General features: G+C 37.5%; 54 protein-coding genes, 2 tRNA genes, 1 pseudogene and 2 other annotated features (1 of these 59 running past the window's edge). Of the genes and pseudogenes, 6 read left to right on the forward strand and 51 right to left on the reverse strand.

Annotated features, from left to right (window positions below; translation table 11 throughout):
- From safA to nadB, 4 genes are all read right to left on the reverse strand, one after another.
- Positions 1-889 (reverse strand): SafA/ExsA family spore coat assembly protein (gene safA / locus BAMA_RS19205; RefSeq protein ID WP_034642537.1); only part of this gene is annotated, 889 nt, incomplete at its 3' end.
- Positions 890-1,217: 328 nt separating this feature from the next.
- Complete coding sequence (gene nadA, locus BAMA_RS19210) at positions 1,218-2,324, reverse strand: quinolinate synthase NadA (RefSeq protein ID WP_034642452.1); 1,107 nt, start codon at positions 2,322-2,324, stop codon at positions 1,218-1,220.
- Between the two features lie 16 nt (positions 2,325-2,340).
- A complete protein-coding gene (gene nadC / locus BAMA_RS19215; protein ID WP_034642453.1) occupies positions 2,341-3,174 on the reverse strand; it encodes a carboxylating nicotinate-nucleotide diphosphorylase in 834 nt (277 codons plus the stop codon).
- A 20-nt stretch (positions 3,175-3,194) separates the two neighbouring features.
- A complete protein-coding gene (nadB, locus tag BAMA_RS19220) occupies positions 3,195-4,721 on the reverse strand; it encodes an L-aspartate oxidase (RefSeq protein WP_034642454.1) in 1,527 nt (508 codons plus the stop codon).
- Positions 4,722-4,820: 99 nt separating this feature from the next.
- Between nadB and BAMA_RS19225 the strand changes: the two genes are divergently transcribed.
- From BAMA_RS19225 to BAMA_RS19235, 3 genes are all read left to right on the forward strand, one after another.
- A complete protein-coding gene (locus tag BAMA_RS19225; protein ID WP_034642455.1) occupies positions 4,821-5,966 on the forward strand; it encodes an IscS subfamily cysteine desulfurase in 1,146 nt (381 codons plus the stop codon).
- Positions 5,966-6,508: a transcription repressor NadR gene (locus BAMA_RS19230; RefSeq protein WP_034642456.1), complete on the forward strand. Its 543-nt coding sequence runs from the start codon at positions 5,966-5,968 to the stop codon at positions 6,506-6,508. The genes BAMA_RS19225 and BAMA_RS19230 overlap by 1 nt, the downstream gene beginning before the upstream one ends.
- 277 nt (positions 6,509-6,785) lie before the next feature.
- Positions 6,786-7,433 (forward strand): MOSC domain-containing protein, encoded by a 648-nt coding sequence (locus BAMA_RS19235; protein ID WP_034642457.1) that lies wholly within the window; start codon positions 6,786-6,788, stop codon positions 7,431-7,433.
- Positions 7,434-7,558: 125 nt separating this feature from the next.
- Here BAMA_RS19235 and pheA read toward each other — a convergent pair whose 3' ends face one another.
- The 32 genes from pheA to hemA all read right to left on the reverse strand — a co-directional run bounded on the left by pheA (position 7,559) and on the right by hemA (position 41,290).
- A complete protein-coding gene (gene pheA / locus BAMA_RS19240; RefSeq protein WP_034642458.1) occupies positions 7,559-8,407 on the reverse strand; it encodes a prephenate dehydratase in 849 nt (282 codons plus the stop codon).
- A gap of 93 nt (positions 8,408-8,500) precedes the next feature.
- Positions 8,501-10,414 carry an ABC transporter permease gene (locus tag BAMA_RS19245; protein WP_034642459.1) on the reverse strand — a complete coding sequence of 638 codons (1,914 nt, stop codon included), beginning with the start codon at positions 10,412-10,414 and terminating at the stop codon, positions 8,501-8,503.
- A gap of 47 nt (positions 10,415-10,461) precedes the next feature.
- A complete protein-coding gene (locus BAMA_RS19250) occupies positions 10,462-12,369 on the reverse strand; it encodes an ABC transporter permease (RefSeq protein ID WP_034642460.1) in 1,908 nt (635 codons plus the stop codon).
- Positions 12,341-13,120 (reverse strand): ABC transporter ATP-binding protein, encoded by a 780-nt coding sequence (locus BAMA_RS19255; RefSeq protein WP_034642461.1) that lies wholly within the window; start codon positions 13,118-13,120, stop codon positions 12,341-12,343. The genes BAMA_RS19250 and BAMA_RS19255 overlap by 29 nt, the downstream gene beginning before the upstream one ends.
- Positions 13,121-13,215: 95 nt before the next feature.
- Positions 13,216-14,298 (reverse strand): sensor histidine kinase, encoded by a 1,083-nt coding sequence (locus tag BAMA_RS19260; RefSeq protein ID WP_034642463.1) that lies wholly within the window; start codon positions 14,296-14,298, stop codon positions 13,216-13,218.
- The gene (locus tag BAMA_RS19265; RefSeq protein ID WP_034642464.1) at positions 14,288-14,995 is read right to left on the reverse strand and encodes a response regulator transcription factor; all 708 of its coding nucleotides are present in this window, start codon (positions 14,993-14,995) and stop codon (positions 14,288-14,290) included. The genes BAMA_RS19260 and BAMA_RS19265 overlap by 11 nt, the downstream gene beginning before the upstream one ends.
- Before the next feature lie 104 nt (positions 14,996-15,099).
- Positions 15,100-16,386 (reverse strand): GTPase ObgE, encoded by a 1,287-nt coding sequence (gene obgE / locus BAMA_RS19270; protein WP_034642466.1) that lies wholly within the window; start codon positions 16,384-16,386, stop codon positions 15,100-15,102.
- 18 nt (positions 16,387-16,404) lie between these two features.
- Positions 16,405-16,938, reverse strand: a complete 534-nt coding sequence (locus BAMA_RS19275) for a sporulation initiation phosphotransferase B (protein WP_034642467.1) — start codon at positions 16,936-16,938, stop codon at positions 16,405-16,407.
- A gap of 64 nt (positions 16,939-17,002) precedes the next feature.
- On the reverse strand, positions 17,003-17,293 hold the full coding sequence (gene rpmA / locus BAMA_RS19280; protein WP_017150650.1) for a 50S ribosomal protein L27: 291 nt from the start codon (positions 17,291-17,293) through the stop codon (positions 17,003-17,005).
- A gap of 3 nt (positions 17,294-17,296) precedes the next feature.
- Positions 17,297-17,641, reverse strand: a complete 345-nt coding sequence (locus BAMA_RS19285; protein ID WP_034642470.1) for a ribosomal-processing cysteine protease Prp — start codon at positions 17,639-17,641, stop codon at positions 17,297-17,299.
- A gap of 11 nt (positions 17,642-17,652) precedes the next feature.
- A complete protein-coding gene (gene rplU, locus BAMA_RS19290; protein ID WP_034642472.1) occupies positions 17,653-17,961 on the reverse strand; it encodes a 50S ribosomal protein L21 in 309 nt (102 codons plus the stop codon).
- 14 nt (positions 17,962-17,975) lie between these two features.
- Positions 17,976-18,052: a sequence feature (ribosomal protein L21 leader region), on the reverse strand.
- Positions 18,053-18,129: 77 nt separating this feature from the next.
- On the reverse strand, positions 18,130-19,512 hold the full coding sequence (locus tag BAMA_RS19295) for an Rne/Rng family ribonuclease (protein WP_034642538.1): 1,383 nt from the start codon (positions 19,510-19,512) through the stop codon (positions 18,130-18,132).
- Positions 19,513-19,580: 68 nt separating this feature from the next.
- Positions 19,581-20,441 carry a M50 family metallopeptidase gene (locus BAMA_RS19300; RefSeq protein WP_034642474.1) on the reverse strand — a complete coding sequence of 287 codons (861 nt, stop codon included), beginning with the start codon at positions 20,439-20,441 and terminating at the stop codon, positions 19,581-19,583.
- Positions 20,434-21,177, reverse strand: coding sequence for a M23 family metallopeptidase (locus tag BAMA_RS19305; RefSeq protein WP_034642475.1), 744 nt, complete (start codon positions 21,175-21,177; stop codon positions 20,434-20,436). The genes BAMA_RS19300 and BAMA_RS19305 overlap by 8 nt, the downstream gene beginning before the upstream one ends.
- 147 nt (positions 21,178-21,324) lie before the next feature.
- On the reverse strand, positions 21,325-22,122 hold the full coding sequence (gene minD, locus BAMA_RS19310; protein WP_034642477.1) for a septum site-determining protein MinD: 798 nt from the start codon (positions 22,120-22,122) through the stop codon (positions 21,325-21,327).
- A gap of 2 nt (positions 22,123-22,124) precedes the next feature.
- Entirely contained in the window at positions 22,125-22,811 is a 687-nt protein-coding gene (gene minC / locus BAMA_RS19315; RefSeq protein ID WP_034642479.1) for a septum site-determining protein MinC, read from the reverse strand.
- 35 nt (positions 22,812-22,846) lie between these two features.
- A complete protein-coding gene (gene mreD / locus BAMA_RS19320; RefSeq protein ID WP_034642481.1) occupies positions 22,847-23,389 on the reverse strand; it encodes a rod shape-determining protein MreD in 543 nt (180 codons plus the stop codon).
- 11 nt (positions 23,390-23,400) lie between these two features.
- Positions 23,401-24,261 carry a rod shape-determining protein MreC gene (gene mreC / locus BAMA_RS19325; RefSeq protein WP_034642484.1) on the reverse strand — a complete coding sequence of 287 codons (861 nt, stop codon included), beginning with the start codon at positions 24,259-24,261 and terminating at the stop codon, positions 23,401-23,403.
- A 40-nt stretch (positions 24,262-24,301) separates the two neighbouring features.
- A complete protein-coding gene (mreB, locus tag BAMA_RS19330) occupies positions 24,302-25,318 on the reverse strand; it encodes a cell shape-determining protein MreB (protein WP_034642486.1) in 1,017 nt (338 codons plus the stop codon).
- 156 nt (positions 25,319-25,474) lie between these two features.
- Positions 25,475-26,152, reverse strand: coding sequence for a RadC family protein (radC, locus tag BAMA_RS19335; protein WP_034642488.1), 678 nt, complete (start codon positions 26,150-26,152; stop codon positions 25,475-25,477).
- A 12-nt stretch (positions 26,153-26,164) separates the two neighbouring features.
- Positions 26,165-26,728: a Maf family protein gene (locus tag BAMA_RS19340; RefSeq protein WP_034642490.1), complete on the reverse strand. Its 564-nt coding sequence runs from the start codon at positions 26,726-26,728 to the stop codon at positions 26,165-26,167.
- A gap of 143 nt (positions 26,729-26,871) precedes the next feature.
- Positions 26,872-27,810, reverse strand: a complete 939-nt coding sequence (locus BAMA_RS19345; RefSeq protein ID WP_034642492.1) for a hypothetical protein — start codon at positions 27,808-27,810, stop codon at positions 26,872-26,874.
- Positions 27,811-28,230: 420 nt separating this feature from the next.
- Positions 28,231-29,535, reverse strand: coding sequence for a bifunctional folylpolyglutamate synthase/dihydrofolate synthase (locus tag BAMA_RS19350; protein ID WP_034642540.1), 1,305 nt, complete (start codon positions 29,533-29,535; stop codon positions 28,231-28,233).
- Between the two features lie 98 nt (positions 29,536-29,633).
- Positions 29,634-32,279: a valine--tRNA ligase gene (locus BAMA_RS19355; protein WP_034642494.1), complete on the reverse strand. Its 2,646-nt coding sequence runs from the start codon at positions 32,277-32,279 to the stop codon at positions 29,634-29,636.
- 37 nt (positions 32,280-32,316) lie between these two features.
- Positions 32,317-32,549 (reverse strand) — a binding site (T-box leader).
- A 218-nt stretch (positions 32,550-32,767) separates the two neighbouring features.
- Positions 32,768-33,796 (reverse strand): spore coat protein YsxE, encoded by a 1,029-nt coding sequence (gene ysxE, locus BAMA_RS19360; RefSeq protein ID WP_034642496.1) that lies wholly within the window; start codon positions 33,794-33,796, stop codon positions 32,768-32,770.
- A 246-nt stretch (positions 33,797-34,042) separates the two neighbouring features.
- The gene (gene spoVID, locus BAMA_RS19365; protein ID WP_034642499.1) at positions 34,043-34,966 is read right to left on the reverse strand and encodes a stage VI sporulation protein D; all 924 of its coding nucleotides are present in this window, start codon (positions 34,964-34,966) and stop codon (positions 34,043-34,045) included.
- Between the two features lie 106 nt (positions 34,967-35,072).
- Positions 35,073-36,362 carry a glutamate-1-semialdehyde 2,1-aminomutase gene (gene hemL, locus BAMA_RS19370; RefSeq protein WP_034642501.1) on the reverse strand — a complete coding sequence of 430 codons (1,290 nt, stop codon included), beginning with the start codon at positions 36,360-36,362 and terminating at the stop codon, positions 35,073-35,075.
- A complete protein-coding gene (gene hemB, locus BAMA_RS19375; protein ID WP_034642503.1) occupies positions 36,362-37,351 on the reverse strand; it encodes a porphobilinogen synthase in 990 nt (329 codons plus the stop codon). The genes hemL and hemB overlap by 1 nt, the downstream gene beginning before the upstream one ends.
- A gap of 55 nt (positions 37,352-37,406) precedes the next feature.
- Positions 37,407-38,165 (reverse strand): uroporphyrinogen-III synthase, encoded by a 759-nt coding sequence (locus tag BAMA_RS19380; RefSeq protein WP_034642505.1) that lies wholly within the window; start codon positions 38,163-38,165, stop codon positions 37,407-37,409.
- A 1-nt stretch (position 38,166) separates the two neighbouring features.
- Positions 38,167-39,096: a hydroxymethylbilane synthase gene (hemC, locus tag BAMA_RS19385; protein ID WP_034642507.1), complete on the reverse strand. Its 930-nt coding sequence runs from the start codon at positions 39,094-39,096 to the stop codon at positions 38,167-38,169.
- Positions 39,097-39,115: 19 nt separating this feature from the next.
- Positions 39,116-39,946, reverse strand: a complete 831-nt coding sequence (locus BAMA_RS19390; protein WP_034642509.1) for a cytochrome C assembly family protein — start codon at positions 39,944-39,946, stop codon at positions 39,116-39,118.
- Positions 39,947-39,964: 18 nt separating this feature from the next.
- Positions 39,965-41,290: a glutamyl-tRNA reductase gene (gene hemA, locus BAMA_RS19395; protein WP_034642511.1), complete on the reverse strand. Its 1,326-nt coding sequence runs from the start codon at positions 41,288-41,290 to the stop codon at positions 39,965-39,967.
- A 319-nt stretch (positions 41,291-41,609) separates the two neighbouring features.
- Here hemA and BAMA_RS19400 point away from each other — a divergent pair.
- Positions 41,610-41,897 (forward strand): annotated as a pseudogene (locus BAMA_RS19400) (Ohr family peroxiredoxin); the annotation flags it as partial.
- 21 nt (positions 41,898-41,918) lie between these two features.
- Here BAMA_RS19400 and yihA read toward each other — a convergent pair.
- From yihA to BAMA_RS19435, 7 genes are all read right to left on the reverse strand, one after another.
- The gene (gene yihA / locus BAMA_RS19405) at positions 41,919-42,515 is read right to left on the reverse strand and encodes a ribosome biogenesis GTP-binding protein YihA/YsxC (protein ID WP_034642514.1); all 597 of its coding nucleotides are present in this window, start codon (positions 42,513-42,515) and stop codon (positions 41,919-41,921) included.
- Complete coding sequence (gene lon, locus BAMA_RS19410; protein WP_034642515.1) at positions 42,512-44,833, reverse strand: endopeptidase La; 2,322 nt, start codon at positions 44,831-44,833, stop codon at positions 42,512-42,514. Before lon ends, yihA begins: the two co-directional genes overlap by 4 nt.
- 152 nt (positions 44,834-44,985) lie before the next feature.
- Positions 44,986-46,656 carry an ATP-dependent protease LonB gene (gene lonB / locus BAMA_RS19415; RefSeq protein ID WP_034642516.1) on the reverse strand — a complete coding sequence of 557 codons (1,671 nt, stop codon included), beginning with the start codon at positions 46,654-46,656 and terminating at the stop codon, positions 44,986-44,988.
- 103 nt (positions 46,657-46,759) lie between these two features.
- Positions 46,760-48,025 (reverse strand): ATP-dependent protease ATP-binding subunit ClpX, encoded by a 1,266-nt coding sequence (gene clpX / locus BAMA_RS19420; protein ID WP_034642517.1) that lies wholly within the window; start codon positions 48,023-48,025, stop codon positions 46,760-46,762.
- A 313-nt stretch (positions 48,026-48,338) separates the two neighbouring features.
- Positions 48,339-49,616, reverse strand: a complete 1,278-nt coding sequence (gene tig / locus BAMA_RS19425; RefSeq protein ID WP_034642518.1) for a trigger factor — start codon at positions 49,614-49,616, stop codon at positions 48,339-48,341.
- 298 nt (positions 49,617-49,914) lie between these two features.
- Positions 49,915-50,919, reverse strand: a complete 1,005-nt coding sequence (locus tag BAMA_RS19430) for a hypothetical protein (protein WP_034642519.1) — start codon at positions 50,917-50,919, stop codon at positions 49,915-49,917.
- A 268-nt stretch (positions 50,920-51,187) separates the two neighbouring features.
- Entirely contained in the window at positions 51,188-51,439 is a 252-nt protein-coding gene (locus BAMA_RS19435; RefSeq protein ID WP_034642521.1) for a hypothetical protein, read from the reverse strand.
- Positions 51,440-51,761: 322 nt separating this feature from the next.
- Here BAMA_RS19435 and BAMA_RS19440 point away from each other — a divergent pair, with 322 nt between their 5' ends.
- Positions 51,762-52,376 (forward strand): PH domain-containing protein, encoded by a 615-nt coding sequence (locus BAMA_RS19440; RefSeq protein WP_034642523.1) that lies wholly within the window; start codon positions 51,762-51,764, stop codon positions 52,374-52,376.
- Between the two features lie 66 nt (positions 52,377-52,442).
- On the forward strand, positions 52,443-52,952 hold the full coding sequence (locus tag BAMA_RS19445; RefSeq protein ID WP_034642524.1) for a GNAT family N-acetyltransferase: 510 nt from the start codon (positions 52,443-52,445) through the stop codon (positions 52,950-52,952).
- Between the two features lie 46 nt (positions 52,953-52,998).
- On the opposite strand, the gene BAMA_RS19450 is transcribed toward BAMA_RS19445, so the two are convergent.
- The 8 genes from BAMA_RS19450 to gerE form a co-directional block, all read right to left on the reverse strand.
- Positions 52,999-53,072, reverse strand: a tRNA-Arg gene (locus BAMA_RS19450).
- A gap of 1 nt (position 53,073) precedes the next feature.
- A tRNA-Gly gene (locus BAMA_RS19455) sits at positions 53,074-53,147 on the reverse strand.
- Between the two features lie 107 nt (positions 53,148-53,254).
- Entirely contained in the window at positions 53,255-53,752 is a 498-nt protein-coding gene (locus tag BAMA_RS19460) for a metallophosphoesterase (protein WP_034642526.1), read from the reverse strand.
- A gap of 13 nt (positions 53,753-53,765) precedes the next feature.
- Positions 53,766-54,377 (reverse strand): XTP/dITP diphosphatase, encoded by a 612-nt coding sequence (locus BAMA_RS19465; RefSeq protein ID WP_034642528.1) that lies wholly within the window; start codon positions 54,375-54,377, stop codon positions 53,766-53,768.
- 11 nt (positions 54,378-54,388) lie between these two features.
- Positions 54,389-55,126 carry a ribonuclease PH gene (rph, locus tag BAMA_RS19470; RefSeq protein ID WP_034642530.1) on the reverse strand — a complete coding sequence of 246 codons (738 nt, stop codon included), beginning with the start codon at positions 55,124-55,126 and terminating at the stop codon, positions 54,389-54,391.
- A gap of 134 nt (positions 55,127-55,260) precedes the next feature.
- A complete protein-coding gene (locus tag BAMA_RS19475) occupies positions 55,261-56,340 on the reverse strand; it encodes a GerMN domain-containing protein (RefSeq protein ID WP_034642531.1) in 1,080 nt (359 codons plus the stop codon).
- A 101-nt stretch (positions 56,341-56,441) separates the two neighbouring features.
- Positions 56,442-57,257, reverse strand: coding sequence for a glutamate racemase (gene racE, locus BAMA_RS19480; protein ID WP_034642532.1), 816 nt, complete (start codon positions 57,255-57,257; stop codon positions 56,442-56,444).
- Positions 57,258-57,635: 378 nt separating this feature from the next.
- Positions 57,636-57,671: the 3' portion of a spore germination transcription factor GerE gene (gerE, locus tag BAMA_RS19485; RefSeq protein ID WP_034642534.1), read on the reverse strand. 189 nt of this gene lie beyond the right edge of the window; only the last 36 of its 225 coding nucleotides appear in the window; its start codon lies off the right edge, out of view; it ends in the stop codon at positions 57,636-57,638.

The following is a 57,671-nucleotide window of genomic DNA, read 5'->3' on the forward strand; positions in this document are numbered from 1 at the left end:
TTGGCATTTGATTGTTTTCCATCATTGGCATCATGTTTGGCATTTGGTTATCTTCCATCATCGGCATCATGTTCGGCATTTGGTTGTTTTCCATCATCGGCATCATGTTTGGCATTTGATTGTTTTCCATCATTGGCATTTCAATATTTGGTGGCTTTACTTCTGGAATTTGCATATTCCCTTTTATAACTTCTTGTTTGGATACATTGCTTACATTTTCTTTCTTTACTGCTTCATTTGATACATTACTTACATTCTCTTTCTTCACTTCTTGTTTGGATACATTACTTACGTTCTCTTTCTTCATTTCTTGCTTGGATACATTGCTTACGTTCTCTTTCTTCACTTCTTGCTTGGATACATTGCTTACGTTCTCTTTCTTCGCTTCTTGCTTGGAAATATTACTCACATTTTCCTTTTTCGCCTCTGGTGAAATATTTGATTTCATTTTTTGAATTTGCGGCGCAATTAAGTCATTTCCTTTTTTTATAATATCTGAAATTTTATAGTCCTTTGCAGGCTTTACTGGTGGTTGTGGTGGTTGCGGTAAAATATTCACCGAGAACTTCGTATTCTCTTTTTCTGCTGGTTGTTCTTTTTGTACTTCTTTTTGTACCTCTTTTACTGGCACTTCTTTTTGCTGTACTTCCTTTTGCTGCACTTCCTTTTGCTGTACTTCTTTTACATATTCTTTCGGAGGGAGCGAACCAGTACCACTATTCTTTTTCGCTGAAACACCGCCAGTTGGCACCTTGATTTTCGCACCCGGCATAATTAAATCAGGATTACTTAATTGCTTATTTGCTTGTTTTAATACTTCAAAATCCACTCCATATTTCTTTGCAATTTTCCAAAGGGTATCCCCTTTTTGCACGATATGAATTTTCAAATTTTCCCCCTCCTGTACAACGCATCTATAAATAAAGTGAAACTTTACGCAGCGGGAAACTTTCTCCACTGCCTGTTAGTTGAACTAATCGAGCTTTTACGTGATGTCCATCCTCCACTTAAACTCCTTCAAATGCTCTGTAATTTTGAAATAAGAATTTCACAATCCATCATGTTGTATGGCGAGCCTTTTATCCGTCCTCTATAAGTTGAACACATGGTGCCTATTTACAAGTCTGCATAATAAACACAACGATAGCTTCAACACAATGTATGCTCATAAAGACCGAATTATGTACAAAAGAAAAAGCAGCGAATTTCCGCTGCTTTTACACTCGCTCTAACATACGATTTAACGCGAGCACTGCTTCTTCTGTTACTTGTTTCTCTACTTGAATTACATTCACAACCTCACCTTCACTTATCATTTCTAGCGCCCATAATAAATGAGGTAAGTCAATACGATTCATCGTTAAGCAAGGACACATAAATGGGTTTAAGGACACAATTTCTTTATCCGGGTGCTGCTGAATGATGCGATTCACTAAATTCATCTCCGTTCCAATCGCCCACTTACTACCAGAAGGTGCCTTTTCAATCATATCAATAATATACTTCGTTGACCCTGCGTAATCAGAAGCAGCCACCACTTCATAGCAACACTCAGGGTGAACGATAATATTCATATCTGGATGATTTTTTCTCACACTTTCAATATTTTTTACAGTGAAATTTTGATGAACCGAGCAATACCCTTTCCATAAAATCACTTGCACATCCTCTATATTCCCTTTGTACTCTAACTCGTCACGATGCGGATCCCAAACAGCCATATTATGTAATGGAACACCAAGGTCATGTGCGGTATTTCTCCCTAAGTGCTGATCTGGTAAAAATAAAATCCGTTCTTTTTGTGTAAATGCCCAATCAACCATTTCTCTTGCATTTGAAGATGTAACTGTTGCGCCGCCATTTCGCCCACAAAATGCTTTAATCGCCGCTGTTGAGTTCACATACGTTAACGGTAACATCGTATCTCCAAATAACTTCTGTAGCTTTATCCAAGCTCGTTCTGTTTGTTCAATATCGGCCATATCTGCCATCGAACAACCTGCACGCATATCTGGTAAAATGACAACTTGTTCTTCTGTTGTTAACATATCTGCTGTTTCTGCCATAAAATGAACACCGCAAAAAACAATATATTTTGCTTTTTTATTACGTGCTGCCACTTGTGCAAGCTGAAGCGAATCACCTGTAGAGTCAGAAAACTGAACAACCTCATCTTTTTGGTAATGGTGTCCTGGAATAAATAACTTCTCTCCTAACGCTTCTTTTATTTCACGTACGCGCGCTTCCATTTCTTCTACCGGCATCGTACGATAACGTTCTGGTAACATTGTTTCAAGTGGTTCTATCGTTTCTAAAATCCCCATTGTTTTCCCCTCTTTCTTACACTTCGATATTAAAACTAATATCTAAAGCCTGCGTAGAATGCGTTAATGCTCCAAGTGAGATATAATCCACACCCACATTTCGATACGCTCTTAAATTTTCAAGCGTAATCCCCCCTGACACTTCCGTTACAATCACGCTTGGGACGAGCTTACAAAATGCACACACTTCTTCAGGTGTTCGATTATCAAACATAATAATGTCTGCTCCGGCACTTACCGCTTCTAACACTTGTTCTTCCGTCTCAGTTTCCACTTCTACTTTCACCATATGGCCGAGTTTTTCTTTTACCGCTATGACAGCTTTCGTAATGGAACCAGCAAACGCAATATGATTATCTTTAATCATGACGCCATCATATAATCCGAAGCGATGGTTATAACCACCTCCGCATGTTACTGCATACTTATCAAACATACGAAGACCAGGCATCGTTTTTCTCGTGTCACAAATGCGTGTATGATCACTCTCAAGTACCTGCACTGCTTTTTTTGTCATCGTCGCTACACCGCTCATCCGCTGAATCATATTTAAAACAACTCGTTCACCCGTTAATAAAGACGAAATAGGACCTTCAACAGTTGCAATGACCTCTCCTTTTGTTACTCCATCTCCATCTTTCTTGTGCAAAATGATTTCAACTCGTTTATCTAACAATGCGAAGCCTTCTTGAATAATGCTTACTCCACAAAATACACCCGTATCTTTTACAAGAAACGTCCCTTTTGCTACAAGGTCATCTGGAAAGATAAGCTGTGATGTAACATCTCGTTCCCCAATATCTTCTAAAAAAAATCGTTTTAATGCTTCTTGTATTTTTAACGTATTCATAAGACGCTTCTTCCCCCTCGTTACACAAACTCTAATACATTCTTTTGTATGATGATTTCTCGTACTTCTTTATTTCGCTGTTGAAAATCACTTCGGTAATGGCCACCAACACTCTCTTTTCTCGCTAATGCTGCTTTCGTTACGAGATAGCATACCGTTAACATATTCATAACTGTAATTTCTTCATCCGATAATTCCTCATACTGCATAGGATCATCGTATACGTCATATTGTTCAAGCCATTTTTTCACATATAATAAATTTTCTTCTGTACGAACAATGCCAACATACTTCATCATAAATTGTCGAATCTCCTGTTTCTTCGGCAAGGCTTTCGCTTTAGAAGCTACGATACAATCTGCTCTTTCTTTTCTTCTAAACGTCACTTCTTGCTCTAAAATGTATTCTCCCGTTCGCTTTCCAAAAACAAGTCCCTCTAGCAATGAATTACTTGCTAAACGATTTGCTCCATGTACGCCATTACAAGCAACTTCACCAACTGCATATAAGCCGTTAATTGATGTTTCACCGTTTCCATTCACTTTAATTCCGCCCATATGAAAATGCGCTCCCGGAGCAACTGGTATTTTCCCTTTTTTCATATCAAGCTGCTGCGCCTCACATAAAGCTGATACAGTTGGGAAACGCTCTGCAAAATGCGGAATGTTTGTTATATCTAAATATACCTCTTCACCTGCAAGGATTTGCTCGTGAATCGCACGAGCAACAACATCACGAGGGGCAAGCTCTTTTTGCTCATGAATATGCTCCATAAACCACTCACCTTTTCCATTTCGCAAAATAGCTCCCTCTCCCCGCACCGCTTCTGAAACAAGTCCCTTCCCTTCGCCATTTATGTATAACATCGTTGGATGAAATTGAATAAATTCTAAATCAACAAGCTCAGCTCCAGCTCGGTACGCTATCGCTAAACCGTCACCAGTAATACTTTCATCATTAGAAGTACATGCATATACACCACCAATTCCTCCCGTTGCAAGAACAACATGCTTTGCATCATAACGATGTATCTGCCCTTTTTCATCACGTGTAATAACACCACAGCATCTATTCTCTTCCGTAACCAAATGTAAAACCATTTCAAGCTCAATGATTGTTACATACGGAGTAACCTCTTTCAAAAGTTGTTGCAATAAAATTTTCCCTGTTGCATCTCCACCAGCATGTAAAATGCGGTGTTTACTATGTCCTCCTTCTTTTCCAAAATGTAAACCACGCTCATCACCATCAAAGATCATGCCACTATCTATTAATTCTTTCATCACCACCGGACCATGCTCGACTAAATAACGAACAGCTTCTTTGTTGTTGTAGTAACAACCTGCTGCTAACGTATCTTCATAATGGTCATTTGGATGGTCATACGAAGCAATCGCTGCTGCAATTCCACCTTGCGCTAAATTTGTATTGTTATTTTGTTTTGTCCTTTTTGTGATAAGTATCACATTCTTTTCGTGACAAATAGCTTTTGCAACAGAAAGCGCTGCAACTCCACTGCCAATAATGACGACATCTGCATTTGGCATTGTCACTACCTCCTACTTTACACTTTTCAACTGTCTTGACACCTATATTTACATATATTTAAAATGATGACAAGAACTTTTTTCAAAAAGGAATGAGACATGATGATATATCTTGATTACGCAGCAACAACTCCAATGAGTGAGAAAGCACTGGAAACCTATATAAAAGCAGCTACGAACTATTTTGGAAATGAACAAAGCTTACATGATGTTGGTAGTTCTGCTTCGTCTTTACTAGAAGCATGTAGAAAAGCTTTTGCAAAGATGATTAGTGGAAAAGAACAAGGTGTATTTTTTACAAGCGGCGGCTCTGAATCCAACTTTCTAGCACTGCAATCATTACTAGAAACACACGATGGTAGGCATATTGTGACAACACCACTCGAGCATGCTTCAATTCGTAGTTATTTTCATTTGCTGCAAGCGAAAGGATATACCGTTACAGAAGTTCCCGTCGATTCGTCTGGTTTACTTAATTTAAAAGCTTTAGAGCAAAGCATTACTACCGATACTGTACTCGCTTGTATTCAGCACGGAAATTCTGAAATTGGCACGGTGCAGCCTTTAGCTGAAATTAGTAAGTTATTGAAAAAACACAATATTTTATTGCATACAGACTGCGTACAAACGTTTGGAAAACTACCAATCGATGTAGAAAAAATGAGTATCGATAGTCTATCTGTTTCCGCACATAAATTGTACGGACCAAAAGGTGTAGGAGCATGCTATATCAATCCGAGGGTTCGCTGGAAAGCAGTATTTCCAAATACATCTCATGAAAAAGGCTTTCGCCCTGGCACTGTCAATGTTCCAGGAATCGCTTCTTTCATTACCGCATCAGAAGAAATGATAAAACATAGAGAAGCTGAAATGAAACGTTTACGACAGCTGCGCACATATTTTATAGAGCGTTTGCAAGCAAATTCAAACATAATTCAAATAGAAGGACATTCTACTTCTTGTTTACCACACATCGTTGGGGTTACAATAAAAGGAATAGAAGGACAATATACAATGTTAGAATGTAACCGGTATGGGATTGGAATTTCAACGGGAAGTGCTTGCCAAATCGGAAAACAAGAACCTTCGAAAACGCTGCTAGCCATCGGAAAAACAGTGGAAGAAGCAAAACAATATGTCCGCTTTTCTTTCGGACGTCCTACAACAAAAGAAGAGATCGATGCAACCATCGATGTATTAAAAACAGTGGAAAATCAATTTTTTTATAGAGGTGTTACATTATAATGACTGGAAACGAACAAAAAAAGATTTTAGGAGAGGAAAGAAGGCAGCTTATTTTACAGTGGCTTCTTACGGCAAATAAACCACTATCGGGCAGTGAATTATCAAAGAAAACAAACGTAAGCCGCCAAGTAATTGTCCAAGACATTTCTTTATTAAAAGCGCGAAACGAGCCAATCATCGCAACTGCACAAGGATACTTATATTTAAAGCCTACCGAAAAACAACATACATTTGAACGTGTGATTGTTTGTAAACATAAGCCAAGCGAAGTACGCGACGAATTAACATTACTTGTAGATCACGGTGTTGTGATTAAAGATGTAAAAGTAGAACATCCTGTATATGGTGATTTAACAGCTTCCATTATGGTAAGCAATCGTTTTGAAGTGGAGCAATATTTAAAGAAAGTTGAAAACACAAACGCAGCTTACTTATCACAATTAACAGATGGTGTTCACCTTCATACAATTGAAGCAGACTCAACTGAAAAATTAAATGCAGCTTGCGAAGCATTAAATAAAGCTGGATTTCTCGTTCATTAATTAGAAAAGCACAGAGATTTCAAGATTCTCTGTGCTTTCTTATATATATCCAACTTGACCATTTTACACAAAAGTAGCTGCCACGTATATAAGAATGATAAACGTACTCATTTCATCCATTTGTTGTAACATAGCGCGCAGTAGGAAAAGGCACTGACCGCTACTGCACATGGAGGAACACCCTCTTCTACCGAAAAAGAAGAGGGTTTGTTCGTTTTTTAACTTGTATTTATATATTTTGAACATGCTATAATACTTACAATTATAACAAAGGGGGATTTTGATGAAACTCGTTCACTTTAGCACTGGTAAACCAAAAATCGTCACATATGGCGAAGAGAAAGAAATGACATCTGGCATTTGTAAACAGCTAACAGAGGAAGCTTTTCTATCAAAAGATGGATTTCAAGGAGATGGTGTTGCCGATTTACGTCATCACGGTGGACCTGACCGTGCAGTTTGTATATATCCTTATGAACATTATGAACTTTGGGAGAAGGAATTTCAAAAACCGCTTCCTTCTTCGGCATTTGGAGAAAACATTACCGCTACTAATATGTTAGAGCGTGACGTATACATCGGTAATACATATCAACTAGGGGAAGCCATTATCGAAATAACGCAAGCACGGATTCCGTGTAGTACGATTTCAAAACGACTAGATACACCAGCCATTTTACCTCGCATTGTGGAAACAGGTTATACCGGTTACTTATGCCGCGTTATAAAAGAAGGTATTGTTCGTAACAACTCTACCATTACACTACTAGAAGAACATCCAGCTAAAGTTTCCGTTCTCTTTTGCAACGAAGTGTATTTTCATAGACGAAAAGATATAGACAGCATGAAAAAAATTGTTGCTGTGCCAGAGCTAGCAGATGTATGGCGTGAACAACTAACCGGAAGACTTGAGAAGCTATCATAAAATAAAGTGAAACTTTAATCAGTGGGGGTTTTCTCCATCCCCCACTGATTATTAGTTGAACCAATCGGGCTTTTACAGCCCGCAAATAGCGGGATAAAAGCGGAGGGAACATCCTCCGCTTTTATTTATACCCAATACGCTGAATAACTCCCAAGCACTTTCACAGAAACTCCAAGTGCCTCAAGCTCCATCATGACGCCTGGTATCAACACATCATCATATTCTTGCTCAACGTCAATTAAGAAAAAATAATTGCCAAGTCCCGTTTTCATTGGACGTGATTCAATTTTTGATAAGTTTAATTTACGCCAAGCAAATGCAGCTAACACTTGATATAACGCACCTGCATAATCAGACGGTAACGTTACCATAAGTGTCGTTTTATCGCCGCGGTATTCTCCGTTTTTCGGTAATTTCACATAACGGTTTTTATGTAAAACTAAAAAACGAGTGTGGTTATTTTTATGTGTATGAATGTCACGTTGTACGATGGATAAACCATATTTCTGTGCGGCTGCTTCGTTGGCAATTGCCGCAATCTTTTTGTCACTATTTTCCTTCACAAACTGAGCAGCTGCACTCGTTGACGTCATATCATATAACTTTGCCCCTTTTACATTTTCATATAAAAATTTATGACACTGTGCAATTGCATGGGGATGTGAATATACACTTTCTACTTCTCTCCACCCATTTTCATGTTCTGGATGAACGAGCAAATGTTGCTGCACCGGTACAGTAATTTCTCCAACAATCGGGAGTGTCTTCTCATGAACAATATAATCAATTGTAATGTTGACTGACCCTTCAATCGCATTTTCAAGCGGGACGACGGCAAAATCGACTTCCCCACGCGCCGCTGCATCAATACATTCTGGAATTGTACGATACGGTATATGCTCTCCTTCTATAAAAAAACGACGAACTGCTACATTTGTAAACGTCGCTTCTGGTCCTAAATATCCTACTCGCATACTCATCGTGCCCCTTTTTATTTTTCTTTCTGTTATAACATAAATAATTTTATTATTCTATATTTTCTTCACAAACAAAAGACTAGCATGTAGCTAGCCTATATGTTTCATATATTCTCTTTGTGCAAAATAGAAAAAAACAGTACATGCACAAATATATCCAACAGCAACTACACTTGTCGGAAAAACCCCCGTCCTCACAAACACGCTATTATAAGTTTGTAACGCGACTATGCTGTGGATACATCCAAATAGAACGGGTAAGAAAAAAGGAATAGCTAACTGTAAACGTAATATATTTCGTACTTCTCCATTCGTCACACCTATTTTTGTTAAAGTCTGATACTGTTTTCTATCATATTCAAGATTATAAAACCATTTAAAATAAACTATACTACAGGATGCCAAAAAGAAAAGAATACTAATAAACGAACCGACAAATAAAATAAGCATGCTTCCATCTCTTACCATCGTATAATTTAATATAGAATTATATGTTAGGCCAACCTTATCATCTGAAATAAGATTATTTAATTCCCATCCTAATTCCTTTAAATCTTCCAACTGGTCCAATTCATAGCCATGGTATGTATACTTTTCTTCATCCGATGTTTTTTGGAAAATATGTCGAAAATCCTTATCATCCATAATAAGAAACTTACCACTATATCCATTTATATGCCTATTAAAAATACTTTCATAATATGCTCCATTATAGCCAAAACGTCTACTTTCCCCTTGAATTTCAACAGTGATATACCGTTTATCATAACGTGGTACATCTCCTCCATTCACATGTACATATGCCACCTTTCCTTGTTTCAGATGAAATTGACGCTGCCCTTTTCTCTTTGCTTCACGATTATAAGCATCCTCACTAATTAACATTACATGTTCTATCCAGTCTAATTTCATTTTTGCTGGCACTCCTGAAAACGTAATATAACGAAATTCCTCTACACCATGCTTATGAAATAAGTTTTCAATTGTTTCTTTCTCAATAATTTCATTGGATCCAACGCCTTTTTCTTCATATGAAAATGCATGGGGTTGTTCAACGAATTCTTTTACACTAAAAAAATGTAAATAAACCGTACCTGTTGCTGTTATAACAAATGTTGTCGTCATCGTTAACATGAAAAGAAAACGTCTATTATCTTTCACACGATGTAACAATTGATTGACGAGAAACAAATATGGGTATTTATACATAAGCTGTTGCTTCTTCATCCACTCGAGCACAAACATTAATCCATGCGTACAAACAAAATAAGTCCCAAACGTAGTCAGTCCAACAACCGGAAAGAAAAATAACACGATATAAACAATTGTTTTTGGTATTACATATAACGCTAACGTATACGCTGTTAAAATACAGACAACTCCAAATACAGCACGCCATTTTTGATTTTTGTGTTTCCTGTTCAATTCCCTTTTCTCAGCCTGCATCTCTTTTAATAAATGAATAATTTCGATTTTCCATATACGAAATGCATTGACAACTGACAATAAACTAAACAATACACCATATACGAAAACGGTAAGAACAACTGCTTTCATACTAAATATAAACACCATTTCATTTGGCATATGTAGTAACAGACTAAAAATCATAAAAAATAACTTTAAAAATAATGTACCAATCATAATACCGACAGCACTTGCCGCCATGCCCATAACTAGTTGCTCTATCATTAACATGCTTATCATATTTCTTTTAGTCGCTCCCGTTAAAATGAGCAATCCAAATTCTTTTTTACGAGACTGTATAAAAATAGAGCTAGAATACAAGATAAATATGATAGAAAAACTTAATACAATTACCGTACAAAAAACAATTCCAGCTTTTACCCCTATGTACAAAGGAGTTTCATTCATAATCGGATGAAAAATAACCGATGTATACATAAAGAAGGCAAATATTGAAAAGCAGCTGCTGAAAAAGAATACTTTGTAGCTACGCCAATTTCCCTTCACATTTTGCAACGCAAGCCTATAAACGTTCATCTTTTCACCCTTTCATCCGTTACATACGTAAAAAGCTAGGAGAAACCCTAGCTTTTTACATGCTTTAAATATCCTCTTTGTGCAATCATAAAGTAAATTGCTGAGGCTGTTAAATACGCTGTAATAATTAAAATTCCTGATTTCAATAAATCAATGTGTAACATGTTACCTAATGTATACAATGCAAAACCACTATGGACGATACCGATTAAAATTGGGATAAAGAAGACAGCACCCATTTGACGAATCGCAATTGTACGAATTTCTTTTTCTGTCATACCAATTCGTTTTAACGATGTAAACTGAATGCGATCTTGTTCCTTATCGTTAAACCATTTAAAGTATGTCATGCTACATGCAAAGAAGAAGAATAACACAGTAACGAAGAAACCGATAAACATTGTAATAGAACCTGATTCTTTTATTTCTTTATAACTTAAGGCTGAATTTGAGAACTGTCCTTGTTTTTCTGAAGAAATGATTTGTTTCATATCTGTTGCAAGTCCTTCAGTTGCTTGCCAGTCTTTTATATAGTAGCCGTAATACTTTTGTTTTTCCGTATCTGGAACTACACTTGCATACTTTTTATAATCTTCATCATTTACTACTAAAAATCCCATACCGTTAAATACAGACTCTGCATACATTTTATTTAACTTAAGAGTATGCGCTTCATTTTGAACAGTGAACTGCACAGTTTTATCAAAGTTTATAAAGTCCGTCGCCATACCTTCTATAACGAGAGTACCAGCTCCGACCTCGTTATAAATCTCCTCTTTTTTCTGTTTTTTCGCTTCTTTATTAAATTCTTTTTCGGATATAATCGGCACATCACCTTCTATCTCTCGACCAGCCATTTTTATTTTCATTGTCCCAGGTACAATTTCAATAGTAGCTTTTCTTGCATCTTCAAATTTATGTTTCTTTAACAATTCGTCCATTTTCTGTTCATCAATTACTTCATTGGATCCAATACCGTTTTCCGTATAAGCTACAGCATGTGGATGTTGATGAACTGCTTTGTTACTCATATCTTCAAAGAAAACATATAACGTACCAGAAGCAGACGCTACAACTGCAGTAATGATAGAAATGATAAATAAAAAGCGAGCATTGTCTTTCATTTTATAAATTAAGTTACTTAATACAAACAAATTCGGTTGTGTATAAAACAGCGACTTTCTTCTTTGCAATGCTTTTAATAACACAACACTTCCTTGCGTAAATAAAAAGTACGTTCCGACAATTGTTAGTCCAACAATTGGTAGGAAATAAATGAAGAAATTTGCAAATGTAACTTGGAAACAAAGTACATACGCCACGATGATACATAACAAACCAACTACAAATAACCAAACGAATGAGAACGGTTCAACTCGTTGCTTTCTTGCATCACGAAGCAAGTCAATAATTTGTAATCTCCATACCGTCCATAAGCTAAAGAGCGATAGTACGAAAAAGAGTGCCATATATACACCAGCAGTAATCCAAATTGGTTTCCAGTTCCATACGAATGGAAGAGATGTTTCAATTCCAACTGCTGCGCTTACTGCTTTAAAGAACAATGTAGACCCAAGCATACCAAATGCGATTCCAACTATAACTGAAACGAAACCAAGAATTATTTGCTCTAGCATTAGCATTCTTCCAAGTTGTCCTTTTGTTGCACCAATTAACGTTAATAATCCTAGCTCTTTTTTTCGAGAGCGTAAGAAGATAGAGTTCGAGTATAAAATGAACATCCCAGAGAAGATAACAACGATGTAGTTCATTGCTTCTAATCCTGCTTCAACACGCATCTTTTGACTAATGTTACCGCCTACTACGTCTGGGTGATAAATAAATGATGCATACATAAAGAAAACGATAATTGATAGACAGCTACTAATTAAAAACGCTTTGTAGCTTCGCCAGTTTCCCTTTATATTATTGAACGCGAGCTGCTGAAACTTCATGGTGCTCTCCCCCTAACATCGCAAGTACATCTAATATTTCTTGGAAGAAAGCTTGCTTCGTTTGTCCTTTATGAATCTCAGAGAAAATTTCACCGTCACGAATGAATAAAATACGTTCACAATAACTTGCAGCAACAGGATCATGTGTTACCATTGCAACCGTTACTTTTTTCTCCTCATGAAGACGCTGCATTGCTCCCATTAATGACTTTGCTGATTTAGAGTCTAAGTTTCCCGTTGGCTCATCTGCTAAAATTAACGTTGGCTCATGAATAATCGCTCTTGCCGCTGCCGCACGTTGTTGTTGACCACCTGATACTTCGTACACCTTTTTATTTAATACACCTTCAATATTTAAAAACTTCGCAATTTCTAATACTTTTGCATCAATTTCTTTTACAGGACGATTTGCCATTACAAGCGGTAAAATAATATTTTCTTTAATTGATAACGTATCAAGTAAGTTGAAATCTTGGAAAATAAATCCTAAATGTGTGCGACGAAATGCTGCTAATTTTGATGCACGCATTTTATTAATTTCTTCATTGTTGATATATACATGACCAGATGTCGGCTTATCAATTGTTGCTAGTAAGTTCAGCAGCGTTGTTTTTCCGCTACCAGATGGTCCCATAATTCCAACGAACTCACCTTCTTCAATTTTAAAATTAATATCACGTAAAGCAGTTGTCGCAACCGCACCTTTTGATTGATATACTTTCGTTAATCCTTTTACTTCTAATACACTCATTTTCATAGCCCCCTATGTCGTTTTCTTCTTATCTCTACTATAAGAAAAATATGGAGATGAAACGAGTGATTTTCCTTACAAAACAGCCCGTTATCTTACAGTTTTGTCATTTTTCTCATTAGTTGGTGATAACCTTTATCTTTAGCAAACTGAAATGTAAAGGTTGCCCCTTCACCTTCTTCTCCTTCAGCAGTAAGGTTATGCTGCAAGTTCTCACAAATTTGCTTCGTAATATAAAGCCCCATTCCTGTTGCTTCTCTCGTCTTTCGTCCATTTACCCCTGTAAAAAACGGTTCAAACACACGTTTTACATCTTGTTTTGGGATGCCGATACCGTTATCACGAATATGTAAGAAAATAAAATGTTCATTTTCTTCAATACTAAAATGAATTTCTTTTTTCTCTTTCTCAGTAAGCTTCGTATACTTTAAAGCATTCATAACAACTTGATTTATGGCAATGCTAAGCCATTTTTGATCAGATGATATTATGTATTGCTCCTTTTCAAATACTAATTTTGGATAGATAGAATTTTGGATAAAGGCTTTTCGATGCTGATTAATGCTATCGCGTACAATATCAATAACATTCATCTCTTCTACTTTATAATCCTTTTCAAACTGCTCAATACGTGCCATATGAAGCGCCAAATCTAATCCATGTAAAATGCGATTATTTTCTTCACGAATACTTTCAATTGTCAATCTCGCATCACGGTGCGTTTGTCCAAGGTTTTGCAGAAGCAGTTCAATAACCGATACCGGCGTTTTCATTTGATGAATCCACTGATTCATGAAAATAACTTGTTGTTGTTCCTTCGCCTGCTGCTCATGTACTTCATTCATATATTGTTCACGAAGCAGTGAGAATGCTTCTACAATTACTTCTTGTTCATAGGAAGAAGAATCCGTTACAAGTAAAGAATCATGAAGTGTATCACCATCAGCAATATATTGCTCTACTCGCTGCAGAAAGGATGCTCGTTTTCTGTAGTCATAAATAAGAAATACAACAAGTATTGTTATTCCAAGCACGAAACCATATAACCACGTATTCCAACTAATAGACTGCTTTCTTAATAAAATGTCTAGTTGAAGTACAAGACCAAATAAGCTAATACTTAAAATATAGGAAAATATTAAAGGTAACCGGTCTAGCAAATACGTCTTATACCTCATTTGCCGTCTCCCATTTTGTTACGAGCGCATAGCCGTACCCTCGCTTTGTAACAACCGCATTTTTAATCCCGATTTCCTCTAACTTTTTCCGAACGCGCTTTATATTTACTGTTAACGTATTGTCATCAACGAAAGCGACTTCATCCCATAATGCTTCTAGCAACTCTTCTCTCGTTACATATTGATCAGCTTGTTTCATTAAGCAATCTAGTAAATAATATTCATTTTTTGTAAGTTCAACTTGCTTATCTTGCCACTGTACAATATGCTGTCCTGGGAATAATACTAATCCATTTACACCATAGTAATCACTTTCTGATGATCCTGCATATTCTCCATACACACGGCGCATCGCACTTTTTATTTTCGCCATAACAATATCTAAATGAAATGGCTTTGCAATATAATCGTCACCACCGTGTTCAATTGCCATTACTTGATCCATTTCACCAGTCCGAGCTGATACAAAAATAATCGGTGCATTTGAAACCGTTCGAATTTGGCGACACCAATAAAACCCATCAAAGTATGGCAAGTTAATATCAAGTAAGACAAGATGCGGATTTACTTTCACAAACTCATCTTTTATATGACGAAAATTTTGCACACGAACCGACTCATACCCATACTTTTGTAAGTGATCTTCTAAAATATGTGCAATTTTATCATCATCTTCCACAATTAACACTTTATACATATAACCCCACCCTTTAACAATTACTTATAAGCAACATATATTTCCATTATAAGGTCACTTTTCCATTTTATAAATAAAAAAAAGACTGCTGATATTCAGCAGTCCTATTCAATAAATTCAAATTCGTATTCAAGAATCTTAACGATATCTCCATCTTTCGCACCGCGTTCACGCAATGCCTCATCGATACCCATACCGCGCATTTGACGAGAGAATCTGCGAACAGACTCATCGCGGCTAAAGTCTGTCATCTTAAATGTCTTCTCAATCTCATTACCAGTAATAACAAATGTGCCATCGCCCTCACGTGTAATTTCAAACTTGCTACCTTCTGTCTCAAATTTGTACATTACACTAATGTCAGACTCATCTACTACTTCGTGAATTGGGAACTCTGGTGTTGTTTCAATTAGATTTGCTACTTCAAATAATAGATCACGAACACCTTGTTTTGTTACTGCAGAGATTGGGAAAATTTTCACATCTTCTCCAACCTGCTCTTTAAACGTTTGTAAGTTTTCTTCTGCATCTGGCATATCCATTTTGTTTGCAACAACAACTTGTGGACGCTCAGTTAAACGAAGATTATACTCTTTCAATTCGTTATTAATCGTTACGTAATCTTCATATGGCTCGCGGCCTTCTAAACCAGACATATCAATTACGTGAACGATTACACGTGTACGCTCAATGTGACGAAGGAATTGATGTCCTAGCCCCACACCTGCATGAGCACCTTCAATTAGTCCAGGAAGATCTGCCATAACAAAACTACGGCCATCACCAGTTTCAACAACACCTAAGTTTGGAACAATTGTTGTAAAGTGATATTCAGCAATTTTTGGACGAGCTGATGATACAACAGATAACAACGTTGATTTTCCAACACTCGGGAATCCAACAAGTCCAACATCTGCTAATACTTTCAACTCTAAAATAACGTCACGCTCTTGACCTGGTTCACCATTCTCGGCAATCTCTGGAGCTGGATTCGTTGGTGTTGCAAAGCGTGAGTTACCACGGCCACCACGGCCACCTCTTGCGATAATTGCTGACTGCTCATGTGTAACTAAATCTGCAAGGATTTGTCCTGTCTTTTCATCTTTTACAACTGTTCCCGGTGGAACCTTTACAATTAAATCATCAGCTTTACGACCATGCTGACCTTTACTCATTCCATGTTGCCCACGATCCGCTTTAAAATGACGTTGATAACGGAAGTCCATTAATGTACGTAAGCCTTCATCTACAACGAAAACAACATCTGCACCTTTTCCGCCGTCACCACCAGCTGGGCCACCTTTTGGAACGTATTTCTCACGACGGTATGCAACCATTCCGTTTCCACCGTCGCCGCCTTTTACATATATCTTGACCTGATCTACAAACATGATTTCACCACACTTTTTCTATTTCGTTTCATATATAACAATTGACATTTCTTCTTCCCCTGCGGTAAAAGAAATGGAATATAACTCATCTTTTATGGACGCAAGCCATTTCGTTATGTCATCTACATTTGTTAGCTTACCACGAAAATCGAAAAAGAAACGAGTCTTCTCTTCTCTACATTCAACTGTGATACAAACATAATTTTCAACATAAACGTCTAAACTATGCTGAAGTAACCTAAAAAATTGTTCTGTCCATTTCCAAATCGCTTCATCAAGATGCGATACATTATGTACGTCACCAATTACTTCATATTCCAACAAGCATGGCTGTCTTTTCCAATTATATGTTAAAATCCATTCTGTAAACTGAGGCATTGAAAGCCCCATCAAAATGGATTCTTGTCTCGCTTCTTGGACAAAACGCTCGATTAGTTCATGAATTTCTTCTACTTTTCCAAGCGAAAGGTTTCCTTTAATCATCTGCAATCGATTCAGCCAATCGTGTCTAGAATGATTGAGTGCATCCATTATTGTCCATTTTCTGTTCATTCATATACCCCTTTAATATAGAAAAACTCTAACCTGCACTCAGGTTAGAGTTTTCCGTGAGTTCTTATGCTTCTTGAGCAACAGGATATACGCTCACTTGTTTGCGGTCACGGCCAAGACGCTCGAAGCGTACTACGCCGTCAACTTTCGCGTATAATGTGTCATCGCCACCACGACCAACGTTAACACCTGGATAAATTTTTGTACCGCGTTGACGGTAAAGAATTGAACCACCTGAAACCATTTGACCATCTGCGCGTTTAGCACCAAGACGTTTTGACTGAGAGTCACGACCGTTCTTTGTACTACCTACACCTTTCTTAGATGCGAAAAACTGAAGATCTAATCTTAACATACGTTACACCTCCTGCACTTTTTCTATTAATCGGATATATTTTCCGTAATCAAGTTCGATCGTTTTTAGCGAAACAACCATGCCCTCTAGTAGGAAAGAAGCTTTTTCTTTCGTACTATTATCTAGATCACTAGGTAATTCGTACGTTAAAAATCCACCGTCTGTTCCAAGTTCAATAGTTGCTTGCACATTACAAAGTGATTCCACTGCATTTATCACACCGAACACAACCGCTGTTGTCCCCGCACAAACAAGATCTTGTCCATGTGGCGCAAAGTTGGCGTGCCCTGTCATTTTAAATGATTGGATACTTCCTAATGTCGTTCGGTTAATCGTAATTTTAATCATGACAACCCGAATTAAGCGTTGATAGCTTCAATCACTAATTTCGTGTATGGTTGACGATGACCTTGTTTCTTACGATTGTTCTTTTTCGCTTTGTATTTGAAAACGATAATTTTCTTAGCGCGACCTTGTTTTTCAACTTTCGCAGTAACCGTTGCACCTTCTACAACTGGGCTACCAACTTTAACAGTTTCGCCACCAACGAAAAGAACTTTGTCAAAAGTAACAGTTTCACCAGCTTCTACATCTAATTTTTCAATGTAGATCGCTTGACCAGCTTCAACTTTAATTTGTTTTCCACCTGTTTCGATAATTGCGTACATACTTGCACCTCCTCATAATTACTAAGACTCGCCAAAACGAGGTAGACATCACTGTCATTTCAGAACCTGTTTCGTGCGGTTGTAGCATATAGCCGTTTAGGTGCTATAAACTATAACATAGAGATGTTATCATGAAACATAGACGATTGTCAATAAAGGTTCCACTAACTATTTTTTCCGAAAAATAATTTCTTCTTTATCTCCAAAACGTATGACGGAATACCCCATTTCAATTTGCTCTATAAATTGAACGTCATAACGCACATGCTCCTGCAAATCGTTTTGCATAAAAAATCGTTGTATACTTGAGTGAGCAGAAACAAGAGCTGCCTCCTCATCTGTTCCATTATAAGAAAGAAGTTCCCGCTCAAGTTCGTATGCAATTGTTTCTGATGACGGTGCATATCCACTCCCGCTGCAAGAAAAGCAGTTTTTCTCTAACATATCTCGCAGTGATTGCTTCTTTCGTTTACGCGTCATTTCTAAAATACCGAGCTCTGTAAATTGTAAAACACGTGTATATGTATGATCGGTTTTTAAACCCTCTATTAACGTGTTTCTTACACTTAAACGGTCTTCATACTTCTTCATATTAATAAAATCAATTAAAATCATCCCGCCAATATCACGAAGGCGAAGCTGACGAGCAATTTCCTTTGCTGCTAATTCATTTGTACGCAGCACCGTATCTTGTAAATTTTGCTTCCCTGTAAACTTACCTGTGTTCACATCAATCACTGTCATTGTTTCTGTTTGTTCAATTAATACATACGCGCCATTTTTGAGCCAAACAACTTTTTGAAGTGCTTTCTCAATTTCACGATCAATTCTATAATGACTAAATAACGGTGTTTTTTCGTTATAAAAACTTACTTTACCTAAACCTACTTTCTCCTCTAACAATTTCATAATGTTACGGTCATCTACAATCACTTCTGTCACCGTTTCAGTAGGTACAGCTTGAAAGAGACGCTCTAAAAATGAAGACGGGCTATGTGCTAGTAGTGGCGCTTTCCCATTTTGCTCTAGCTGTTTTATAGTGCAAAAAACACGTTGTAGTTCTTCCATTTCTTTTTGTACATCTTCTAAATTTGCCTTCTCGCAGGCAGAACGGAAAATAAACCCTCCTTCTCCTTGCAATCCTTTCAACTCTTCTCGCCTTTTTTCTTCTTTTATTTTCCGAGAAACAGCATGAACTTCCTCATATGGCATATAAACGACATATTTCCCGGTAAATTCGATATTAGCTGTTACCTTTGCTCCTTTCGTATCGATTGGTTCTTTTACAACTTGTAACAAAAGAGCCTGTCCTTCATGGACACGTTGTCCTGCTGGTACATCTTCATATGATAAATAAGCATGTTTTTCAAGACCGATATTAACAAACGCAGCATTCATTCCAGCTACTGTGCGTACGATACGCCCTACATATATATTCCCTACAATTTGTTCTGTTTCTTCCCTTTCTAAAAACAGTTCAACAATTTCATTTCTTTCTTCAACCGCCACTCGTTTTTCTGAACCGAGATAATTGATGTATAGCTTTTTCAACATATTTGCCTCACTTCTTTTATGTTCTTATTCATAACAATAGTAAAAGGTTAGTGCTATCGTCAACACTAACCTATTAATTCTTCTACCGATGAAGTTGTCCGTTTCTCTGTAAAGTAAGCATATAATAATTCATTTTCATCCAATGTATAACGCTCTTTATTTTCTCCGCGTATAACAATGGAGTGTTTATATCCTCTTCGAAACTGTGTAAAGATTGTATATAGCCGATCGTCTTTCCCAGCCTCAATTGGTGCAATTTTTTCAATTCCACGCTTATTCCCATAGTATCTCTCCAATAAAAAGCGAATAAATGCATAACGACTCTGTTTCCATTCTTGATATAACGATACAGCTACAAAAAGAAGCAATATCCACATCATCATATTTGTTATATTCCAAAATAGTTGCCACATAAGAATAAACTGAAATAGAACAAATGACACTTTTAACATCATGTCATGTGCACGTAAAAATGGAAGCTTATATGAAAGTATATTAAACATAATCTTCCCACCATCTAACGGCCATATCGGTAATAAATTAAAGCATAAAATGAGTAAATTGTTCCACATAAAGAAATAATACATTTCTTCTCTAACGATGCCCATTGTGTAGAGAACATACGCAACTGCAATCATCCATACGTGCTGCAAAGGGCCAGCTAACACAACAACTAACTCTTCTTTTAACGGTTTATTCCCATGTTCATCAAGCTCCGCAACACCACCAAACGGTAACAGCTGAATTTGTTTAATGCGCCATTTATAATGGGCAGCTGCAAGCGCATGACCTAATTCATGGATGAAGACAATACAAAATAAAATGATGAGCTCTTTAAAACGAGCTGTAAAGATTCCAATCATTATAACGCCCCAAAACAACGGATGCACTTTAATTTTCGTTAAAACTTCCATATATTTATTCAAATGAAATCACCTGAATTGGGTCAATAAATTTTTCATTCTTTTTTAATGCGAAATAAAGAACACCACTTTTTTCATCTGACTCATTTGCGACTACACCAATTTTTTGTTTTTTATCTACATAATCATATAAATTGACAGTAACCTCTTCTAAATTCCCATACCAAGACTCCGAACCATCTGTATGCTGAATTTGAACAGTATTCCCATATCCTTCTTTTTTTCCAGCAAATACAACGAGCCCTTCGTTTACCGCTTCAACTGTTGCACTTACCTCTGTTTCAATAAATACACCTTGCCCATTTGCTTTAAAGCTTTCTGTTACTTTACCAAAAGTCGGCATCGCATAATCCTCTTCTTTGCCCTGTGTCCCCTTCTCCATAGAAGGTAAAAATGTTAACGGATCTCCAAATTGTTTTTCATACCAATTCGATACAGCTGCAAATTGAAACTCTTCTTTCATCACCCTCTCTACCGTTACTTTTGCACCTTGCATAGATGCTGGTGTGTTTTTAAACAAAATCGCAACAACGAGAACAAGAATAGCAGATAGCAGAATTTTAAAGAAAAAGACTTCTTTTCGAAAAAGAGGATGCACTTCTCTCTCTCCTTCTTCCACCAAAAACGGTTCATACTCATATTCCTCATTAGAAAAGAACTGCCCATCTTCTTCTCTTTGTTGCTGCGCTTTTCTCTTTGCAATGCGCTTTTTAATCTCCTCGATTCGTTTATCCCTCATTCTATATCGTCCCTCTTTCCTCATACTATACGAGATTCTATTGCCGCTAAAAAGACAGTTTGTACATATGTATGAGTTGTCCGATTCATATATTCATGAGAAGTATAAGAGAAAAAAGAAAGCACTTCGCATATATGCGAAGTGCTTTTAACGAATACCGAAAAATTTCTTCATTTTTGTGAAAACAGAAGCTTTTTCTGGCTCTAACGATTGTAATGGTACTGCCTCTCCAAGAAGCCTTCTTGCAATATTACGGTATGCAAGTGAAGCTTTTCCATTCGGTTGCAACGCTACAGGCTCTCCCGTATTTGTCGCAAGAATAACAGCATCATCATCTTCTACAACACCAAGTAAATCGATTGAAAGTGTACGTACAATTTCATCTACATCTAACATATCTTGTTCATTTAACATATGACTACGTACACGGTTAATAACAAGCTTTGGTGGCTCGATATCTTCCTTTTCTAACAAGCCGATAATTCGATCTGCATCACGCATAGAAGAAACTTCTGGCGTTGTGACAACAATTGCCTTATCCGCTCCGGCAATTGCATTTTTAAACCCCTGTTCAATACCTGCAGGGCAATCAATTAATATGTAATCATAATCTGGACGCAACTGTTGCACAAGTTCATCCATTTGTTCAGGTGTTACCGCTGACTTATCACTCGTTTGTGCCGCAGGTAATAAATGAAGGTGGTCAAAGCGCTTATCCTTAATAAGAGCTTGGTTCACGTTACATTCGCCTTGAACAACATCAACAAGATCAAATACAATCCGATTTTCTAGACCCATCACTACGTCTAAATTACGCAAACCAATATCTGTATCTATTAAACATACTTTTTTTCCAGATAACGCTAAGGCTGTTCCAATATTTGCAGACGTCGTAGTTTTCCCTACGCCGCCTTTTCCAGATGTAATAACTATTGCCTCTCCCACAGCTATACAATTCCCCTTTCTAACCTTGTTAAATTAGGTCTTAGATGAGTGAGAAGGTGAATCCGTTCGACAGCAATATGATCGTCTTCATCAATGAACGCACATTCTGCTCCTAATGCATTCTCTTCTTTCTCTTCAGGAGCACGTCTCATCACATCACCAATTCGAAGCTGCATTGGATTCATGACAGATGCTGCAATAACGGCCTCTACATCTCCATAATAACCAGCATGTGCAATGCCTCTTAATGCCCCAATTACAAAAATATTTCCCCCAGCGATTACTTTACCGCCTGGATTAACATCTCCAATTAATAATAAATCACCTTTTACATGCAATACTTGACCAGAACGAACAACTTTAGAAATAGACACAACTTCCGTCTCTTCTTTCCATGCCAACGCTTCCTCTTTCGTTATCACATTACTTTCAATAGAATCTACAACAAGGTTTTTTTTATTACGAATTAACGTTTTAATTTCCTCTTGTTGTACTTCCGTTACATAACGATTTCCAACTTTGACATGTACCTCAAGCAGGGAGCGTCCATCACCATCATAATAATGAGTTGAAAGCTTTTCATCAAGTTCTTGCAATAATTCATGAAATGAACAGGAGTCATCAAGGTGCAAGGTTAACCCGTCTTTTGTTCCTTTTATCGTCACATAAGCTTGCTTTTTTTCTTCCACTAACGCTCACCCCACCGATTCAATTCGACATAAAATCAGAAAACCCTTTTTTCTTTTTCTTCCATTATTTTCGAAAGACGTAAAAGATATCGTCTCAGTGGGAAACATACTAATAATAGAAAGATTCCATTTAACAACATCGTAGCTAAAAGACGATCTGTAAAAAAGCTCTGCGCTGTTATGTGTACACGTCCAATTAATGTTAAAAATCCATATACGTAATATTCTAGTGCTGCAACGCTTACAAGTGAAATAACAGAAACGATAAATATGTTCACCTGTAAAATACGCATCGCTTGATACACTAAATATGTTAATAGTGGAAATGCGAAAATGTACACACCCACTAATTCTGTATATATAATATCAAATAAAAAACCAAACAGTAATCCATAAATAACGCCTTGCATCGGACTAAAGTAAATTGCAATAAAACAAAGTACAATCATTAAAAAACGAGGAACTGCTATGCTATTCTCCCAAAACAACTCTGTAGGTGCAACAATTGAAAACATACTTTCAAGTAAAAAAACAAAGAGAAGCAGAAGAGGAAGAACTGCTTTTTTCATAATCTCCATCTCTTCCCCTCCTATCTTTCTAAATCTACCGTTGGCTTATCTCGTTTCGCAACAACCATTGTATGATTGACATCATCTAAATTCGCTGCCGGTTTCACATATGCCGTTTGTGTTAGTCCGTATGGATCTGGTGTTACTTCAGTAATTGTACCAATAATTAGCCCATCCGGGAACACACCGCCTAATCCAGATGTAACAACCGTTTGGTCTTTTTGTACGTTTGCATCAGATGCAATTTTTGTAAAGACAAGCGCTTGTTTTTCCTTATCATACCCTTCAATCAATCCAAAGATTTTGTCATCACCTTGGACAACTGCTGAAATACGATTCGTTCGATTGATTGAGCTAAGAAGCTCTACTGTTGATTTAAATTGTGACACACTTTTCACCTTACCGATTAATCCACCATTTGCCGCAACGACAGCCATGTCTTTTTCAACACCGTGCTGCGCACCTTTATCAAGTGCGATTAAGTCATACCATTTGTCCGGATTACGGTTAATCACAGTTGCTTGCACAGGCTTATAATCACGAAGTGTTTCTTTTTTCCCAAGTGCCTCATTAAGTTCTACATTGTCTGCCTTTAAGGCCTTTAGTTCTTCAGACAAGCTTGCATACTTGTCCAGCTCAGCTTTTAACATTTTATTTTCTTCATACGTGTTCTTTATATCTTCCACGTTATCAAAAAATTCAACAACATAATTCACTGGTTTTTGAAATACACGCTCTACAACACCGACGGTATCTTTGACGAATTGCTCTGGCCATGTTAGACTTTTCCGCTCTTTTAATGAGATCCCAATCAGCGCCACGAGAAGGATGATACTAACTAATAAAACAAGTAATCTTTTGTTCCAAAAAAACTGCGGCACGTTCACACCCTCTTAATTTCAATGGTTTTTATTTGGAATATTATCGCGCGTTTTTGAACAGGTCAATATTATCTAACGCTTTTCCTGTTCCAATTGCTACGCAGTCTAATGGATTTTCAGCAACAAGTACTGGCATATTTGTTTGTTCACTAATTACTTTGTCTAAATTACGAAGTAGTGCACCGCCACCTGTTAACACGATACCACGATCCATAATATCTGCTGCTAATTCTGGTGGAGTTTTTTCTAATGTATTTTTAACAGATTCTACAATTGCATCTACTGTATCTTTTAGTGCTTCTGCAATTTCTTCCGGACGAATGCTTACTGTTTTCGGTAATCCGGTCACTAAGTCACGACCGCGAATTTCCATCGGCTCGATTCCGTCTATGTCTCCAGCAGATCCGATTTCAAGCTTTAACGCTTCTGCAGTTCTTTCCCCAATCATTAAATTGTAGTTTTTCTTAATGTATTGAATAATTGAATCGTCCATTTCGTCACCTGCTACACGCACAGATTGACTTGTTACGATACCACCAAGAGAAATAATGGCAACTTCAGTTGTACCGCCACCGATATCAACTACCATACTTCCAGTTGGCTCCCAAACAGGTAAGTTTGCACCGATTGCAGCTGCAAATGGCTCTTCAATTGGATATGCATCACGAGCGCCAGCTTGGCGAGTTGCATCGATTACTGCACGTTTTTCTACCGCTGTAATACCAGATGGTACACAAACCATTACATATGGTTTACGAGAGAAAAAGCCGTTTGATTTTTGTGCTTGCTGAATATAGTATTTCATCATTGTTGCTGTTGTTTCATAATCAGCAATAACGCCATCTTTCATTGGACGAAGTGCTACAACATTTCCTGGTGTACGACCAATCATTTGTTTCGCATCATTACCAACTGCAACGATTTGTTTTGTATTAGTTTGTAGTGCTACTACAGAAGGCTCACGTACAACAACACCTTTTCCTTTCACGTATACAAGTGTATTTGCTGTTCCTAAATCAATTCCAAGATCACGAGTAAAACCACCAAATCCGAACATATTAAGTATCTTCCTTTCTTATTTCACGAACTTTTTTTAAAAAACTTATTTATATAAAACAGAACATTGTTTCATTTTATTTAGTATAGTGTAGACGAAAGCCCACAAAAAACTCATAAATCACATTATAAAACAAAATAAGTAAAAAGCATAGACTTAAATATGACCTTTTTCTTTCAAACTGATGAACTTATGGTCACCTATAATAATATGATCGAGTACATCAATCCCAATAATCTTTCCACATTCAACAAGACGTCTTGTTACTTCGATATCTTCTCTGCTTGGCGAAGGGTCTCCAGATGGGTGATTATGTAAACATATAATAGAGGCGGCTGCGCGGCGAAATGCTTCTTTAAATACTTCGCGTGGGTGTACAAGCGAGGAGTTTAAACTTCCAATGAAAATAGTTTGCCGATGAATCACTTGATTTTTTGTGTTTAAATAGAGACAAACAAAATGTTCTTGCTGTAAAAAGCGCATCTCTTCCATCATATAATTAGCGCAATCTTCTGGACTTCGAATACTATAACGCTGCGCATATTGTAATCGTACCATTCTTCTTCCAAGTTCAAAAGCAGCAAGAAGCTGTGATGCCTTTGCAACTCCAATTCCGTGTATACTTGTCATCTCTTCTACTGTTGCATCTTTTAACATACGAAGCCCATCAAAGTGATGTAAAATCCTGTTTGCTAATGTTAAAACTGATTCATCTTTTGAACCAGTGCGCAGAATGACAGCGAGCAGCTCTGCATTTGACAAACTGCCCGCCCCTTCTACTAATAAGCGTTCCCGTGGTTGATCCTCCTTGACAACATCACGAATTCCGCTCATATACTCCCTCCTTTATGCTCCATAAAATTGTTTTAATTCACGAGAAAGGCGAGCAATTGGTAAACCAACAACGCTGTAATAATCACCTGTTATATGCTGAACAAACACAGATCCTTTTCCTTGAATACCATAACTACCTGCTTTATCTAACGGCTCTTTTGTTTTAATATAAGCGTTAATCTCTTCTTCTGTTAATTCCCAAAATGTTACTTCTGTCCTTTCATAGAACGTAACTGTTTTTTCTTTAGAAATAAGAGCTACTCCAGTGTACACTTCATGTGTTTTTCCCGAAAGAAAATGAAGCATTTCCTTTGCCTCTGCTTCATCAATTGGTTTCCCTAAAATGCGCGACTCATACGTCACAATTGTATCCGCACCAAGTACTACGCAGTCTTCATAATCTTTCGCAACATCTGCTGCTTTTTGCAGTGCAAGTGACATCACAATATCATGCGGAGAAGAGTAAGCTCCAATTGTTTCATCGACATTGCTCACAGCAATTTCAAACGGAATATCAATCAGTTCCAGTAATTCTTTACGTCTTGGCGAGCCAGAGGCTAAAATTAATCTTTTCATATTCTCTCCTTCTATTGTCAAAATAAGCAGGAAGATACAAAGTAAACGTAACAAATACAAATCTTCCTTTCAAATTTTGAAAATAACGTTTTTCATTTTACAAAATGCAAAAGAAAAGAAAGAAGGTTGCGCTTCTTCTTTCTTTAATTATTATATGTTTTTTCCTTTTCGGAAACTATTTTTTCGTAAGAAAGAAGCCCATCAATTATGATTTTTTCTAATTTCGTCAACGTTTCAACATCTTTCTTTTCAGTTTTAACTGTTTGTACTGCAACAGATGTATACGTAAGCAATTTTCGTATATCTTCTCTTTTTATAGTTTTCCCGTTCTCTTCAATTTCTCCCCACTTTTTTTCAATAGCTTGTATTTCCTTTTTATCTATTTTTTCACCTGTCTGTAACTCACCGACATAAGCTACAAGTGCTGTATATAATGACTGTACATCTAGTAATAATGATCCATATTGTTTATCTTCCTTTAACAGCGCTGAATCAGTAATTTCCCATTTTTTCTTTAAGACAGACATTCCTTTTTTCTTATGATCTGCAATTAATGCATCTATTGCGTTCTCATCATTTGTCATACCCATAACAAGTAAATATTTGTCACCACTTGGCTTCAATGTCCCACTAAATCCTTTTTCTTTCCATTCGGCTAACGCTTCTTCTCCTTTTTCCTTTGTAGAAAAGGCACCTCCTTGTACAAAATATAGCGATAAGGCAGGTAACGGCATTGACGCACTTTGCTTCCGTTCTTGCTTCGGTTCTTGTATGCTTGTCGTATTTACTACTGGAGCGACTTGTTGTTTCGTACCATCTTCCGTGAACAGTTGAATCATCCCCATCCCAAAACCAGTACCAATTAGCACAGCGGTGGAAATAACAATAACAAACTTATAACTTCCCTTCTTTTTTTCCTTGCCACTAACGATTTTCTCTCCTTTTTGAAAAGGCACAACATTATGAATCGTACTCGCTTCTGGCAACATCCACTCGAACTCTTCTTTTTCTTTTTTACGCTCTACATACTTTGCTTCCGTTCCGTTCACTTTCACTGAAATTGTTCGTGATTGCTTGTCCATCGCTCCCACTCCTCACTTCACGTCATTGCTCGCATCGTATCATATTCCCTTTAAAAAAGAACGAGATATTTGTCAGAGTCATTCGTCAAATACTCCATTTTGTTATTTCATATGTATGCTTTTGCATCTATTTGTAGAACAAAAAACAAGAAGAGGAGTCTCATCTTGTTAAATACAAATAAAAAACGGTCTTTTTAGGTTAGATAGAGCTTTTGGCCGTGTATTGTAACGGTCAGGACCTTTTTGTACCACGGGCTTTGTTTAAACATAAGGGACAAGTGAGTGTAATCTCTTTCTTTCTGCATAGCCGTTACTTTGGTGTCTAAACACAACACATATTTCTCTTTCAAAAGAAATGTGTGATAACAATCCACCTTAAATGAACATTTTCCGTAGTAGCTCATTGGTTACAAAAAACGTTTAGCACCTTTTTTGCAGCATGTATTTACGCACTTCCGATATAAAGTAAAGTGAACCTGTGATAATAAACACATCATCTTTTTGAAGACTTTCCACTGTGCTATCAATTGCTTCTTGCCAATCTTCAAATACTCGCTTTGACTTCATTTGCGAATAAGCGGCTAAATCTTCGGCACAAACTGCACGGTCGAACGTAAATGTTGTAAAAATTATTTCATTTGCAATCGTTTCTAACTTCCCTACCATTTCTTCTAATTGCTTATCACCAAGTGCTGTAAATAATACAGTTACTTTCTTATCATCATAATGCGACTTTACTGTCTCTGCTAAACTAGCTATTCCTTCTGGATTATGCGCACCATCGATAATAATGGTTGGTTCTGTCTGTAATTGTTCAAATCGTCCAATCCAATACGCATCATGAAGCCCTGTTTTTATATGCTCGTCCTCAATACGTAACCCTTGCTCTTTTTGTAAGTATAAAAGTGCCATTAGAGCTACCCCTGCATTACGTACTTGATGGTTTCCTTTCATCGAAATATGCACGTCATGATACGAACATATTTCCGAGGAAAATGTAAATGTCTCACCTGCTGCATCCGATTCACACAAAGTAGCTATAAATTCTTTTCCAAGTTCGTATACATCTGCTCTTTTCTCTTTTGCTACTCCTCGAATCACTTCAAGGGCTTCCTGTTGATAAGTCCCTGTTATTACTGGAGTATTATCCTTTATAATCCCCGCTTTTTCATATGCAATGTCTGCAATTGTATTCCCTAAAATATGCATATGATCGCGGCCAATGTTTGTAATAATCGTTAAAATAGGAGAAATAACATTAGTTGAATCAAAGCGGCCACCAAGACCCGTCTCAAGTAATACAACATCACATTTGTTTACACTTCCAAAATAATAAAACATCATCACAGTAATAATTTCAAATTCTGTCGCAGCCCCTAAATCCGTTTCATCTAACTTTTCTACAACAGGCTTTACTACATTTACAAGCATCTTAATTTCTTCATCTGTAATCGGCTTTCCATTCATACTAATTCGTTCGTTAAACGTCTCGATATAAGGAGAGGTAAATGTTCCTACTTTATAATTTGCTGCCTGTAATACACTTCGCATATATGTTAATGTGGAACCTTTCCCATTCGTTCCTGCTAAATGAACACACTTTATATTTCGTTCGGGATTACCAAGCTCTTGTAACATCCAATTCATTCGCTCTAATCCCGGCTTAATTCCAAACTTTAAACGACTATGAATCCAATTTATAGCTTCTTCATATGTATGCATTATGTACGTTTCCCCTTTCACTCAAAAAAAGAACCAAGACAAATGTCTTAGTTCTATTATACGCAAATAGAATAATCTTTGCCTTGGTTCATTGTTTCAATTTACTTTTGTAAATCTGCTAAACGTTGACGAACTGCTTCACGTTTTTCTAGGTAATCTTTCTCTTTCGCACGCTCCCCTTCAATTACGGCAGCTGGTGCTTTCGCTACGAAACCTTCATTTGCAAGTTTCTTTTGAACACGCTCTACTTCTTTATCGAACTTCTCAAGTTCCTTTTCAAGACGTGCTTTTTCTTCGTCTAAGTTAATTAAGTCCGCTAACGGTAAGAATAACTCTGCACCGGATACGATTGCTGTCATCGCTTTTTCTGGCGCTTCTAAATCCGTTTTGATTGTTAATTCACTTGGGTTACAGAAACGCTCGATGTATGAGCTATTTTTTGTAAGCTGTGCTAATACCGCTTCGTCTTTCGCTTTAATTTGCAGCTGAACTTTTTTGCTCATTGGCGTGTTTACTTCAGCGCGAATGTTACGAACTGAGCGAATAATATCTACAAGAAGATTCATTTCTACTGCTGCACCTTTATCTTGTAAATCTTCGCGAACTGTTGGCCAAGCTGCTACTGTAATAGACTCACCTTCATGCGGTAAATGCTGCCAAATTTTCTCTGTAACGAATGGCATGAATGGGTGAAGTAAACGCATCGTTTGATCTAGTACGTATGCTAAAACAGAACGAGTTGTATGCTTCGCCGCTTCATCTTCTCCGTATAACGGTATTTTCGCCATTTCAATATACCAATCACAGAAGTCATCCCAAATGAAGTTGTATAACGCACGACCAACTTCACCTAGCTCGTATTTATCAATGTTACGTGTTACGCTCTCGATTGTTTCATTTAAGCGAGTTAAAATCCATTTATCCGCAACAGACTTTTCACCTGTTAAATCGATATCTTCATACTTCATACCATCAAGATTCATTAATACGAAGCGAGATGCGTTCCAAATTTTATTGATGAAGTTCCACGTCGATTCAACTTTCTCCATGCTGAAGCGTAAATCTTGACCTGGAGAACTTCCTGTTGTTAAGAAGAAGCGCATTGCATCTGCACCGTACTTCTCGATAACATCCATTGGATCAATACCGTTTCCAAGAGACTTACTCATTTTACGTCCTTGCTCATCGCGAACAAGACCGTGAATTAATACATCTTTAAATGGACGCTCACCTGTAAACTCTAATCCTTGGAAGATCATACGAGATACCCAGAAGAAGATAATGTCATAACCTGTTACAAGAACATCTGTTGAGTAGTAACGTTTAAAGTCTGCTGATTCTTCATTTGGCCAGCCGAGTGTTGAGAATGGCCATAATGCTGAACTGAACCATGTATCTAATACGTCGTTATCTTGCTCCCAATTTTCGATATCTGCCGGTGCTTCCATACCTACATGTACTTCACCAGTTTCTTTATGATACCAAGCTGGTATGCGGTGTCCCCACCATAATTGACGAGAAATACACCAGTCATGAATGTTTTCCATCCAGCGTAAGTACGTATTCTCAAAGCGTTCTGGAACGAATGTTACTTTTTCTTCTTCTTTTTGCTGAAGCGCAACTGCCTTTTCTGCAAGTGGTGCCATTTTTACGAACCACTGCGTTGATAAGTAAGGCTCAACAACAGCGCCGCTACGCTCACTATGACCTACTGAGTGCATATGAGGTTCAATTTCTACTAATACGCCAGCTTCTTGTAAGTCTTTTACTAATTGCTTACGGCACTCGAAGCGGTCCATATCTTTGTACTTACCAGCTTTTTCGTTCATCGTACCATCTTCGTTCATTACAAGGATACGTGGTAAGTTATGACGGTTACCTACTTCAAAGTCGTTTGGATCATGAGCTGGTGTAATTTTTACAACACCTGTACCAAACTCTGGGTCTACGTAGTCGTCAGCAATAATTGGAATTTCACGATTTACGATTGGAAGTGTAACTGTTTTACCAATTAAATCTTTGTAACGCTCATCTTCTGGATGAACCGCTACAGCTGTATCACCAAGCATCGTTTCTGGGCGAGTTGTTGCAAGACGAATGTGACCAGATCCATCTGTTAATGGATATTCCATATGATAAAATGCACCTTGTACATCTTTATGAATTACTTCAATATCAGAAAGGGCTGTTCGCGTTGCTGGGTCCCAGTTAATAATGTATTCACCACGGTAAATTAAACCTTTTTCATACAGTTCAACGAATACTTTCTTAACCGCTTCAGATAAACCTTCATCAAGCGTAAAGCGCTCGCGAGAATAGTCAAGTCCTAAACCAACTTTCCCCCACTGTGCACGAATGTGAGATGCGTACTCTTCTTTCCACTCCCACGCTTTTTCAAGAAACTTTTCACGGCCAAGGTCGTAACGAGAAATACCTTCTTCACGAAGTTTCCCTTCTACTTTCGCCTGCGTTGCAATACCTGCATGGTCCATACCAGGTAACCATAATACATCGTATCCTTGCATGCGTTTCGTACGTGTTAAAATATCTTGAAGCGCTGTATCCCAAGCATGACCTAAATGAAGTTTACCAGTTACGTTTGGAGGTGGAATTACAATCGTGTAAGGTTGTTTTTTCTCGTCTCCTGTTGCTTCAAAATATTTACCCTCTAGCCACCATTTATAGCGGCCTTCTTCTACGGATATATGATCGTATTTTGTTGGTAAGTTATTTTCCGTATTTGACATATTTTTCCCTCCTTAAAAATAAAAAAACCCCCTCATCCAAAAGGACGACGGAGATCGCGGTACCACCTTTTTTTACAGATATAGATACACTACACCTGTACGCTTAACATCTGTAACGGGTTTCACCGGCTCCTCCTACTTTCCAAACGTGAGTTCAAAGAAGCTGCTCAAGGGCGACCTTCCAACACTACCATCTAAGAAATCTCTCAGCAAATGATTTCTCTCTCTGAAGACGTAGGACGCTGTACTCTTCCCTTTCAACGCATTGTTATATACGTTTTGAAATTATAAATATATCTTATAGTCTAAAAAATAAATGTGCAATCGTCAATAAGCTTAACCAATTTTTTTATACTATATGCAAATAAATATAAAAAGTGCGAAATAGACACGTAAGTTTCTATCTCGCACTTTTTATTTTTTCAAGATATTTACGCTTTGCTACTTCTTACTGTTCTCATTTCATGTATGATACATTGCAACTTAAATTATGACGGATTTTGCGCGTCAGCTGCTTGCAATTGAGAAATAAAATATTCAATATTACTGACGAGCCAATAGGACTGTTGTAACCCTTTTGTATTTCCTAATTCACTATGTTCGCTACGACTTTTTCTCGCATTCATATACATGCGCAGCTGCTCAATAAAAGGACTAGGGTATGTTAAGTATGCACGAAACAAAAGATGTTCCTCGTTTGTAAATGGAAAACTCCCTTGATATTTTTGATACCATTCATAACGATCACTTCTTACAATTGGATACGTACGAAAAGAACGGGAATAAAATTGAACGAGGTCTTGAACAGGTGTTGTAAAATGAGAACGTTCAAAACTAATGAAATAACCATTTCGATGATGATCAAATAGAAAGTGATTCATTGCAACATTCCCATGAACGAATGAAACACGCGTTTTTTCTTTTTCTTTCATTGCCTCATGCCACTGCGCTAACTGCTTATTTGCAAATTCATGTGCACGAGAAACGTAATGGTAATAAGTACAATACTGCAATTCAAATGGAGACATGTACCACTTCGATTCACATTCAATAAGAAATTGTTCGAGTAATTCCCCGTCTTTTTCCCATCTCGCTTGCATATTTGTCACATGATTTTCTATTTGCTCTTCTGTTATATTTTCCTCACGCACTGTTTTTTGATGAAGCAAGCCGAGTGTCTGAAGCATTTTATGGTAATGATCATTTTCTTCACCATCTCCCTCTCCATGTTCAAGCCACGGCATTAAGTAATAGTTATACGCTTCATCACTTAAAATATGACGTCCATCTTTCGAATGATAAACGGGTGCAAAATGCGTAAATCCTTTTTCGTACAGAAATTGAATATGTTTCATAATATCGCCCCGATGTTTCCGCATAAGAGGGAGCTTCTTTAACGCATATGGCCCTTGACTTGTATGCACTTTTACGACATTTCCGTACTCTTCTATATGTTCGACCTGCAATTGATACGAATGTAAAATTGGTGTGTAACGCTCTCTAAGTTCTCTATCCACTGCAAACAACGCCCCTTTCTAAAGGACGTAAAATAAAGTGAAACTTCAATCAATCGGACTTTCACGGGCTAAAGTAAAACTTCAAATCAGTGAAGACTTTCCACTAACCATTATCCGAACCGATTGATAACAAGAAAATAAAGGAGAAGAGGATAAAGTGAAACTTCACTAAGTGGGGGTCTTCATCCCCCACTTAGTGTTAGTCCGACCAATCGGGCTGTTAATCTCCCTTCTCCATTTATAACTTTACTTCATCCTCGTTCTTGGAACAGGAATATATATAATTTGTCCTGTCGATAAATACATATCATCCATCCCATTTACACGATGTAAATTTTGGACAGAAGTTTCATATCTTTCTGCTACAGAATCAACTGTATCCCCTTCTTGCACGAAATACATACGGAGCTTCGTAAATTCTTCTTCGCCGCCTTTTGTAAATAATTTTGTTAAATATAATGCATTTTCATCTCGATCAGAGTATGAGATTTCTTCCTTCTCTTCTAACTCTTGTTTCCCGTATTTTTCTGCTACCGTGTCTTTTCGTCCAAATAGTTCAAACTGAGGAGCAGCCTCCTCATGAACAGTCTCTTCTTCCTTTTCTTCCTCTTCTATAACAGCCTCTTTACGCGATTCAATTTGAAACGGTTCAAATGCATAGTCGTTCCATTCTGTTTCTTCTTCCTCTTCTAGCACTTCCTCTTCTTCATACAGCTGTCCAATATGACTTTCCCTTTCTTCTTCAGCACAGAGCCCTTCAATTGATATATCAGCTAACAACTGCAAACATCCTACTTCTGGTAATTCATAATCAAATTCTTCAATTTCTACTTGTAGCCGCTCCACATCTTCTACACGACTTCGTGGAATTGAGATTTCTAACGGAAAAGAATGAACAAGCTCATTCACACCATCTTCACGCACTTCAACATAATCTATCATTCTTGCTGGAGATAATTCCCTCAGTGAAAAAGTCGAATCATCCTCTTCTGCAACGTACTCTCCCGTCAAATCAAGCTGACCTCTTACGATTACTTCATGTTCATTCTCTTCTATAACAACGTCAGGATCTAACGAAATAGAAATAAGTTCTTTGACTTCCTGTCCTTTTTGGAACCAAACAGATTCTTTTAGCGAAAAGCGCAATGACGTCTGTTGATCTGTTGCCACTTCGTATTCCCCCTCTCAAACTCTGTGTCATTACAGGTTTATGTGCAAGGTGAATACTTTATGAATAAAAAAATCGCTCTCAAACGAGAGCGATTGATTTCATTCATTATCCCTTTAATTTGGACATTGCAACTTCTGCCGCTGCAATTGTCGCTTCAATATCCTCATCACTATGAGCAGTAGATAAGAACAAGCCTTCAAACTGAGAAGGTGGTAAGAAGACACCTTGCTCAATCATTTCTCGATAATAAGCCGCAAAAAACTCTAAGTTAGACGATTTTGCTGCTTCATAGTTGATGACATTTTCATCAGTAAAGAAAATACCCACCATAGAACCAACGCGGTTAATGCAGTGCGGAATACCGTGTTTTACTGCCGCCTCATGTAAGCCTTTTTCAAGCACTTCTGCTTTTCGTTCAAATTCTTTATAACACTCTGGCGTTAATTGAACAAGCGTTTCATAACCAGCCGCCATTGCAAGCGGATTACCAGACAATGTACCCGCTTGATAAATTGGACCGCTCGGTGCAACTTGTCTCATAATTTCAGCCTTTCCGCCGTAAGCACCAACTGGAAGACCACCACCAATTACTTTTCCTAAACATGTTAAGTCAGGCGTTACACCAAAGTAACCTTGTCCACAGTCATATGCTACGCGGAATCCTGTCATAACTTCATCGAAAATAAGAAGTGTTCCATGTTGCTGTGTCACTTCACGTAATCCTTGTAAAAATCCAGGAAGTGGTGGTACAACACCCATGTTACCTGCAACTGGTTCAACAATAACAGCAGCAATATCATCACCATAGTGCTCAAATGCAACTTTTACACTTTCCAAATCGTTGTAAGGAACTGTAATTGTATTTTTCGCTACCCCTTCTGGTACACCAGGGCTATCTGGTAAACCAAGCGTCGCTACGCCAGAACCAGCTTTAATAAGGAGCGAATCCCCATGGCCGTGATAGCATCCTTCAAATTTTAAAATTTTATTGCGACCAGTATAACCACGCGCTAAACGAAGCGCACTCATCGTAGCCTCTGTACCAGAGTTTACCATACGCACAACCTCAATTGATGGAACACGTTCAATGACGAGCTGCGCAAGTTTATTTTCCATTTCTGTTGGCGCACCAAAACTCGTTCCACGCTCAGCTACTGCTTGTAATGCATCTACTACGCGTGGGTTTGCATGACCGTGAATAAGCGGTCCCCAAGATAATACGTAATCGATATATTCATTACCATCAATATCATAAATTTTCGACCCTTTTCCACGGTCCATAAAGATTGGGTTCATTCCAACAGATTTAAATGCACGAACCGGGCTATTTACACCACCTGGCATTAAATCTTTTGCTGTTTCAAACGCTTCAATTGATTTTTCAAAACTTCTCATTAGCGCACCTCTCCTTCTCGTAACCATTTTGCTGCATCTTTTGCATGATACGTAATAATTAAATCTGCTCCAGCACGTTTCATACCGATTAATTTTTCAAGAACAACGTCTTTTTCTTGAATCCAGCCATTTTGTGCTGCCGCTTTAATCATTGAGTATTCACCGCTTACGTTATATGCAACAACCGGTAATAAGTAATTGTTTTTCACATCACGAATAATATCTAAATACGAAAGAGCTGGTTTTACAATTAAGAAATCAGCACCCTCTATTACATCAGACTCTGCTTCTCTAAATGCTTCTAAACGGTTCGCAGGATCCATTTGATACGTTTTACGATCACCAAATTGCGGCGCACCGTGTGCTGCATCACGGAACGGACCATAAAAAGCAGATGCATATTTTACTGCATAAGACATAACCGGTACATGTGAGAACCCATTTTCGTCTAACGCATGACGAATTGCAGTTACAAACCCATCCATCATATTAGATGGGGCAATAATGTCAGCGCCAGCTTTCGCTTGGCTTACAGCTGTTTTTGCAAGTAACTGTAAAGATTCATCATTAACAATTACTCCATCTTCAATCACGCCGCAATGACCATGATCTGTATATTGACATAAGCATGTATCCGCAACAACAACAAGCTCTGGAAGTTCCTCTTTAATTTGTTTGATTGCACGCTGTACAATTCCCTTTTCACAATAAGCAGAAGACCCTACCGCATCCTTTTCAGCTGGTAAACCAAAAACAATAACAGAACGAATTCCTAACGCTGCGACCTCTGCCATTTCTTCATGTAGAAAATCAAGTGAGATTTGATACACCCCTGGCATAGATGGCACTTCATTACGCACACGCTCTCCTTCTAAAACAAAAATAGGGTAAATAAAATCTTCAGGTCGTAAATGCGTTTCACGTACAAGCGCACGCATCCCTGCACTATTTCTCAAACGACGGTGGCGGCTAAATTGTAAAGAATTCATTCATTTCCATCTCCAATTCTTAAAAATTATGTATATAACGAGCAGAAGCTTCCATTTATGTTTTTTGACAATATTCTGAAATAGTTGTTAACATTGCTTCAATTGTATATTCTTCTGGCATAACAATGTATTCAAAATACTTTCTTGCTTCTTTTTCTGTTACAGGCCCTATACAAGCAATTGTACACCCTTTCATCCAATCTCTCCACTTTGTACCTTCAAGAAGTGTAACAAAACTTCTAACAGTTGATGGACTTGTAAACGTAACGACATCCACAGCTCTCGATTGAAGCACATCAATTAAAGCTTGTTTATTCTCTCTATGTATGTTCGTTTCATATACAGTCATCTCTTTTAAGGAAATACCACGCTTTCGGAGAGCTACTGGAATTACTTCTCGCCCTAAATTCCCTTTCGGAAACAAAATATGCTCACTCCCAGCTAGCTGCTTCGTAAACTGCTTGGCAAATACCTCAGCAACAAAAACCGTTGGCATAAATTGAACTATGTAACCTCGTCTTTCTAATTCCTGTTTCGTTTTCACACCAACGGCAGCAATTTTTATAGAAGAAGGTAAGTCCATCTGCAAACCATCTAGAAAATAAGCAACACCATTTTTACTCGTGAAAATAATCCAGTCATAAGAAGATAATGTAGTACGAATTGATGAAAAGCAATCGTACGAGACATTTGCTATATGTAAAAGCGGAATTTCCAGTGGAATTCCGCCTCGCTCTCTTACTACCTTACTCATTTCTTTTGCCTGATGCGCAGCCCTTGTTACAAGTACCGTCTTTCCATTAAGGCCTGGCATATTACTTCTGCTCCTGCTTCGCAGCCTCAACTAACTCTTTTGCACCTTGCTCAATTAATAACTCAGCTGCTTTTTCGCCTACCTCTGTAGCATCAACACCTGTTACTGTTTCTTTTAACAATACAGAGCCATCTGCTGAGCCAACAAGCGCTGTTAATTGTAGTTCTTCATTTTCATTCACCGTTGCATAACCAGCTATCGGCACTTGACAGCCACCTTCTAATTTATGCAAGAAGACACGCTCAGCTTTTACTGCTTTTTCTGTTACAGGATCGTTAATATGAGAAAGAAGCGTTAGTAAGTCCATATCATCTTCGCGACACTCAATCGCAAGTGCTCCTTGTCCAACAGCCGGGACGCAAAACTCTTCATCTAAATATCCTGTAATCACATCTTCTGCCCAGCCCATGCGCTTTAAGCCTGCTGCTGCTAAAATAATCGCATCGTATTCTTCTTCTTTTAGCTTACGAAGACGTGTATCAATGTTCCCGCGAATCCACTTTACTTGTAAGTCTGGACGCGCCGCCAATAACTGTGCACTACGACGTAAGCTACTTGTACCAATCACCGCACCTTCTGGCAATTGTTCAAATCGTTCGCCATTTTCAGAAATAAATGCATCACGCGGATCAACACGCTTTGGAATACAACCAATTGTTAGGCCTTCTGGTAAAACAGCAGGCATATCTTTCATACTATGAACTGCCATATCAATTTCTTTCGTAAGCAATGCATGTTCAATTTCTTTTACGAACAATCCTTTTCCGCCTACTTTTGAAAGGGTCACATCTAATACGACATCCCCTTTTGTTACAATTTCTTTCACTTCAAACTCATATGGCAAACCAAGCGCTTTTAATTGCTCGATAAACCAATTTGTTTGTGTTAATGCTAATTTACTCTTTCTTGATCCTACAATAATTTTTCGCATCGGTTCTCTCTCCTAATGATTAGTACCAGAAATGGAAATTCGATAAACTGCTAAATAGAAAAATATTTATTAACATCACAAGGAATGCCCCGATATTCCAGCTAATAATTTTCTTTCCTTGTAACGTGTCGCTTCCGCGTAAATAAATCCCTGCACAATACACAAATAATACAATGAACGAACCAATTACTTTCGCATCATACCAATGAAAATTATGCAACTTCGTATATCCCCATATACAGCCAAGTAAAATGGCTAGTAAGAAAAAGGGAACTGAAAATAAATTTAAACCATATGACATCGATTCAAGCTTCTGCAAATTCCCTAATCTTCGTAATCTTGTATTCCACTTTTTCTGCTTTAATAAACGATACTGAAGCAAATACATGATAGAAAAAATGAATGAAACTGTAAATGTCGCATAAGAAATAATCGCCATCCCAACATGAACGTAAAGAAGTTCTAGTGATAGCTGATCGGCAAGTACTGGTTCCATTTTTCCTACAGGAGTAAAAATAGCAACTGCACTCACACCAAATGCCACTACATTTGTAAAAAACACTAAAAAGTCAATTCGCATAAAGCGATTAATAATTAACGAGATTGTAATGAGGAGCCACACATAAAAATAAATGCCCGATAATAACGTTAGAATCGGATGAATTGTTGATTCTGTCGCCCGAAGGAACATAAACAGTGAATGTAGCACCCATACAACAGAAAGTAACCAAAAGGCAATTTTATTCGCCTTTCGGTTACTTTGAAAATAATCTATAAAATATAAACTAACGCTACAAGCGTATAAAATAATTGCAGTATGATAAATGATACTATTATTTAAAAAATCCATCCCATCATCCTTTCTCACTTATACAGATGAAACGGATGATAACCACGGTTGTTTCGCTTCTTGTTCTTCCATATTCTCTTCTACGTCTAAGTTAAAAATTTTCGCAAAAAGAGCTAATTTTTCTTCTGCGTCGTTTTCTCCTGCTAACTCTTTTGCCACTAGAATTGGATCCTTCAAGAGCTGATTAATAATACTTTTCGTATGCTTATTAATTACTTTTTGTTCACGTTCTGTTAATGTCGGAATCTTTCGTTCAATACTTTGCATCGTTTCACTTTGAATAACAGCTGCTTTTTCACGAAGCTGTGAGATTAATGGAACAACACCAAGCGTGTTCATCCAAGTTTTAAACATAACAATCTCTTCTTCAATCATAATTTCGATTTTCTCAGCCTCTTTCAAGCGCTCCGTACGATTCGCCTCCACAACACCTTGTAAATCGTCAATATCATAAAGGAAAACGCTCTCTAATTCATCGATTGCAGGATCAATATCACGGGGAACAGCAATATCAACCATAAATAACGGACGACCACAGCGCATCTTTTCAACCCGAGCCATCGTATCCTTTGTAATGACATAATCGGATGCACCCGTAGAGCTAATTAAAATATCCGCATCTAACAAAGCACACTGCATCTCACTTAATGGTTTTGCATAGCCCATATATTTTTCCGCCATTACTGCCGCTTTTTCAAACGTACGATTCATAACGGTTACTTTACGCGCACCACTTCCGTATAAGTTTTGTAGTGCAAGTTCACCCATTTTCCCAGCACCAAGAATCAACACATGACAATCGTATAATTCACCAAAAATTTTCTTCGCAAGTTCAACAGCTGCATAACTAACAGACATTGCGTTACCACCGATTGTCGTTTCTGAATGAGCACGCTTTGCAAGGGTCACAACTTGTTTAAATAATTCATTAAAAATTGTTCCAGTCGCCTTCACTTCTTGTGCCTGCAAGAAACCGTTGCGCATTTGTCCTAGAATTTGGGTTTCACCAATCACCATTGAGTCTAATCCACATGTTACACGGAATAAATGCTCTACTGCAGCGTCTTGTTCAAAAATAGACAAATAAGGAGATATTTCTCCTACTTCAAGCTGAAACCAATCAGCCATAAACTTCTTAATATAATATCTCCCTGTGTGTAGTTGATCTACGACAGCATAAATTTCCGTTCGATTACATGTTGACACAATGACATTTTCTAACACGCTTTTTTGCTTTTGTAGTGTTGTCATCGCTTCCTCTAACTGCGCTGCCTGAAACGATAGTTTCTCTCGAATTTCTACAGGGGCTGTTCGATAGTTAACACCAACAACAAGAATATGCATGCCGCATGTCCCCCTTCAGCCGTTTTTTCACCTTATCTACTATGATAATACAAATTTCCTATTATGAGTCTGACAATCGTGTGAACATCACAAAAAAATTTTCTATATTTTTGCGATTTATTCGTAACATATACAATCCGTTCATCAATACCGTCTTTTCATTACTTTATAGTTATTATAAAGTAATTACCCTATGTTGTACGTTATCAAAAAAACGAGTCAGAATCAAGTGATGGAAACTATTCCATATGATTTATAAAACTGTTACTCCTAGCTTCTTTCATCACAGAGAAAATTATGTATGATTGCCCAAAATATAACAAACCTAGAACAATTATTCGCAGCTGGTTATGCAGCATGCTTTGATAGCGCCTTACAACTTGTAATTCGCACAAAACGTATCAAAGTGGAGCGCACAGAAGTGACCGCACATGTTTCTATCGGTAAAGATACAGATGGTGGTTTTGGGTTATCTGCTGTACTTGACGTACGCGTTGCTGGTGTTTCCCATACCGAAGCTAAGCAACTTGCGGAAGCAGCCCATAGTGTATGCCCTTATTCAAAAGCAACTAAAGGAAATATTGAAGTAACATTAAACGTACTATAAGAAAAAACGCGTGACAGTTCGTCACGCGTTTTTCGTTTTTGTAAATTTATGAATCGCTTTCCATGCATCTTCTTTTCCAAGTCCTGTTTCTGAAGAGAATAGTACCACTTCATCACTCGGGTCAACATCAAGCGTTTCTTTTACAACTTTCAAATGCTTTTGCCATTTCCCTTTTGGAATTTTATCTGCTTTCGTTGCGATAATAATCGTTGGAATTTCATAATGCTTTAAGAAATCGTACATCATAACATCATCTTTTGTTGGGGGATGACGAAGGTCAATTACTAATACAGTTGCGTCTAATTGCTCACGCGTTGTAAAGTATGTTTCAATCATTCTTCCCCATGCTGCACGCTCTGTTTTTGATACTTTTGCATAGCCATAACCAGGTACATCAACAAAATGCATCATGTCGTTAATGATAAAAAAGTTTAACGTTTGCGTTTTTCCTGGTTTAGAAGAAATACGCACTAACTTTTTACGATTTAAAATAGTATTAATAAATGAAGACTTTCCTACATTGGAACGACCCGCCAATGCGATTTCTGGTAAATCACTCTCTGGGTACTGCTCCGGTTTTACTGCACTAATTACGATATCTGCTTTTGTTACTTTCATGCTTTCACTCCTACTAACGCGTGCTCTAACACCTCATCTAAGTGAGATGCAAGTACAAACGTAAGGTTTTCCTTTACGCTCTCTGGAATATCTTCTAAATCTTTTTCATTTTCTGCTGGCAAAATAATTTTTGTTAATCCAGCACGATGAGCGCTTAATGTTTTCTCTTTCAACCCACCAATTGGTAATACACGACCACGAAGCGTGATTTCTCCAGTCATCCCAACTTCTTTACTTACTGGAATGCCTGTCAACGCAGAAATAAGTGCCGTTGCCATCGTAATACCAGCTGAAGGTCCATCTTTCGGTACAGCTCCTTCTGGAACATGAATATGAATATCATTTTTTTCATGGAAATCTGGGTCAATCTTTAACTCAGCTGCTCTTGAGCGAATGTAACTAAACGCTGCTTGTGCAGACTCTTTCATAACATCCCCTAATTTCCCTGTTAAAATAAGTTTCCCTTTACCAGGGGCTACAGAAACTTCTATTGCGAGCGTATCACCACCAACGGCTGTATAAGCTAAACCTGTCGCCATTCCAACTTGATCTTTCGTTTCCGCTTGTCCGTAGCGATATATACGCTTACCAAGCAATTCAGCAATGTTCTTCTCTGTAACAACCACACGTTTTCTTTCTTCCGTTACAATGATTTTCGCTGCTTTACGGCATAATTTCGCAATTTGACGCTCTAACGTACGCACCCCTGCTTCACGTGTGTAATAACGAATAAGTTCAACTAACGCCTCATCACGTACTTGTAAGTTTCCTTTACTTAGTCCGTGTTCTTTTAACTGCTTATTAAGTAAGTGTTCACGAGCGATATGTACTTTTTCAAGTTCTGTATAACCAGCAATTGAAATAATCTCCATACGATCAAGAAGAGGTCCTGGAATACTAGATAACGTGTTTGCCGTTGCAACAAACATTACTTTTGATAAATCATACGGCTCTTCAATATAATGGTCGCTAAAGTTATGATTTTGCTCTGGATCAAGCACTTCTAATAACGCCGCTGAAGGGTCACCGCGGAAATCATTTGACATTTTATCAATTTCATCTAATAGGAATACAGGATTTACTGTTTTCGCTTTTTTCATCCCCTGAATAATACGACCTGGCATTGCACCAACGTATGTACGACGATGACCACGAATTTCGGATTCATCCCTCACACCACCAAGAGATATACGGACGAAGTTACGATTTAACGAAGTTGCAATCGATTTTGCAAGTGACGTTTTACCAACGCCAGGAGGGCCAACTAAGCAAAGGATAGGGCCTTTTAAAGAGCTCGTTAACTTTTGCACTGCTAAATATTCAAGAACTCGCTCTTTTACCTTCTCAAGCCCATAATGCTCTTCGTTTAATACTTTTTCTGCACGCGTAAGGTCAATCACATCTTCTGTTGCCTCTGTCCAAGGAAGAGATAATAACCAATCAATATAATTACGAATAATACCGCTCTCCGGTGAGTTGCTCGGCAACTTCTCATAACGATTTAACTCTTTTAATGCAGCTTTCATTGTTTCCTCTGGCATTCCAGACTGTTCAATCTTTTCGCGTAATCCTTCTACTTCTCCGCCTTTTCCTTCTTTATCGCCAAGCTCACTTTGAATAGCTTTCATTTGCTCGCGTAAGAAGTACTCTTTTTGCGTACGCTCCATCGAACGTTTTACTTGTTGTCCGATTTTCTTCTCTAAACTTAACAACTCTTTTTCGTCTTGAAGAAAAGAAACCAAGGTATGTAATCGTTCTTTTACTGAAGCAATCGCTAATATCTCTTGCTTTTGCTTCATCTTTAGCGGCAAATGAGAAGATACTAAATCTGCTAAGCGTCCCGGCTCCTCTACATCTACTACTGTCGCAAAGGTTTCATTAGATACTTTTTTTGACAGTTTAATATACTGTTCAAAATGTTCAATTAATGTACGCATTAACGCTTTTTCTTCTAAGTCAGCTTCGCCTTCTTCTTCTAAAATGTGTACATTTGCCTGAATTGTATCGTCTTGTTCAATAAACTCGACCATTTCAGCTCTATGTAAACCCTCTACAAGGACACGCATCGTTCCATTCGGTAACTTCAACATTTGCTTTACTTTTGCTAATACACCTATATGGTATACGTCTTCTTCTTTCGGATCATCGATATTCACATCTTTTTGCATCACTAAAAAGATAATATTTTCATTTATAGCTGCTTGTTCTAGTGCTTCTATCGATTTATCACGTCCTACATCAAGATGCAGAACCATCGTCGGATATACGAGAACGCCTCTTAATGGTAGGAGGGGCACAATTCTTTCGTTCACATTCATACTACACTAAGCACCTCCATAATATATAAATCTTTGTGTCATTATTTTATATTACAATAAAACCTTACGCAATTGCAGACATTTCCATCATTCCCTAAAAGAAAAAGGGACTCCGTTTAAGCATACAAACTTAACCGGAGTCTGGCAAGTAATTACATCGATTGCACGTCCCCTTCATTCTCAGAAGGAAGTATATCTTCTTTAAAACGCGTGCCATCTTTCATAAAGGCTAATGCAAATACTTCTGTTAATTTCCGAACTGGAATAATTTCAATTCCTTTAATAGTATATAAAAACGGTTGTACATTTTCAGCAGGAATTAAAACCTTTTTCGCTCCAGCTTTTTTTGCAGCTTTTACCTTCGCGTATACACCACCAACTGGCTTCACTTCACCATGAATACTAATTTCACCGGTCATCGCTACCTCATTGCTGACATATACACGGTGAATCGAAGAATATACACCAGTGGCAATTGCAATTCCAGCAGATGGACCATCAATTGGAATACCACCCGGGAAATTAATATGTATATCATATCCTTCTGGTAACAATTGCAACGACCTAAGCACAGTAATCACATTATCAACTGAGCCTTTTGCCATACTTTTACGGCGAATAGATTTCGTTTGACTACCAATACTTTCTTCTTCTACAATTCCTGTAACCAAGACAGAACCTTTTTCTTTCGCTGGAATTGCTGTTACCTCTATCTCCAACAAAGCACCTGTGTTCGGTCCATATACAGCTAATCCATTTACAAGACCAATTCTCGGAATTGGATATGTACGCTTTTCATACTTTGGTGTTAGCTGGCTAGAATGAATGACCCACTCAATATCTTCATCTTTAATAAATGTACGCTCTTCATTAATTGCCATCCCAGCAGAGATTTGAACAAGATTAATTGCTTCTCGGCCATTTCTAGCGTACATACCAATCATTTCAATACCTTGCTCTCCAAGCGTCATATTTACTTTCTCAGCCGCATTATTTGCAACCGTTTCAATTTCTTCTTTATCCAATTCTCTAAAAAACACTTCTAAACATCTTGAACGAATTGCTGGAGGAATTTCTTCTGGAGAACGTGTTGTTGCGCCAACAAGACGAAAGTCTGCTGGCAACCCTTTTTGAAAAATGTCATGAATATACGTTGGGATGAGTGTATTTTCTTCGCTATAATATGCGCTTTCTAAAAATACTTTCCGATCTTCAAGCACCTTTAACATTTTATTCATTTGGATAGGATGCAATTCTCCAATTTCATCAATAAATAAAATACCTCCATGTGCATCTGTAACGGCTCCTTTTTTCGGCTGGGGAATTCCCGCTTGTCCCATTGCACCTGCACCTTGGTAAATCGGATCATGTACAGAACCAATTAACGGGTCTGCAATCCCTCTTTCATCAAATCGTGCTGTTGTGGCATCAAGTTCGATAAACGTTGCATTCATTTGAAAAGGAGACTTTTCATTTTTCTTCGCTTCTTCTAGCACTAGACGTGCAGCCGCTGTTTTCCCTACCCCAGGTGGACCATATATAATCACATGCTGCGGATTAGGTCCACAAAGCGCTGCCCGAAGTGATTTAATGCCATCTTCTTGACCAACAATATCAACAAAAGATGTTGGACGAACTTTTTCCGCAAGTGGTTCTGTTAATGAAACTTCACGCATCTTCCTAAGTTTATCCATCTCTTTCTTTGATTCCCTGTCAATTGAGACCTTTTGTGTTCGCTGGTTTTTAAGTAAATGCCAAAAATATAATCCGACAATTACCCCAAAGACAAGTTGAACGATTAAAAAAATATTTGTCCAGCTCATTTTCATTTCCTCCCGCTATGTTTTACATACCAGTATTTCCGGGGAGGAAAGACGCTAAACATAATAAGAAACAGCAATTATAAAATTGCTGTTTCTCGATTACTTATGCAGATGTTTTCGTACCCTGTTCAAGAACAGTTCCATCTTGCAATACTAATTTTGGTACTGCATTTTCTGTTATTGTTTCTTTAGAAATGATACATTTTTCAATGTCTTCACGTGATGGAAGCTCAAACATCACTTCTAACATAATGCCTTCGATAATAGAACGAAGTCCACGTGCACCTGTTTTTCTTTCAATTGCTTTTTTCGCAATTTCAAGCAGTGCATCCTCTTCAAATTCTAATTCTACATCATCCAGCTCTAACAATTTTTTAAACTGCTTCGCAAGTGCATTCTTTGGCTTTGTTAAGATGTCAACAAGCGCATCTTCATCAAGTGGCTCTAAGTTTGCAATTACAGGAAGACGACCGATAAACTCTGGAATTAATCCAAATTTCAATAAATCTTCTGGTAGAACATGTGATAACACATGCTTTTCTGTTACATCTGCATTTTTCTTTTCAGAACCGAAACCAATTACTTTCTCACCAAGACGACGTTTAATAATTGGTTCAATACCATCAAATGCACCGCCGCAAATGAATAGAATGTTTGTCGTATCGATTTGAATGAATTCTTGATGTGGGTGTTTACGACCACCTTGAGGTGGAACGCTTGCTACAGTACCTTCTAAAATTTTCAGAAGTGCTTGTTGCACACCTTCACCAGATACGTCACGTGTAATAGATGGGTTTTCTGATTTACGTGCTACTTTATCAATCTCATCGATGTAAATAATACCTTTTTCAGCCTTTTCAACATCATAATCAGCTGCTTGAATTAGCTTTAGTAAAATATTTTCAACATCTTCCCCAACATATCCAGCTTCTGTCAGCGATGTTGCATCAGCAATTGCAAATGGAACATTTAAAATGCGCGCTAATGTTTGTGCTAATAACGTCTTACCGCTACCAGTTGGTCCAATAAGAGCAATATTACTTTTCGCTAATTCTACATCATCAATTTTGCTGTTTGAATTAATGCGTTTGTAATGATTATATACCGCTACCGCTAGCGCTTTTTTCGCTTGATCTTGTCCGATTACATACTCATCTAAAATCTCACGAATCTCCATCGGTTTTGGTACATCTTTGAATTCTACTTCTTCATCTTTCGCAAGCTCCTCTTGCACAATTTCCGTACAAAGTTCTATACATTCATCACAAATGTAAACACCAGGACCTGCAACAAGCTTTCGGACTTGCGTTTGTGTTTTGCCACAAAAAGAACATTTTAATTGCCCTTTTTCATCATTAAATTTAAACATATTTTCACACCCCTTACAAAGTGCTGGACTCTTACCTACGTATGTACACGATAATAATGTATCGTATGTAAATACATATTATGTCACTACGTGGCCAGAAATACAAATAATATGATTAGTTATGTACAAATAAAAACTTTTTAAAACTTATTGAAGTATGTATATTCGACTTTTGAACTCATTTTCCTTCTCAGTTTAAAAAATGTTTTATTTATTTATAAAACAAGGCACGATGCATATCGTGCCTTGTTTTTTTATCCCGATATGAACGGGCTCATCATAAAAGATAATCTTTTATGAAAGTTTCCATTTATTACTTGCTGTTTTCAGCTAATAATTCTACAGCTTTACGAACTTTAAGGTCTTCTTTTACGCCTTCTAAGTTACCAAGAGCTTGTGTTACAGCATCAACTGGCATGTTGTACATTGCAGCCATTTTTTCGATTTCTGCAGTTACTTCTTCTTCTGCAACTTCGATGTTTTCAGCGTCGATGATTGCTTCAAGAACAAGGTTTGTACGTACGCGTTTTGCAGCGTCTTCTTGCATTTGCTCTTTTAATTTCGCTTCATCAGTACCTGTGAATTGGAAGTAAAGCTCAAGGTTCATACCTTGGTGGCTTAAGCGTTGCTCAAACTCACGAACCATACGATCTAATTCTGTTTCGATCATAGCTTCTGGAATATCAACTTCTGCGTTTGCAGCTGCTTTTTCTACTACTTCGTCACGAAGTTTGTTTTCAGCTTCGTTTTTCTTAGCAGTTTCTAAGTCTTCACGAATTTTTGCTTTTAACTCATCAAGAGTTGCAACTTCTTCGTTAGCATCTTTCGCGAACTCATCGTTTAACTCAGGAAGTGCTTTTACTTTGATTTCGTGAACTGTTACTTTGAATGTTGCTGGTTTACCAGCTAACTCTTCAGCATGGTATTCTTCTGGGAATGTAACTTCTACTTCCTTCGCTTCGCCAGCTTTTACGCCTAATAATTGCTCTTCGAAGCCTGGAATGAATGTGTTAGAACCGATTTCTAAAGAATAGTTTTCGCCTTTTCCGCCTTCGAATGCTTCACCGTTAACGAAACCTTCGAAGTCGATTACAGCTGTATCACCGTTTTCTACAGTGCCTTCTTCTTTTACTGTAAGTTCAGCTTGACGCTCTTGTAAAGATGTTAATTCGTTCTCTACATCTTCGTCAGTTACAGTAGCATCAGCTTTTTCTACTGCTAGTCCTTTGTATTCACCTAATTTTACTTCAGGCTTTACAGTTACTTTTGCAGTGAACACTAAGTTCTCGTTCTTTTCGAACTTCTCGATGTCAATCTCAGGATGAGCAACTGGGAAGATACCAGTTTCATCGATTGCTTCACCGTATGCTTTTGGTAAAAGGATGTCTAAAGCATCTTGGTATAAAGATTCTACACCAAAACGTTGTTCGAATAGTGGACGAGGCATTTTTCCTTTACGGAAGCCAGGTACGTTAATTGTTTTTACTACTTTTTTGAACGCAGCGTCGATAGAGTTGTTTACTTCTTTAGCGTCAACTTCGATTGTTAATACGCCAACGTTACCTTCTAATTTTTCCCATTTTGCAGTCATTTATTCTTTCCCTCCAACTATAATAATGTATGCACATACCTCTAGGATTGAGGCTTTTCATGTTTCATCAAGTAAGATGAAGCATCGTTAGTAGAGTTGATACAATCAACTCATCTATTCTCAATCTACTATTTGTCATAAGACAAAAGCGGTATATTTTGTTCGAGAATAATATGAAACGTATAAGTAAGAGAACATAGCTTCTATTCTCTTACAAAAAGGCACAGTTATGCCCTTTGCAACCCTTACATTATAACATAGAATATTCTCGTTTCAATAACCGAAACATTCTTTTTCATTATACTGGCATATAACCTTCTTTCTCAATACGTAAAAACCACTTATATGCAACATGGAGCTCTTCAATGGTAATGTTATATGTAAACAGTAAATCAGCTTCGTTTATCGTCATTCCAAAGCGTTTTCGTCCAATTCTCTCAAGAACAGCAGCCCACACCTCAATTTTATCGGTAAATAAAGGAATTGGGAACACACTAACTTGCATTTCTTTCCAATATGTAACAATCGTTTCGTACAATGTTGGGTTATCACTTTCTACATGAGTAGATAACATATGTAACACTTCATTTGTAAAGGTATCATCGACTTGCAACGTCTGCGGAACTACCGTAATTCTTTCACCAAATTTCTCAACCTCTATCTCTTCCTCTACACCACATTCCATCAATATATGTAGAATAGAAGTTTTTATATACGGATGTTTCGTTTCATCCACTAAAAACTCAGATAACAAAGGTAAAACTTGTTCCACATTATGAGATGATATTCGTTGAATTGCTCGAAGTTGTTGCCCGTAATTATTTGCATGTAAGTCATGTACAAACAACTCTTTATCAAATAAACTACCATCGTCTACTTGATTGTTTCCTTCACTATCAATCATACTTTTAGCAAACAGCGCCAGCTGTGCTAGTTTCTCTCGTTGTTCATCGGTAATCTCTTTCGTTTGCAACACTGTTTCAACCGTTTCGATCATACCTTCATAATCATTCATTTGCACTAAAATAGTCACATATGTCTCTAAAATGTCACCAAATAGTAGCGTCCCTGTTTGAAACAGCTCTTCACAACGCTCTCTTGCCTCTTTCATTTCCTTTAATTCAAGTAAACAAATAACAGCGGCAAGCTCTGATTGCTCTGTATGCGCCTCATATTGACGTAATGAGTCGAAGCAACTTAACGCCTTTTCGAACTGCCTCTCTTTTAATGCAGCAAATCCTTCTTCTACGTAACGAGCTGATAAATGCGGAAACAATACGACTGTACTTTCTTTTTTATTCATAAGTCCGCCTCTTTTTTAAAATTTTAATTGCATTTTACAGTAAATATAACAAATGATTATGCAGAACACAATATTCGGACAGTTCGGTTATATAGAAACGTATTTTGAAAAAGTTCTTTAGAGGACAAATCATAGCTAACTATGCACTCTGTAACAATTTGATTCTTTTCTATTACATATCACTTCTAATTATTAAAACAATGGAATCTAACACTTATATAATAGCTACAACTCAAGACAAAGAAAAAGAGCTTTTCTCTCAATCTAACTATATTTTGAAAGCATTTGTCACTTCTGGATAAAGAAAGAGGGCTATAATTTGAAGAAGGATTATAACCATTACCGCTATACAAAAGAAGAAAATCGGACGATTCCGCTGCATAAGAATCATTATCGCCAGCATCGTACTTAAAATTAAGAACATAAAAAATAAGTTTGTACCTACACTTACTACCCCAACCGGAAATAGTAGCAGTAATATTACACTACAAATCCCAATAACGCCAAACAACCATTCCATTTCTGTTCCCCTTGTAAACGTGATCTATGAAATCAAATTCTCTACAATCTCAATGACATGCAAACATTTTTCATACGCAACAAATCCAAAGGCAGCGGTTAATGCCGCTAGAACCAATCCTTTCATGATTCATTTCTCCTCGCTTCATTCTTTTACCATCTATTATAGAGTTTCTATATTTTCGTACCATCGAAATCTCTTACATATATCTTACAAAGTTGTAAGGTTTCTTATCTTTACCTTAATTCAAACATTTTCCTTCTTAAACGTGATATACTTACGTTGAAAAGCCTTAAAATGTAAATTGAGAGGATGAAATTTTATGTTTAAAAAAGTTGCAAATGATATGCTTGGTTTAAGTGATATTGGCGCGGTTATTACACCTGCTGATTATGACAAAACAGACGCTGATGACTACATCATGCATGAAGAAAATGAGAAGATTTACTTTTTAATCAAATCAAAAACGGATGAGTATTGCTTTACAAACACAGCACTTGTTCACGTAGATGGAACGAGCGCTGTAAGCAAAAAGCGTACACTGCGCCGTTATAATTATAATACACACCGCATTTATAACGTTTTACTTGAAACAGCAGGTACAATTGATTTAGATGTGGAAATTAAATTCACAATGGGTGGAGAAAACTATTCTATCGATATTCATAAAAAGCATATCGAAGAAGTAAAAGATTTATATAAAGCCCTTTTAAAGATTGAAGAGATTATGCACGATAACGATATCGCTACACAATATGCACATAAAAGCTTAGAAATGGCATCTTCTACGTTAAATAACGTAAGAAACGCTGAAGTAAACGTTGCAGAGCAATTTAAAGAAATTAATCAATTTGCATTTAACTGGCTTGTTGATACAAAAAACCAATACAACGTAAAAGACTTCGGACACGTGTTTGAGAAGTTTATTAACAACTAACGAGAGAAAAAGCAAAGGCATAAATTTGTCTTTGCTTTTTTATTACTTAATGGATAGGTGAAATAAATGGAGATTGTATACGAAACTACTCGTTTACAGTTATGTGTATTCAATGAGGCACATCTTAAGTATGTAAAAGAGTTTTGGGGAGACAAGGAAGTTATGGATCTCTGCAATGGCGCCACCGCGCATCATTTATTACCTCAAATTATAGAAGGCTATCGAAATTGTCATCTAAAATATAATTTATCCGTATATGCTGTAAAGGAGAAAAAATCAAACATCATTATTGGTGCTGCTGGATTTAATATTACAAATACAGCGGAAACAGTAGAGTTGATTTATCATTTTAGTAAGAAATACTGGGGAAAGGGATTTGCAACTGAAGCCGCGCAAGCTTGCATCGAAATTGCGAAACACCATGGAATGGTACGTATCATCCATGCATCTACAGATCCTCAAAATAAAGATTCTTTAAAAATATTAGAAAAGGTCGGTTTTATCTATACAGGGATGAAATGGTTTGAAGATACAAAACAGGAAGAACCTTTTTATAAATACAAAATACAGGATTGAAAACAAATAAAAAACCTTGTTATCTTTGATAACAAGGTTTTTTTAGCGTCCCGGGAGGGATTCGAACCCCCGACCGACGGCTTAGAAGGCCGTTGCTCTATCCTGCTGAGCTACCGGGACATGGAGCGGGTGAAGGGAATCGAACCCTCGACCAGAGCTTGGAAGGCTCTTGTTTTACCACTAAACTACACCCGCATATGTTATTTTTCGTTATGCGCCCTATCGACATTTTTTATTATATTACCGCCTACAATTAAAGTCAACATCTTTTTTAAAAATAGGATGAAGAAAACTTCATCCTATTAAAAGTGCTTTTGTGCAACGATTGTACCATCCAATGTTAGAAATTGAATGTGAATATTTTCTCCCTCTATTTGTAACAAAGCGAATGTTTTTTCTCTTCTTCCACGTGGTAATAAAATACTACCTGGATTAATAAAGAGAATATCATCAATAATTTCTGCACCAAGCATATGTGAGTGACCGAAGCAAACAACATTTGCCTCTAATTCCTTTGCACGATACAGAAGAGTTTGTAAGCTCATTTTAATATTATATAAATGTCCATGCGTGATGAAAAAACGCGATTCTTCTACTTCTAGCGTTATATCATCTAGAAAATCACGATTAAAATCACAATTTCCTTTTACAACATGAAAACCTTGTAACTCAGCTTGCTGAGCTGTAAGTTCTGAATCTCCGCAATGGATCATAATATCAACATTATTTTCGTACTGCTTTTTCAACTCTGCTAGCTCTCTTACAGAGCCGTGACTATCACTCACAATTAACGCTCTCATTTTTCTCGCTCCCTTATTTTTCCCCTAAAAACCATGCCGGAATTTTTTCTTCTAATTTGCGAAGTGCACGCCCACGATGACTAATCGCATTTTTTTCATCAGACGATAATTCTGCCATCGTACGTTTATACTCTTCTACATAAAAGATTGGATCATATCCAAAACCACCTTCACCGCGTGGTTGTTCTAAAATTTCTCCTTCGCACGTACCATTTACAATAACCGTTTGTTTCTCATCTTTTGGGAACGCAACTGCTAACGCACAATAAAAACGAGCCTTACGACTATCTTGCTCAATACCATGTAGCTCTTCTAATACCTTTTGAATGTTCGCCTGATCATCTTTTTGTTCACCAGCGTAGCGAGCAGAATATACACCCGGCTTTCCATTTAAAGCATCTACAATTAGCCCTGAATCATCAGCAATTACAATTTCATTCAACTGCTTACTTAAGCTTTCCGCCTTTAAAATTGCATTCTCTTCAAATGTCTCTCCCGTTTCTTCTACTTCTACAATGTAAGGGAAATCATGTAATGATTTTACCTGTAAACCAAACTTCCCGAATAACTCCGCAAATTCACGAGCTTTACCGCTGTTTTTCGTCGCTACAACAACTTGCTTCATTTCCTTCACCTCTATCCGATTTGAGCTGTAATCTCACCTAGTGCTTCTTTTTGGATTTCAACAAGCTTTAAAATTCCTATTTCTGCTGCATCAAGTAATTCATTTAACTCACTGCGACTAAATGTCGCTTCCTCACCTGTTCCTTGCACTTCAACAAGCTGTCCTTTACCAGTCATAATAACGTTCATATCTACGTTTGCTTGTGAATCTTCAATATAATTTAAATCTAACACAACACCTTGTTCCTCAACGATGCCAACGGATGTTGCAGCTAAGTAATCATGCACTGGTACTTTGGGTAACTTTTCTGCTTCAACAAGCTTTTGGAATGCAAGTACCATCGCCACGTAAGCTCCTGTAATTGAAGCAGTGCGTGTCCCGCCATCAGCTTGAATTACATCGCAATCAATCCAAACTGTCTTCTCACCTAACGCCTCTAAATCAACAACAGCACGTAACGCACGCCCAATTAAACGCTGAATTTCCATCGTACGTCCTGTTACCTTCCCTTTGCTCGATTCGCGAATTGTACGCTGCTCTGTCGCACGAGGAAGCATAGAATACTCTGCTGTTACCCATCCTTTTCCCTCTCCGCGCATAAACGGGGGAACACGGTCCTCAATCGTTGCGGTACATATAACTTTCGTATCACCAACTTCAATTAGTACAGATCCCTCTGGATGTTTTAAATAATTTGTATGCATATGTATGCGTCGTAAATCTAATGCTTGTCTATTATCTACTCGCATGAAAATAACCCCCTTGTAACTACTACTTGTTAGTATAGCCTATTTTAAAAGTATGTTATGTATAAATAGAAGAAGGGGAACTCTTCAATTGATTGGTTCCCCTCTCTTACATAAGTATATCAAATTATAAGTAATTAAAAACTACCTGTGTTAACGTTTTGCGGGCGATTCACCGGTTTTACTAACTTTTCTCCTTTTTCGTTCACAACATTCGCTTTTCCATTTACTTCTAACGCCACATTTTTAATCCCTTCGTGCTCTGTTAATGTTAAAACGAGCGATTCTAGCGCAAGGTCAGAAATCTTATTTTCCTTCTTACTTGTATAAATATTCTCATTAAAATTCAACGTTACTTTCCCATCTTCAATTTGTGGTTTATTTAATAGTTTTACTTCCGTATCAAAATCATAAGCAAGGGACGATTGATTTGAAGGACCTTTTAATAGTTCATTCACGATTGTTACAACTTCATTTTCCGAACCTTCAGCTACACGGCGCGTTATTGGAACATAGTACTTTTCTTTCCCCTCTTGCGCGATAAAATAAAGAGTAACTGCTTTCGTATTTGTAATATCTGTCACTTGTTCATTATCAAAGTTAATCCCATTCTCCCTGCTTACACCATTTCCAAGCGGTGTTCCATTAACGGGCATTTTCACTAAATTCTTCCCGTCCATACTAAACTTCACTTGTTTCACTTCTTTAAACTGCGTTAATGTCCATGTGACCGCTTCAACAATTTTACGTTCATCTGCTTTACTGTAATTTTTAAATTCTTTTGAAAAATCAACAATGGCAGTTCCGTCTTTTTTTACATCTACTGTCATCGCTGTATCTGCTGGAAGGACTGCACGAAATCCATTTGGCAGTAGCTCTGTCACCGGCCCATTTTTGACAAGATACTCAAGTGATTGCTGAATTACCGCATTCCCTTTTGGTACCGGTAACTTTACAGTTTGCGGTACAACATATCCATTTTTATCAACAAGATATAATTCACGACCAATTGTCTGCTCTGCCTTTTCTTTCTTTGCAGTCTCTTTCTTTTCTCCTTCTTTTTTCCCATTCTCTTTTGCTTGTTCATCTGTATATGTTACTTTTTTAGGCGGATCAATTTGTTCCGTTTCTTTCTCTTGATTTAAAAAACCACAACCTGTTAATACAGCAGTACTTAAGACAGCACAAATCAACCATTTGAAAGTGGATTTAGGCATACATTCTCCTCCTAAAATCTAAGTTTGTACTTTATATATACGAGCCACGCTCTAACTTTAGAACAAGCAATGACAACCACTACACAAAAAAAGACATCCTGTTAGAATGTCTTTTCCGTTAACGTGATATATTTTACATTTTCAATCGGCTGCCCGAACCATTTAGAAGCAATTTCTTTAAACACACCAACTTCTCCTGTCGTCAAGAAAAGATGATCACTTTGTTCTTCACCTTCATTTAACATTTTACTATGATACAAAATGGTACTTACTTCACGTGCTGTTTCGTCACCGGAAGAAATAAGTTGCACATCATCACCCATTACATGTTTAATGACTGGACCTAAAATCGGATAATGTGTACACCCTAAAATAAGGGTATCTATTTCTGTTTCTTTTAATGGTTCTAACGTCTCCTTTACTGTCTCGTAAGCTAACTTGCTATCGAAGTTACCACTCTCGACAAGCTCAACAAACGGTGGACACGCTAAACTTTCTACCATCACCCGATTATTGATAGATTTTAACGCTTCTTCATATGCCCCGCTCTTCACTGTACCAATTGTACCAATTACACCAACATGATGCGCTCGGGTCACCTTTAACGCTGTACGCGATCCTGGATGAATAACACCAACTACAGGAATCGGTAGCTTTTCTTTCATTTCTTCTAACACAACAGCTGTCGCTGTATTACATGCAATCACAAGCATTTTAATATTTTTCTCAAGTAAATACTCCGTCATTTCCCACGTAAACTGTCTTACTTCCTCTCGAGAACGTGGACCATACGGACAACGTGCTGTATCTCCTACATATATAATACGTTCTTTCGGAAGCTGCCGAATCAATTCTTTTGCTACCGTTAGACCGCCAATACCTGAATCAATTACACCAATCGCTCTATTCAAAACAATCGCCTCGTTTTCTCATACATAATCTCAAATGTACACAATGAAATAATCCGCTTTATCCTATGTTTAACAGCCCTTAAAATCCCGATTGATCGAGCTAACACTCACCGAGGAATGTAGCCCCTACTGAGTGAAGTTTCACTTTATTGCCGATAGACTAATAGAAGCGGTTTACTATGTACCTTATACACCAAATAACACGTTCTCTTCTATTTACCTTATAATGAGTAATTCGAAATGAGAACAAATAAGCATGTCCATGCATTAAAATATGCCACTCCTCTTCACTCGAGGATTTACATCTCTTTATTTTCCTTCTTTTCCTCTTAATTTGCAAGCAACAAAAATAACCGGCTTTTTTGTAAAAGCCGGTTTCATCTCTTATAATTGAAGCTCCCCCATACGAAGAAGCTCAAC

It is taken from the genome of Bacillus manliponensis, assembly GCF_000712595.1.
GTDB lineage: Bacteria > Bacillota > Bacilli > Bacillales > Bacillaceae_G > Bacillus_A > Bacillus_A manliponensis.

What these genes read in the sequence shown, in the direction of transcription:
- nadA (WP_034642452.1), bottom strand. Translation starts at nt 2,324, where the DNA reads ATGGGGATTTTAGAAACGATAGAACCACTTGAAACAATGTTACCAGAA.
- BAMA_RS19255 (WP_034642461.1), bottom strand. Translation starts at nt 13,120, where the DNA reads ATGAGTGTATTAGAAGTAAAAGGATTAACGAAAGTATATCAATCAAAA.
- pheA (WP_034642458.1), bottom strand. Translation starts at nt 8,407, where the DNA reads ATGCGAGTAGGATATTTAGGACCAGAAGCGACGTTTACAAATGTAGCA.
- BAMA_RS19245 (WP_034642459.1), bottom strand. Translation starts at nt 10,414, where the DNA reads ATGAACGTTTATAGGCTTGCGTTGCAAAATGTGAAGGGAAATTGGCGT.
- hemA (WP_034642511.1), bottom strand. Translation starts at nt 41,290, where the DNA reads ATGCATATTCTTGTTGTTGGTGTTAACTATCGAACAGCCCCTGTAGAA.
- obgE (WP_034642466.1), bottom strand. Translation starts at nt 16,386, where the DNA reads ATGTTTGTAGATCAGGTCAAGATATATGTAAAAGGCGGCGACGGTGGA.
- BAMA_RS19460 (WP_034642526.1), bottom strand. Translation starts at nt 53,752, where the DNA reads ATGAGAGCGTTAATTGTGAGTGATAGTCACGGCTCTGTAAGAGAGCTA.
- BAMA_RS19355 (WP_034642494.1), bottom strand. Translation starts at nt 32,279, where the DNA reads ATGTCAAATACGGAAAATAACTTACCAACAAAATACGATCATATATCC.
- BAMA_RS19250 (WP_034642460.1), bottom strand. Translation starts at nt 12,369, where the DNA reads ATGAAGTTTCAGCAGCTCGCGTTCAATAATATAAAGGGAAACTGGCGA.
- radC (WP_034642488.1), bottom strand. Translation starts at nt 26,152, where the DNA reads ATGAGCGGAATTCGTGATGTTGTCAAGGAGGATCAACCACGGGAACGC.
- BAMA_RS19275 (WP_034642467.1), bottom strand. Translation starts at nt 16,938, where the DNA reads ATGAACAGAAAATGGACAATAATGGATGCACTCAATCATTCTAGACAC.
- BAMA_RS19305 (WP_034642475.1), bottom strand. Translation starts at nt 21,177, where the DNA reads ATGAGGGATAAACGAATCGAGGAGATTAAAAAGCGCATTGCAAAGAGA.
- rph (WP_034642530.1), bottom strand. Translation starts at nt 55,126, where the DNA reads ATGCGAGTAGATAATAGACAAGCATTAGATTTACGACGCATACATATG.
- lon (WP_034642515.1), bottom strand. Translation starts at nt 44,833, where the DNA reads ATGAATGTGAACGAAAGAATTGTGCCCCTCCTACCATTAAGAGGCGTT.
- BAMA_RS19345 (WP_034642492.1), bottom strand. Translation starts at nt 27,810, where the DNA reads ATGGACAAGCAATCACGAACAATTTCAGTGAAAGTGAACGGAACGGAA.
- yihA (WP_034642514.1), bottom strand. Translation starts at nt 42,515, where the DNA reads ATGAAAGTAACAAAAGCAGATATCGTAATTAGTGCAGTAAAACCGGAG.
- BAMA_RS19285 (WP_034642470.1), bottom strand. Translation starts at nt 17,641, where the DNA reads ATGATTAAAATTACGATTAACCGAACGACATTAGGAAGTATCCAATCA.
- BAMA_RS19435 (WP_034642521.1), bottom strand. Translation starts at nt 51,439, where the DNA reads ATGGAATGGTTGTTTGGCGTTATTGGGATTTGTAGTGTAATATTACTG.
- BAMA_RS19340 (WP_034642490.1), bottom strand. Translation starts at nt 26,728, where the DNA reads ATGAAAAGATTAATTTTAGCCTCTGGCTCGCCAAGACGTAAAGAATTA.
- BAMA_RS19225 (WP_034642455.1), top strand. Translation starts at nt 4,821, where the DNA reads ATGATGATATATCTTGATTACGCAGCAACAACTCCAATGAGTGAGAAA.
- mreD (WP_034642481.1), bottom strand. Translation starts at nt 23,389, where the DNA reads ATGGAGATTATGAAAAAAGCAGTTCTTCCTCTTCTGCTTCTCTTTGTT.
- BAMA_RS19445 (WP_034642524.1), top strand. Translation starts at nt 52,443, where the DNA reads ATGGAGATTGTATACGAAACTACTCGTTTACAGTTATGTGTATTCAAT.
- BAMA_RS19390 (WP_034642509.1), bottom strand. Translation starts at nt 39,946, where the DNA reads ATGGATTTTTTAAATAATAGTATCATTTATCATACTGCAATTATTTTA.
- BAMA_RS19265 (WP_034642464.1), bottom strand. Translation starts at nt 14,995, where the DNA reads ATGTATAAAGTGTTAATTGTGGAAGATGATGATAAAATTGCACATATT.
- BAMA_RS19465 (WP_034642528.1), bottom strand. Translation starts at nt 54,377, where the DNA reads ATGAAGCAAGTTGTTGTAGCGACGAAAAACAGCGGTAAAGCTCGTGAA.
- clpX (WP_034642517.1), bottom strand. Translation starts at nt 48,025, where the DNA reads ATGTTTAAATTTAATGATGAAAAAGGGCAATTAAAATGTTCTTTTTGT.
- BAMA_RS19430 (WP_034642519.1), bottom strand. Translation starts at nt 50,919, where the DNA reads ATGAATAAAAAAGAAAGTACAGTCGTATTGTTTCCGCATTTATCAGCT.
- mreB (WP_034642486.1), bottom strand. Translation starts at nt 25,318, where the DNA reads ATGTTCGGATTTGGTGGTTTTACTCGTGATCTTGGAATTGATTTAGGA.
- rplU (WP_034642472.1), bottom strand. Translation starts at nt 17,961, where the DNA reads ATGTACGCAATTATCGAAACAGGTGGAAAACAAATTAAAGTTGAAGCT.
- hemL (WP_034642501.1), bottom strand. Translation starts at nt 36,362, where the DNA reads ATGAGAAGTTTTGAAAAATCAATTGAAGCGTTTGAAACAGCAAAAGAT.
- BAMA_RS19230 (WP_034642456.1), top strand. Translation starts at nt 5,966, where the DNA reads ATGACTGGAAACGAACAAAAAAAGATTTTAGGAGAGGAAAGAAGGCAG.
- lonB (WP_034642516.1), bottom strand. Translation starts at nt 46,656, where the DNA reads ATGAGCTGGACAAATATTTTTTTAATCGTTCAACTTGTCTTTGGGGTA.
- hemC (WP_034642507.1), bottom strand. Translation starts at nt 39,096, where the DNA reads ATGCGAAAAATTATTGTAGGATCAAGAAAGAGTAAATTAGCATTAACA.
- hemB (WP_034642503.1), bottom strand. Translation starts at nt 37,351, where the DNA reads ATGAATTCTTTACAATTTAGCCGCCACCGTCGTTTGAGAAATAGTGCA.
- nadB (WP_034642454.1), bottom strand. Translation starts at nt 4,721, where the DNA reads ATGCCAAATGCAGATGTCGTCATTATTGGCAGTGGAGTTGCAGCGCTT.
- nadC (WP_034642453.1), bottom strand. Translation starts at nt 3,174, where the DNA reads ATGAATACGTTAAAAATACAAGAAGCATTAAAACGATTTTTTTTAGAA.
- tig (WP_034642518.1), bottom strand. Translation starts at nt 49,616, where the DNA reads ATGACTGCAAAATGGGAAAAATTAGAAGGTAACGTTGGCGTATTAACA.
- rpmA (WP_017150650.1), bottom strand. Translation starts at nt 17,293, where the DNA reads ATGTTAAGATTAGATCTTCAGTTTTTCGCATCTAAGAAAGGTGTAGGT.
- BAMA_RS19380 (WP_034642505.1), bottom strand. Translation starts at nt 38,165, where the DNA reads ATGCCAGGCCTTAATGGAAAGACGGTACTTGTAACAAGGGCTGCGCAT.
- BAMA_RS19475 (WP_034642531.1), bottom strand. Translation starts at nt 56,340, where the DNA reads ATGCCTAAATCCACTTTCAAATGGTTGATTTGTGCTGTCTTAAGTACT.
- BAMA_RS19260 (WP_034642463.1), bottom strand. Translation starts at nt 14,298, where the DNA reads ATGAGGTATAAGACGTATTTGCTAGACCGGTTACCTTTAATATTTTCC.
- BAMA_RS19440 (WP_034642523.1), top strand. Translation starts at nt 51,762, where the DNA reads ATGTTTAAAAAAGTTGCAAATGATATGCTTGGTTTAAGTGATATTGGC.